This is a genomic window from Nocardia implantans (assembly GCF_035544775.1).
Lineage (GTDB): Bacteria > Actinomycetota > Actinomycetes > Mycobacteriales > Mycobacteriaceae > Nocardia > Nocardia implantans.
The window spans coordinates 56,484-114,154 of record NZ_JAYKYQ010000013.1 but is presented as its reverse complement, the minus strand read 5'-3'; the positions used below and the strand labels follow the sequence as shown (position 1 = coordinate 114,154).

Annotated in this window: 49 protein-coding genes and 1 pseudogene (2 of these 50 cut by a window edge); 26 read left to right on the top strand and 24 right to left on the bottom strand. The window is 70.4% G+C overall.

Annotated elements, in window-relative coordinates; translation table 11 throughout:
• A protein-coding gene (locus tag U3653_RS27410) for a hypothetical protein (RefSeq protein ID WP_195082069.1) crosses the window boundary here: on the bottom strand, positions 1–69 show its start. It extends 642 nt beyond the left edge of the window; the window shows 69 of its 711 coding nt (coding positions 1–69); its start codon is at positions 67–69; its stop codon lies off the left edge, out of view.
• A gap of 204 nt (positions 70–273) precedes the next feature.
• Here U3653_RS27410 and U3653_RS27405 point away from each other — a divergent pair, with 204 nt between their 5' ends.
• Positions 274–1,446, top strand: coding sequence for an acyl-CoA dehydrogenase family protein (locus tag U3653_RS27405; RefSeq protein ID WP_195082068.1), 1,173 nt, complete (start codon positions 274–276; stop codon positions 1,444–1,446).
• Between the two features lie 9 nt (positions 1,447–1,455).
• A complete protein-coding gene (locus U3653_RS27400) occupies positions 1,456–2,580 on the top strand; it encodes an acyl-CoA dehydrogenase family protein (protein ID WP_195082067.1) in 1,125 nt (374 codons plus the stop codon).
• Positions 2,581–2,619: 39 nt separating this feature from the next.
• Here U3653_RS27400 and U3653_RS27395 read toward each other — a convergent pair whose 3' ends face one another.
• Positions 2,620–3,048, bottom strand: coding sequence for a hypothetical protein (locus tag U3653_RS27395; RefSeq protein WP_195082066.1), 429 nt, complete (start codon positions 3,046–3,048; stop codon positions 2,620–2,622).
• A 349-nt stretch (positions 3,049–3,397) separates the two neighbouring features.
• On the opposite strand from U3653_RS27395, the gene U3653_RS27390 reads away from it, so the two are divergent.
• On the top strand, positions 3,398–3,622 hold the full coding sequence (locus tag U3653_RS27390) for a hypothetical protein (protein WP_195082158.1): 225 nt from the start codon (positions 3,398–3,400) through the stop codon (positions 3,620–3,622).
• A 90-nt stretch (positions 3,623–3,712) separates the two neighbouring features.
• Positions 3,713–4,543: a GNAT family N-acetyltransferase gene (locus tag U3653_RS27385; protein WP_195082065.1), complete on the top strand. Its 831-nt coding sequence runs from the start codon at positions 3,713–3,715 to the stop codon at positions 4,541–4,543.
• A gap of 24 nt (positions 4,544–4,567) precedes the next feature.
• Here the strand turns inward: U3653_RS27385 and U3653_RS27380 are convergent, their stop codons facing one another.
• The 3 genes from U3653_RS27380 to U3653_RS27370 form a co-directional block, all read right to left on the bottom strand.
• Entirely contained in the window at positions 4,568–6,154 is a 1,587-nt protein-coding gene (locus U3653_RS27380) for a serine/threonine-protein kinase (RefSeq protein WP_195082064.1), read from the bottom strand.
• A 3-nt stretch (positions 6,155–6,157) separates the two neighbouring features.
• Positions 6,158–7,966: a serine/threonine-protein kinase gene (locus U3653_RS27375; protein ID WP_195082063.1), complete on the bottom strand. Its 1,809-nt coding sequence runs from the start codon at positions 7,964–7,966 to the stop codon at positions 6,158–6,160.
• Positions 7,967–8,091: 125 nt separating this feature from the next.
• On the bottom strand, positions 8,092–9,234 hold the full coding sequence (locus tag U3653_RS27370; protein ID WP_323124381.1) for a serine/threonine-protein kinase: 1,143 nt from the start codon (positions 9,232–9,234) through the stop codon (positions 8,092–8,094).
• Positions 9,235–9,357: 123 nt separating this feature from the next.
• Here U3653_RS27370 and U3653_RS27365 point away from each other — a divergent pair, with 123 nt between their 5' ends.
• The 8 genes and pseudogenes from U3653_RS27365 (at position 9,358) to U3653_RS27330 (ending at position 19,221) form a co-directional block, all read left to right on the top strand.
• Positions 9,358–10,128 carry a deoxyribonuclease IV gene (locus tag U3653_RS27365; protein ID WP_067804414.1) on the top strand — a complete coding sequence of 257 codons (771 nt, stop codon included), beginning with the start codon at positions 9,358–9,360 and terminating at the stop codon, positions 10,126–10,128.
• A 276-nt stretch (positions 10,129–10,404) separates the two neighbouring features.
• On the top strand, positions 10,405–11,334 hold the full coding sequence (locus U3653_RS27360; protein WP_323124382.1) for a TauD/TfdA dioxygenase family protein: 930 nt from the start codon (positions 10,405–10,407) through the stop codon (positions 11,332–11,334).
• A 319-nt stretch (positions 11,335–11,653) separates the two neighbouring features.
• The gene (locus U3653_RS27355) at positions 11,654–12,874 is read left to right on the top strand and encodes a CaiB/BaiF CoA transferase family protein (protein ID WP_195082062.1); all 1,221 of its coding nucleotides are present in this window, start codon (positions 11,654–11,656) and stop codon (positions 12,872–12,874) included.
• A 160-nt stretch (positions 12,875–13,034) separates the two neighbouring features.
• Positions 13,035–13,955, top strand: coding sequence for a hydroxymethylglutaryl-CoA lyase-like TIM-barrel protein (locus tag U3653_RS27350; RefSeq protein WP_195082061.1), 921 nt, complete (start codon positions 13,035–13,037; stop codon positions 13,953–13,955).
• A 55-nt stretch (positions 13,956–14,010) separates the two neighbouring features.
• A complete protein-coding gene (locus U3653_RS27345) occupies positions 14,011–14,787 on the top strand; it encodes an ABC transporter ATP-binding protein (protein WP_195082060.1) in 777 nt (258 codons plus the stop codon).
• Positions 14,788–14,821: 34 nt separating this feature from the next.
• Positions 14,822–17,350 (top strand): ABC transporter permease, encoded by a 2,529-nt coding sequence (locus U3653_RS27340; RefSeq protein WP_195082059.1) that lies wholly within the window; start codon positions 14,822–14,824, stop codon positions 17,348–17,350.
• A gap of 305 nt (positions 17,351–17,655) precedes the next feature.
• A pseudogene (locus U3653_RS27335) lies at positions 17,656–17,973 on the top strand (haloalkane dehalogenase); the annotation flags it as partial.
• Between the two features lie 417 nt (positions 17,974–18,390).
• Positions 18,391–19,221, top strand: a complete 831-nt coding sequence (locus U3653_RS27330) for a phosphatase PAP2 family protein (protein ID WP_195082058.1) — start codon at positions 18,391–18,393, stop codon at positions 19,219–19,221.
• Between the two features lie 528 nt (positions 19,222–19,749).
• Here U3653_RS27330 and U3653_RS27325 read toward each other — a convergent pair.
• From U3653_RS27325 to U3653_RS27305, 5 genes are all read right to left on the bottom strand, one after another.
• On the bottom strand, positions 19,750–20,511 hold the full coding sequence (locus U3653_RS27325; RefSeq protein WP_195082057.1) for a dienelactone hydrolase family protein: 762 nt from the start codon (positions 20,509–20,511) through the stop codon (positions 19,750–19,752).
• A 271-nt stretch (positions 20,512–20,782) separates the two neighbouring features.
• Positions 20,783–21,940: a VWA domain-containing protein gene (locus U3653_RS27320; protein ID WP_195082056.1), complete on the bottom strand. Its 1,158-nt coding sequence runs from the start codon at positions 21,938–21,940 to the stop codon at positions 20,783–20,785.
• 427 nt (positions 21,941–22,367) lie between these two features.
• Entirely contained in the window at positions 22,368–24,854 is a 2,487-nt protein-coding gene (locus U3653_RS27315) for a DUF5682 family protein (protein WP_323124398.1), read from the bottom strand.
• On the bottom strand, positions 24,833–25,933 hold the full coding sequence (locus tag U3653_RS27310) for an ATP-binding protein (RefSeq protein WP_195082054.1): 1,101 nt from the start codon (positions 25,931–25,933) through the stop codon (positions 24,833–24,835). The genes U3653_RS27315 and U3653_RS27310 overlap by 22 nt, the downstream gene beginning before the upstream one ends.
• Positions 25,930–28,800 carry an SWIM zinc finger family protein gene (locus tag U3653_RS27305; protein ID WP_195082053.1) on the bottom strand — a complete coding sequence of 957 codons (2,871 nt, stop codon included), beginning with the start codon at positions 28,798–28,800 and terminating at the stop codon, positions 25,930–25,932. The genes U3653_RS27310 and U3653_RS27305 overlap by 4 nt, the downstream gene beginning before the upstream one ends.
• A 437-nt stretch (positions 28,801–29,237) precedes the next feature.
• Here U3653_RS27305 and U3653_RS27300 point away from each other — a divergent pair, with 437 nt between their 5' ends.
• The 4 genes from U3653_RS27300 to U3653_RS27285 all read left to right on the top strand — a co-directional run bounded on the left by U3653_RS27300 (position 29,238) and on the right by U3653_RS27285 (position 33,078).
• Complete coding sequence (locus U3653_RS27300) at positions 29,238–31,682, top strand: AAA family ATPase (protein WP_323124383.1); 2,445 nt, start codon at positions 29,238–29,240, stop codon at positions 31,680–31,682.
• 7 nt (positions 31,683–31,689) lie between these two features.
• The gene (locus tag U3653_RS27295; RefSeq protein ID WP_195082051.1) at positions 31,690–32,178 is read left to right on the top strand and encodes a hypothetical protein; all 489 of its coding nucleotides are present in this window, start codon (positions 31,690–31,692) and stop codon (positions 32,176–32,178) included.
• Positions 32,179–32,394: 216 nt separating this feature from the next.
• Positions 32,395–32,784, top strand: coding sequence for a YchJ family protein (locus tag U3653_RS27290; protein ID WP_195082050.1), 390 nt, complete (start codon positions 32,395–32,397; stop codon positions 32,782–32,784).
• An 18-nt stretch (positions 32,785–32,802) separates the two neighbouring features.
• The gene (locus U3653_RS27285) at positions 32,803–33,078 is read left to right on the top strand and encodes an Rdx family protein (RefSeq protein ID WP_067804457.1); all 276 of its coding nucleotides are present in this window, start codon (positions 32,803–32,805) and stop codon (positions 33,076–33,078) included.
• A gap of 15 nt (positions 33,079–33,093) precedes the next feature.
• On the opposite strand, the gene U3653_RS27280 is transcribed toward U3653_RS27285, so the two are convergent.
• Positions 33,094–33,315: an FmdB family zinc ribbon protein gene (locus tag U3653_RS27280; RefSeq protein WP_195082049.1), complete on the bottom strand. Its 222-nt coding sequence runs from the start codon at positions 33,313–33,315 to the stop codon at positions 33,094–33,096.
• A 126-nt stretch (positions 33,316–33,441) separates the two neighbouring features.
• Between U3653_RS27280 and U3653_RS27275 the strand changes: the two genes are divergently transcribed.
• Both U3653_RS27275 and U3653_RS27270 read left to right on the top strand, forming a co-directional pair.
• Entirely contained in the window at positions 33,442–33,576 is a 135-nt protein-coding gene (locus tag U3653_RS27275) for a hypothetical protein (RefSeq protein WP_323124384.1), read from the top strand.
• Between the two features lie 211 nt (positions 33,577–33,787).
• Positions 33,788–35,383, top strand: coding sequence for a carboxylesterase/lipase family protein (locus U3653_RS27270; RefSeq protein ID WP_195082048.1), 1,596 nt, complete (start codon positions 33,788–33,790; stop codon positions 35,381–35,383).
• Between the two features lie 20 nt (positions 35,384–35,403).
• Here the strand turns inward: U3653_RS27270 and manB are convergent, their stop codons facing one another.
• The 3 genes from manB to rfbD form a co-directional block, all read right to left on the bottom strand.
• Positions 35,404–36,483 (bottom strand): mannose-1-phosphate guanylyltransferase, encoded by a 1,080-nt coding sequence (gene manB, locus U3653_RS27265; RefSeq protein WP_195082047.1) that lies wholly within the window; start codon positions 36,481–36,483, stop codon positions 35,404–35,406.
• Positions 36,484–36,527: 44 nt separating this feature from the next.
• Positions 36,528–37,424, bottom strand: coding sequence for a glycosyltransferase family 2 protein (locus U3653_RS27260; RefSeq protein WP_195082046.1), 897 nt, complete (start codon positions 37,422–37,424; stop codon positions 36,528–36,530).
• Between the two features lie 227 nt (positions 37,425–37,651).
• On the bottom strand, positions 37,652–38,521 hold the full coding sequence (gene rfbD, locus U3653_RS27255) for a dTDP-4-dehydrorhamnose reductase (RefSeq protein WP_323124385.1): 870 nt from the start codon (positions 38,519–38,521) through the stop codon (positions 37,652–37,654).
• A gap of 174 nt (positions 38,522–38,695) precedes the next feature.
• Between rfbD and U3653_RS27250 the strand changes: the two genes are divergently transcribed.
• The 3 genes from U3653_RS27250 (at position 38,696) to U3653_RS27240 (ending at position 42,321) form a co-directional block, all read left to right on the top strand.
• Complete coding sequence (locus U3653_RS27250; RefSeq protein WP_435406589.1) at positions 38,696–40,189, top strand: LCP family protein; 1,494 nt, start codon at positions 38,696–38,698, stop codon at positions 40,187–40,189.
• A gap of 3 nt (positions 40,190–40,192) precedes the next feature.
• Entirely contained in the window at positions 40,193–40,915 is a 723-nt protein-coding gene (locus U3653_RS27245; RefSeq protein ID WP_195082045.1) for a TIGR03089 family protein, read from the top strand.
• A 104-nt stretch (positions 40,916–41,019) separates the two neighbouring features.
• Positions 41,020–42,321 (top strand): cytochrome P450, encoded by a 1,302-nt coding sequence (locus tag U3653_RS27240; RefSeq protein WP_195082044.1) that lies wholly within the window; start codon positions 41,020–41,022, stop codon positions 42,319–42,321.
• On the opposite strand, the gene U3653_RS27235 is transcribed toward U3653_RS27240, so the two are convergent.
• On the bottom strand, positions 42,322–43,023 hold the full coding sequence (locus U3653_RS27235) for a response regulator (protein ID WP_195082043.1): 702 nt from the start codon (positions 43,021–43,023) through the stop codon (positions 42,322–42,324).
• Entirely contained in the window at positions 43,020–44,591 is a 1,572-nt protein-coding gene (locus U3653_RS27230; protein ID WP_397071454.1) for a sensor histidine kinase, read from the bottom strand. Before U3653_RS27230 ends, U3653_RS27235 begins: the two co-directional genes overlap by 4 nt.
• 122 nt (positions 44,592–44,713) lie before the next feature.
• On the opposite strand from U3653_RS27230, the gene U3653_RS27225 reads away from it, so the two are divergent.
• Positions 44,714–46,072 (top strand): cation:dicarboxylate symporter family transporter, encoded by a 1,359-nt coding sequence (locus U3653_RS27225; RefSeq protein WP_195082042.1) that lies wholly within the window; start codon positions 44,714–44,716, stop codon positions 46,070–46,072.
• A gap of 54 nt (positions 46,073–46,126) precedes the next feature.
• Here U3653_RS27225 and U3653_RS27220 read toward each other — a convergent pair whose 3' ends face one another.
• On the bottom strand, positions 46,127–46,342 hold the full coding sequence (locus U3653_RS27220) for a DUF4287 domain-containing protein (RefSeq protein ID WP_195082041.1): 216 nt from the start codon (positions 46,340–46,342) through the stop codon (positions 46,127–46,129).
• 263 nt (positions 46,343–46,605) lie between these two features.
• Here U3653_RS27220 and U3653_RS27215 point away from each other — a divergent pair, with 263 nt between their 5' ends.
• Complete coding sequence (locus tag U3653_RS27215; protein WP_195082040.1) at positions 46,606–48,075, top strand: phytoene desaturase family protein; 1,470 nt, start codon at positions 46,606–46,608, stop codon at positions 48,073–48,075.
• Positions 48,076–48,099: 24 nt separating this feature from the next.
• Here U3653_RS27215 and U3653_RS27210 read toward each other — a convergent pair whose 3' ends face one another.
• The 7 genes from U3653_RS27210 to U3653_RS27180 all read right to left on the bottom strand — a co-directional run bounded on the left by U3653_RS27210 (position 48,100) and on the right by U3653_RS27180 (position 54,580).
• A complete protein-coding gene (locus tag U3653_RS27210) occupies positions 48,100–49,026 on the bottom strand; it encodes a cation diffusion facilitator family transporter (RefSeq protein ID WP_195082039.1) in 927 nt (308 codons plus the stop codon).
• Positions 49,027–49,100: 74 nt separating this feature from the next.
• Positions 49,101–50,321: a mannose-6-phosphate isomerase, class I gene (manA, locus tag U3653_RS27205; protein WP_195082038.1), complete on the bottom strand. Its 1,221-nt coding sequence runs from the start codon at positions 50,319–50,321 to the stop codon at positions 49,101–49,103.
• Positions 50,321–51,523, bottom strand: coding sequence for a serine/threonine-protein kinase (locus tag U3653_RS27200; protein WP_195082037.1), 1,203 nt, complete (start codon positions 51,521–51,523; stop codon positions 50,321–50,323). Before U3653_RS27200 ends, manA begins: the two co-directional genes overlap by 1 nt.
• Before the next feature lie 118 nt (positions 51,524–51,641).
• The gene (locus U3653_RS27195; protein ID WP_195082036.1) at positions 51,642–53,018 is read right to left on the bottom strand and encodes a phosphomannomutase/phosphoglucomutase; all 1,377 of its coding nucleotides are present in this window, start codon (positions 53,016–53,018) and stop codon (positions 51,642–51,644) included.
• A gap of 52 nt (positions 53,019–53,070) precedes the next feature.
• A complete protein-coding gene (locus U3653_RS27190) occupies positions 53,071–53,451 on the bottom strand; it encodes a DUF3499 domain-containing protein (protein WP_039800382.1) in 381 nt (126 codons plus the stop codon).
• A gap of 291 nt (positions 53,452–53,742) precedes the next feature.
• The gene (locus U3653_RS27185) at positions 53,743–54,222 is read right to left on the bottom strand and encodes a metallopeptidase family protein (RefSeq protein WP_168434228.1); all 480 of its coding nucleotides are present in this window, start codon (positions 54,220–54,222) and stop codon (positions 53,743–53,745) included.
• A gap of 124 nt (positions 54,223–54,346) precedes the next feature.
• Positions 54,347–54,580 (bottom strand): WhiB family transcriptional regulator, encoded by a 234-nt coding sequence (locus U3653_RS27180; protein WP_029901515.1) that lies wholly within the window; start codon positions 54,578–54,580, stop codon positions 54,347–54,349.
• A 492-nt stretch (positions 54,581–55,072) separates the two neighbouring features.
• On the opposite strand from U3653_RS27180, the gene cofD reads away from it, so the two are divergent.
• The 3 genes in view from cofD to U3653_RS27165 are tightly spaced (at most 37 nt apart) and all read left to right on the top strand, a layout consistent with a single transcriptional unit that may run on beyond the window.
• Entirely contained in the window at positions 55,073–56,071 is a 999-nt protein-coding gene (gene cofD / locus U3653_RS27175; protein ID WP_397071459.1) for a 2-phospho-L-lactate transferase, read from the top strand.
• Positions 56,068–57,414, top strand: a complete 1,347-nt coding sequence (locus tag U3653_RS27170) for a coenzyme F420-0:L-glutamate ligase (RefSeq protein WP_195082035.1) — start codon at positions 56,068–56,070, stop codon at positions 57,412–57,414. Before cofD ends, U3653_RS27170 begins: the two co-directional genes overlap by 4 nt.
• A 37-nt stretch (positions 57,415–57,451) precedes the next feature.
• Positions 57,452–57,671, top strand: the 5' portion of a protein-coding gene (locus tag U3653_RS27165) for an NUDIX hydrolase (protein WP_195082034.1). It continues 299 nt past the right edge of the window; 220 of the gene's 519 nt are visible here — the first part of the coding sequence; its start codon is at positions 57,452–57,454; the stop codon falls past the right edge of the window.

The following is a 57,671-nucleotide window of genomic DNA, read 5'->3' as shown; positions in this document are numbered from 1 at the left end:
GGTGAGGACCGCGCCGATGCCGAGGGATGCCGCGGCGGCCGCGGCGCGTGCGATGGTCCTGCCGTTCACTCGTTCTCCTCGATACCGAACCCTGTGGGCACCCGGCCCACCTGCAGCAACGTACCAGCTCGCCGCGGTCGCCGTCCCGGGGAGCGGCGCGGAAGACGCCGCAGCAGGCGACGCTGATGTCCCTTCCTTGTGATCCACTCGACAATGGAGGACTACCGGGGGGTAGGTTTGACTCGGACGTACGAGACACGCAGGGAGATGCGTATGAAACTATCCTTGTCCCCCGACGACGTCGCCTTCCGCGACGAACTGCGCAAGTTCTATCGGACCGAGATCCCGGCCGACATCCGTGAGCGCGTCCGGGACGGCCGTGAGCTGTCCCGCGACGACATCGTCACCGCGCACAAGATCCTCAACGACCACGGCCTCGCGGTGCCCAACTGGCCCGTGGAGTGGGGCGGCAAGGATTGGACGCCGATGCAGCGCCACATCTGGCAGGACGAGATGCAGCTGGCCTCGGTGCCGGAGCCGCTGACGTTCAACGCGCAGATGGTCGGCCCGGTGATCGCCCACTTCGGCTCGCAGGAGCTGAAGGAGCGTTTCCTGCCGCCCACCGCGGCGCTGGACATCTGGTGGTGCCAGGGCTTCTCCGAGCCGGACGCGGGTTCGGATCTGGCGTCGCTGCGCACCACGGCGGTCCGCGACGGTGATTCCTACATCGTCAACGGCCAGAAGATCTGGACCACGCTGGCCCAGTACGCCGACTGGATCTTCTGCCTGGTGCGCACCGACCCGAGCGCGGCGAAGAAGCAGGCGGGTATCTCCTTCCTGCTGTTCGACGTGAAGTCGCCCGGCGTCACCATCCGCCCGATCAAGCTGATCGACGGCGGGTACGAGGTGAACGAGGTCTTCTTCGAGAACGTGCGGGTCCCCGCCGACCAGCTCGTCGGCCAGGAGAACATGGGCTGGACCTACGCGAAGTTCCTGCTCGGCAACGAGCGCACCGGCATCACCGGTGTCGGTCGCACCAAGGTCAAGCTCGGCGTCGCGAAGCAGTACGCGGCGAAGACCAAGTCGGGCAACGGCACCCTGCTGGAGGACCCGATCTTCGCGGCGCGGATCGCCGAACTGGAGAACGAGCTGCTCGCGCTGGAGCTCACCCAGCTGCGGGTGGTCTCCAATTCCACCGACGGCAAGCCGAATCCGGCCTCTTCGGTGCTGAAGCTGCGCGGTTCGGAACTCCAGCAGGCCGCCACCGAGCTGCTGCTGGACATCGCCGGGCCGGACGCCATCCCGGTGGGCGCCGACGACATCGCCTCGCCCGGCTGGGCGCAGCGCAGCGGCCCGTCCTACCTGAATTACCGCAAGACAACCATCTACGGAGGCTCCAGCGAGGTGCAGCGCACCATCATCGCCTCCACGATCCTCGGATTGTGAGGCGCCACCATGGATTTCGATCTCACCGATGAACAGGTCATGCTCCGCGACACGGTCCGTGACCTGCTCGCCCGCAACTACGACGCCGAATCACGGCTGAAGGTGGTCGACTCCGAACTGGGCTGGAGCCGCGACGTGTGGCGCCAGCTCGCCGAACTGGGCGTGCTCGGCCTGAGCTTCGCCGAGGAGGACGGTGGCGTCGGCGCAGGTCCCGTGGAGACCATGGTCGTACTCGAGGAAGTGGGCCGCAGGCTCGCGCCGGAGCCGATCCTGGACGCGGTGCTGGTCCCCGGTGGCCTGGTCGCCGCGGCGGGCAGCGCCGAACAGCGGCAGCGGATCCTGCCCGAGGTGGCCTCGGGCGCGAAGCTGCTCGCCTTCGCCCATGCCGAGCCCGGGGTGCGCTGGCCAGCGGCCGAGTTGGCGACCACCGCGACGGCGCAGGGCGGTTCGTACACGCTGACCGGTGTGAAGAACCCAGTCGCGCACGGCGACAGCGCCGACGAGCTGGTGGTCAGCGCCGCGCTGCCCGAGGGCGGGGTCGGCCTGTTCCTGGTCGCGCCGGACGCCGCGGGTGTGGTCCGCAAGTCCTACCGCACGGTGGACGGCCAGCGCGGCGCGCAGCTGGAGCTGACCGACGCGCCCGCCGAGCGGCTCGGCGAAGCGGACGCGACCGGGGCGATCGAGTCGGTGCTCACCCACGCGCAGGCGAGCCTGTGCGCGGAGTCGGTCGGCGCGATGGAGGAAGCGTTGCGGCTGACCACCGACTACCTCAAGCAGCGCAAGCAGTTCGGCGTCACGCTGTCGAAGTTCCAGACGCTCACCCAGCGCGCGGCCAACATGTACGTCTCGCTGGAGCTGGCGCGCAGCATGAGCCTGTACGCCACGGCGTCGCTGGCCGACGGGGCCGGCGATCCGGTGATCGCGTCGCGCGCACGGCTGCAGGTCGGCCGCGCGGCCAGGCACATCGGGCAGGAGGCGATCCAGATGCACGGCGGCATCGGCGTCACCGCGGAGTACCCGGTGAGCCATTACGTGGCCCGGCTGACCGCGATCGAACGCACCCTCGGCAGCGGGCTCGAGCACCTGCGGGTGCTCAGCTCGCGGGTCGGCGAATACGAGCTGCCCGAACTGTGAGAAGTGGCGCGGTGGTGCGTGCCTGCGCACCACCGCGTCTCACTGGTCGTCCCCCGGCCCGCTCCGCAGTTGCGTGGGCGCCTCGTCCGTCGAGTCGCTGCTCGGCGCTCGCGCCGCGGTCGGCCTCGGCTCATCCGGCGGCGACGGCTGTGTGGTGTCCTCGTGCGGATTCCCCGGGGACGGCTCGGCGGTGGTGCTGCTCATGAACCCCGCGAACGGGGTCGGGCGCCGCTGGTCGGCCGGTGCGATCCGCCAGGTGGGCGACGGCGGGATGACGACCTTGGGGGTGGTCGAGCCGGTGGTGTCCTCGTGGACAACGGGTTCGGCGTACTCGCCCGCCTTGAGCGGTGGGGGCGGCACGTAGGTGTCCTGTCGACCGACGCCGCAGGCGCCGATCAGGACGAGTCCGATGGAAACCGCTCCCGCGGCGATCGCCGGACCGGCGATCTTGGCCCTGCTGCTCTCCAACGGTGACGCTCCTCGTGTGTATCGAGTGGACTCACCTTACTCGAGGCCGGTCGGTCGGGCGAGGCGAGTGGGTCGCTGGGGATACGCCGGACGGCGTATTTAAAACAGTTCTGATTCAGATATCGAATTGGTCTCTTCGGCGTGTCGTGGGCACGTGTCGCTATCTTCCGGCGTCCCGGAGTCGTAGCGTGTGTGAGCAAAGTTACGCGTGAGACGCCGGTTCAAGGATGAGAGACACGTTGTGTGAGAACGTGATAGTGGTTCTCTGACCGGCGTCATCGAGGAGTAGATGATGGGAGCTTACTCGACAGCGTCGCGGCGTGGTTCGTCCCGCGCCGCAGAAGATGGCGTGTCGGCAACGGCACAGCATCTCGCGTCGAACCAGCAGGGCCGTTCGCTGTCCACGATCGTGTCGCGGACGCTCGCCTGGCTGATCTTCATCGGCGGACTCGTCGGGGCGGTGCTCGGCATCGCGGGCCTGCACGTCGAAATCACAGTCGCCGGACTCATTCTCGCCTGCACCGCGGGACTGGTTCTGCTCAAACTCCGCGAGGGTGGCGGCGAAGCGGACTGACCGGAAACCGGCCGGTCGCCTGCCGACCGGCTCGGCGTCGAGCGTGAGAAATCAAGGCGCGCAACAGTTCAGGCGCCTACCGTGATCTGTATGAGGATCGAGATCACCACCGACGCCGCCGAGTTCCGCTCGGTCGCGGGGGCGTTCCTGCTCCGCGATCCGCTGCGGCACACCGTGCTCACCACGAGCGTCGCCAACCATGTCACGGGCCTGGATGCCCCGGCCGAGGCATCGCGTTTTCTCTCCGTCCACGGCGAGGACGCCGCGGTGATCGGCGCGGCCATGCGCGTGGCGGGCCGCGACGTGTATCTCGGCGCGCTACCGCCGGACGGGATTCCCGCGGTGGCGCGCGCGCTGGCCGAGGTGGTGCCCGAGAACTCGGGCGTCGAGGGCGTGGTCGCGGACGCCGCCGCTTTCGCCGAGCAGTGGCAGGGTCTGCTCGGGAAGGGCTTTCGCGAGTCCTACCGCGCTCGGCTGCACCGGCTCGGCGCGCTGCGCCTCCCGGACGTGGCCGGAGCGCCGCGCCGCGCCCAAGCCTCCGACGTCGCGCTGTGCGTGGACTGGATGGCGGCCATGGAGCAGGAGTCGGGCGCGGGGCCCCGGCTGGACGAGGCCGCGATCCGGCGCCGGGTGGAGGCCGGCCGCTGGTGGTTGTGGGAACGCGAGGGAGAGCCGGTCAGCCTTGCCGCGCATCAGATTCCGATCCAGGGTTGGTCGCGGATCGGGCCGGTGTACACCCCGCCGGACGCGCGCGGGCACGGTTACGCCTCCGCGGTGACCGCGCACGTCGCGCAGCTGCTGCGAACCGAGAACCTGGACGTGTGCCTGTTCGCCGACCCCGCCAACGCCACGGCCAACCGGATCTACCGAGCGATCGGTTTCCACCCGACCCACGAGTTCGCCCACTACGTGTTCGAATAACCGGCGCCGCTCCCCAGGGGGAACTCAATTCAGCGGCGCGGATTTCCACCAATCCATGAACTCGGCTTCGGTGGCGATGAATCCGGCGCTGTACATCAGCATCGCCGCCCGGCTCGGGTCTGCGGGGAAGGCGGTGACCATTCGCGGGCGCAGGTTCCGGCTGTCGTGCAGGGTGTAGTTGGTGTAACTGCGTCCGCTGTCGTTGGCGGCGGTCGCGCGATCGTTGGCCGGTAAGGCGGCGAGTACAGCCTGCGTGTCGTCGGGGGAGCCGTACAGGTAGAAGTCGAAGGACGCCTTGTTCGGCCCGCCGAAGCAGCTCCACATCATTACCCAAGGGCCGAAATCGGGATCGTCGTGGTCGCGCGTCGTCGCGTCGTCCGGCCCGTGGGCGAAACAACCGGCCTTGTTGTATCCGGTGCCGGAATGCACCAGGCGCTCGGGGGAGGTCTCCGGCAGCATGCCGGGGAACGCGGCGCTCAGCTCCGCCGCGCGTGCGCCGATCGTGGCCCGGTCCGTGGTGGCCGCGCCGCTCGTCGTCGGGCGCTTGGTGGTCGGCGGCGTGGTGGCGTCGGTGCGCTGCGCTGGCACCGTGGTTGCCGGTGCGGCGGAACCGGACGGGGTGTCGCGGAACGAGGCCGCGACGAGCACACCCACCACGCCGAGCGCCATCAGCAGACCGATCCCGGCGCCGATCGAGGCTCTCCGCCGGGGACGCCGTGCCTTACCCGGCGCGAGGACCAGGGGATCCGCGTGGATCGCGGGCGTGGGCCACGGGGCGGCGGGTGCGGCCAGCGCCTGCCATGCGGCGGCCGCGAACTCGGCGCACGAGTCGAACCGATCGGCCGGACGCTTGGCCATCGCCTTGGCCAGCACGCCGTCCAGCGCGTGCGGCAAGCCGGGCCGCAGCCTGCTGACCTCGGGCGGCGGCGCGTTCAGATGCCCCTGGATCACCGCGACCGGATTGGTGGCGTCGAACGGCACCGTGCCGGTCAGCAGCCGGAACAGCGTGCAGGCCAGCGAATACTGGTCGGCGCGGTGATCCAGTGGTGCGCCGGACAGCTGCTCCGGCGCGGCGTAGGCCAGGGTGGCGGTGAAGGCGCCGGTCTGGGTGAGCCGTCCGGTGTCGTCCCGGAACCGAGCTATGCCGAAGTCGGACAGGAACACCCGCTCCTGATCCCCTTCGACGCGCTCGAGCAGGATGTTCGCCGGTTTCACGTCGCGGTGCAGCACCCCTCGGCCGTGCGCGAAGTCCAGCGCCTCGGCTGTCTCGGCGATGATCCGCACCGCTCGCTGCGGCGGCAGCGCCCATGCCTCCAGCGCGGCGGCGTCGATGCCGTCGATGTAGCGCATGCAGATCCACGGCTGGTCACCCTCGACGCCGCGGTCGAACACCGTGACGATGTTCGGGTGATCCAGTCGCGCGACGAGGTCGGCCTCCCGCTCGAAACGGACGCGGGACTCGGTGTCGTCGAACAGGTCCGGGTTCAACAGCTTCATCGCGGTCAACCGGGGCAGCCGCGGATGCCGGGCCAGGTACACCGATCCCATTCCGCCGCGGCCGAGCAGGCGCTCGATGGTGTATCCCGCGAAGACCTCGCCGGTATTCGGCATCGGTCAGTTCAGCGGAGCCGAGCGCCACCAGCGCAGCAGCTCGTCGACGGTGGTGTGGGAGAAGCCGTCGGTGTACATCAGGTACTGGGTCCGATCGGGGTCGCCGGTGAACGCGGTGACCATCTTGGCGCCGTCGTCGACGTACTTGTAGTTGGTGTAGGACTTTCCGCCGTTGGTGTCGGTGGATTTGGCGGCCGACGAGGGCAGGCCCTTCAACACCGCCTGGACGTCGGCCGGGGTCTTGTAGACGTAGATGCGGTAGTACGGATCCTCGTTGTTGCCGCCCTTGAAGCAGCGCCACTGCGCGGCCCAGTCGCCGAAGTCCGGTTCGCCCTTCGACGGTGACGGCGGCGAACTCGGCGAGGCCAGCCAGCACTCGGCGCCGTTGTATCCGACCTCCTCGGTCTTGGAGGCGGGCACCATGCGCGGGAACTCCGCGCTGACCGACTCGGGGGTCGCGTCCACCAGATTCGGCTTCACCGCCGAAGTGGTCGTCGTGCCCGCGTTGTTCGAGCCCGAATCGGAGACGGCGCCGATGATGCCGAGCACCACCACGATCAGCACGACCACACCCACCACCAAACCGATGATCAGGCCGGTGTTCTTCTTGGGCGGCGGCGCGGCCGAGGGATGGACGTGCGCGCCGTGCGGCGGGGCGAAGGTGGAGAAGCCGGTCTGCTGCTGGGGAAACGGGTTGGCGGCCGTCGGCTGCGGCGCGGGACCGGTGTGCGGGCGCGAGTTCACCACCGGCGCGGGCGGCGGAGTCGCCGGCGACGCCGAGGCGAGCGCGTTCGGTCCGCTGGTCTGCGGCGTGTGCACCTGGTGGCCGGGGCCGCTGACGTAATGGCCTTGCGCAGCCGGATATGGGGAACCCGTGGTCGGAATATGCGGCCCGGTCGCCGGGCGCGGCCCCGCCGTCGGGTGCTGCGGGCCGGTCGCCGGGCGGGGACCGCCCACCACCGGCATCGACGGCACGCTGGAACCGGTCAGCGCCTGTGCGGCGGCCGCGGCGAATTCCGCGCAACTGCCGTACCTGTCGTCGGGGCGCTTGGCCATCGCCTTGGCCAGCACGCCGTCCAGCGCGAAGGGCAGGCCCGGCCGGACGCTGCTCAGCGCGGGCGGCGTGCCCTGCAGATGGCCCTGGATGACCGCGGCGGGGTTCGTCGCGGAGAACGGGCCGGTGCCGGTGAACAGCCAGAACAGCGAGCAGGCCAGCGAATACTGGTCGGAACGGTGATCGAGCGACGCGCCGGTGAGCTGTTCGGGCGAGGCGTAGGCCAGCGTCGCGGTGAAAGTGCCGGTCTGGGTGAGATGACCGGTGTCGTCGCGCAGCCGCGCGATGCCGAAGTCGGTGAGATACACCCGTTCACCGCGACCGGCGGTGGAGCGGGCCAGCAAGATGTTCGCGGGTTTCACGTCGCGGTGCAGCACCCCGTTGCCGTGCGCGTAGTCCAGCGCGTCGGCGGTCTCCTTGATGATCTGTACCGCGCGCTGCGGCGGCAGCGACTTCGGTTCCACCGAGGCGGCGTCGATACCGTCGACGTACTGCATCGAGATCCACAGCTGCTCGTCCTCGAGCCCGCGGTCGTAGACCGTGACGATGTTCGGGTGATCGAGCTGGGCGACCAGATCCGCCTCCCGTTCGAACCGCGCCCGCACCTCCTTGTCGAAGAACATCTCCCGATTCAGCAGCTTCAGCGCGGTCATCCGCGGCAGCCGCGGATGTTTCGCCAGATAGACCGAGCCCATGCCACCGCGGCCGAGTTGCCGCTCGATGACATAGCCGGCGAAAACGTCACCGCTGGCCAGCATGACTGCTCCACTTCCCGCCGCCCGCCGGGACCCACCGGCGAACAGGCGTACAGCAAAAGAACGCGTGGCCGGAGATGGGCCCGACCACGGAAAACATCGAAACCATAGCAGTAGTCGCGCCTTGCCTATCGCTCGTCGAGCGTGGTGGCGCGCGGGCGATCGACGCGGGCCGCGCCGTCCGGCGGAGGCCGTGGGTCCGGAGGTTGCTGGTGCGGTCGCACCGCCGAGCCCGGGCGCATGGGAAGGTTGGGCAATTCGATCAGGCCGGGATGCGCCGGGCGGCGCGGCGGCAGAAAACTCGGGCGCGGTGTGGACGGCCGAGGGGTTCCCTGCGGGATCGGCCGGTGCTGCGGCGCGGCCGGGGCCGTGCGGTACGCAGGCGCGGTCGGGTATCCGTCGGAGTGGATGCCGTGCGGCGCGGTCCGAGGCGCAGCATGTTCGGCGAGGGCGTGTTTCGCCGCGGTGGCGAATTCGGCGCAACTGGCGAATCGGTCCTCGGGCCGCTTGGCCATGGCTCGAGCCAGCACCGGATCCAGCGCGGGCGGCAGGCCGGGACGTGCACGGCTGAGCATCGGGATCGGCGCGTACAGATGGCTGTTCACCACCGCCGCCGGGTTGGCTCCCGGATACGGCGGCGCCCCGGTGAGCATCCAGAACAGCGTGCACGCCAGCGAGTACTGGTCGGCGCGGTCGTCCAGCGGCCTGCCGATCAATTGCTCCGGGGCGCCGAAGGCGAGTGTCGCGGTGATCGTGCCGGACGAGCCGATCGTGCTCTCCGCGCCCCGGATGCCCGCGATCCCGAAATCGGTGAGCAGCACCCGTTCCGGTTGCCCGATCGGCGCCTTGGCCAGCAGGATGTTGGCCGGTTTCACGTCGCGGTGCAGCACCTGGTTCGCGTGCGCGAAGTCCAGCGCCGCCGCGGTGTCGGCCACGATCTGCACCGCGCGCCACGGAGCGAGCACATCGACGTCGGCGCAGGAGGCGTCCGCGCCCGGCACGTACTGCATCGAGATCCACAACTGCTGGTCCTCGGCGCCGCGATCGAACACCGTGACGATGTTCGGGTGATCGAGGCGCGCCACCAGATCGGCCTCGCGTTCGAAGCGGCGGCGGATGTCGGTGTCGGCGTAGAGTTCGCGTTTGAGCAGCTTCAGTGCCGTCAGGCGGGGCAGCCGAGGATGCCGGGCCAGGTACACCGTGCCCATACCGCCATGGCCGAGGACGCGTTTGACGACGTAGCCCGCGAAGATCTCGCCGGTCTGCAACACCGTTACACCCCCTTGTCGAGTCGAGCGCGCGGACACTATCCATGTATCTCGATGAGCCATCGCGATGCAACAGTCGCGGCGCGACGTCGATTGTCGTCGGTAGCAGCCAGTACTGTGACCCGCATGCGCATTGGAGCACACGTCCGGCTCGACAGCGACCCGATTGGCTTCGGGGAGAAACTCGGCGCCGACGTCATCCAGATGTTCGTGGTCGATCCGCAGAGCTGGGACAAACCCACCCCGCACCCGCGGACCGAGGAGATCCTCGCCAGCCCGATCGAGGTCGTGGTGCACTCCTCCTATCAGATCAACGTCGCGAGCCTGAACAACCGGCTGCGCATGCCATCGCGCAACGCGGTCGCCCAGCAGGCGAAGGCGGCCGCCGACCTCGGCGCGTTCGGTCTGGTGGTGCACGGCGGGCATGTGCGTTCCGACGCCGAACTCGAGACCGGGATCGACAATTGGCGCAAGCTGTTCGAGCGTCAGCAGGACAAGGGCGGTTTCGCGGTGCCGATCCTGATCGAGAACACCGCGGGCGGCAACCACGCCATGGCCAGGCATTTCGATTCCATCGCCCGGCTGTGGGACGCGGTCGGCGATTACGGCGCCGGATTCTGCCTCGACACCTGCCACGCCTGGGCGGGTGGCGAGGAGCTGATCGGCGTCGTCGACCGGATCAGGGCGATCACCGGCCGGATCGATCTGGTCCACTTGAACTCCTCCCGCGACGAATTCGACTCCGGCGCCGACCGGCACGCCAACTTCGCCGACGGCACCATCGATCCGCAACTACTCGCCGAGGTGTGCCGCACGGCGGACGCGCCGGTGGTCCTGGAGACCCCGGCCGACGGCCTCGCCGAGGACCTGGCTTACCTCCGCGAGCACTGTGGTTGATTTGCTGTGCTGGTTTGGCCAGCGCCTACGGCGCTGGGTGTTCGCGGCCCCGGGAAGTCTCGCGTCCGAGCGACCGAGACTCGCGACTACGTCGCATGCGCTCGGTGCGTGAGCCCGACCGCAAGTCGGTGCCCGGATCGGCTCGCGCTCGGTGGGCCGAAGTGGCGGTTCCTGCGCGCCGTTTGCGATCAGCGCGACGAAAACCCTGGTCAGCGGGGTTGTTCGAGTGGTCTGCTCTCCGGAGCAGTAACCGATCTCGACAGCGAAGGTGATCTCATGACGGTCGCACCCGCCATCTCATCCACGGCCTCGGTGACCAGGCTCGGCGCTCGTATCGGCGCGCGGATCGACAACGTCCGGCTCGGCGGCGATCTGGATCCGGCCACCGTCGACGTGATCCACCGCGCGCTGCTGGAGCACAAGGTCATCTTCTTCCGCGGGCAGGACCACCTCACCGAGGACGGGCAGTACGAGTTCGCGCAGTTGCTCGGCGCGCCGACCACCCCGCACCCGACGGTCACCTCGCACGGCGTGAAGAGCTTGGCGATCGATTCCGAGCACGGCCGCGCCAACAGCTGGCACACCGACGTCTCCTTCGTCGACCGTATCCCGAAGGCGTCCATCCTGCGGGCGGTGCACCTGCCCTCCTACGGCGGCGCCACCACCTGGGCATCCACCGTCGCGGCCTACGAATCGCTGCCGGAGCCGCTCCAGCGGCTCGCCGACTCCTTGCGCGCGGTGCACACCAACGTCTACGACTACGCCCGCGTCGAGGAGACCCCGCGCCCCAACACAGCCGCGTACCGCGCCGAGTTCGAGTCCACCTACTACGAGACCGAGCACCCGGTGGTGCGCGTGCACCCCGAGACCGGGGAGCGGGCGCTGCTGCTCGGCCACTTCGTCAAGCACTTCGTCGGGCTGTCCAGCACGGAGTCGCACGCGCTGTTCCGGCTGTTCCAGGACCGGGTGACCCGCCTGGAGAACACCGCCCGCTGGAACTGGGAGCCGGGCGACGTCGCCATCTGGGACAACCGCGCCACCCAGCACTACGCCATCGACGACTACGACGACCAGCCGCGCAAGCTGACCCGCATCACCCTGGCCGGCGACGTGCCCGTCGGCGTCGACGGCTCGTCCAGCACCATCATCGCGGGCAACGCCGAGCACTACTCGATCATCGAGGACACCCAGCTGCTCGCGTCCTGAAACGAGGACCCCGCATGGTTGTGAGGGGCCATGCGGTATCCCCGTGTCACCGTGCGCGCGCTCTCCCACGGGACGCGAGGGTGGGACATACGCAGCTCTGCCGGGTGCTGCCCCAACATCCTCGGGACGACCCAGCCCAACCCGGCCCCGCCGGGTGCGAGTCTTACGAGCGCCGTTCGCGGCCCGTCTCGCGGCCGGGTGACCGAAGCGCATGCGACGTAGTCGCGAGTCTCGGTCGCTCGGGCGCGAGACTTCTCGGGGCCGCGAACACCCAGCGCCGCAGGCGCTGGCAAAACCAGCACAGCCCATACTGGTTGCCATGAGTATTCGGCCGCTGGACGGGGTGCGCGTCCTGGAACTCGGCAATTACATCGCCGCGCCGACCGCCGGGCGCATTCTCGGCGACTTCGGCGCCGAGGTGATCAAGGTGGAACGCCCGAAGGCGGGCGACGAGCTGCGCAACTGGCGGCTCTACGGCGGTGACACCTCGATGCTCTACCGGACGATCAACCGGAACAAGAAGTCGATCACCCTGGATCTGCGCACCGAGGCGGGGCGCGGGATCGTGCTCGACCTGATCCGGCGCTGCGATGTGCTGCTGGAGAATTTCCGGCCCGGCATGCTGGAGAAATGGGGCCTGGGCCCGGAGGTGCTGAACGAAGCGAATCCGGATCTGGTGATCACCAGGATCTCCGCCTACGGCCAGACCGGGCCCATGTCGGAGCGTCCGGGGTTCGCCGCGGTGGCCGAGGCGGTCGGCGGCCTGCGGGAACTGGTGGGCGATCCGGATCGTCCGCCTGTGCGCACCGGCGTCTCGATCGGTGACTCCATCGCGGGCATCTACGCCGCGTTCGGCACCGTGATGGCGCTGTTCCAGCGCGAGCGCCGCACCGAGGAGGATGGGCCGGTGCCGCTGCGCGAGCGCGTCATCGACGTGGCGCTGAACGAGGCGATCCTGTCGGTGATGGAGTCGCTGGTGCCGGACTATCTGGCCTACGGCATCCAGCGCGAACGCGTCGGGGGCCGGATGGAGGGCATCGCGCCGAGCAACGCCTACCCGTGCGCCGACGGGACCAGCATCATCATCGGCGGCAACGGTGACGCCATCTTCCAGCGCTACATGGCGGTCATCGAACGGCCCGACCTGGCCGCGGATCCGGATCTGCAGGACAACGCGGGCCGCTGGCGCAATCGCGAGCGGCTGGACGCGGCGATCGGGGAGTGGACGGTCAGGCACACCCGCGCCGAGGCGCTGAAACTGCTGGACGCCGCCGCGATTCCGTGCGGTCCGATCTACACCGCGGCCGACATCGTGGCCGACGAGCAGTACCGGGCACGCAATATGATCCAGTCGTTCACCGTGGACGTCGGCGCGCAGGAGCCGAAGGAGGTCGGTTTTCCCGGCATCGTCCCGGTGATCGGCGAGCGATCCCTGCCCATCCGCAGCATCGGGCCCGACCTGGGTGAGCACACCCGGGAGGTGCTGTCCGGTCTGCTCGGCATGAGCGAGGCCGAGATCGACGCGTTGGAGGCGCGATGAGCACGCGGCCGCACGACCGGAGGCGTCCGAAGGGCCGCGATGCGGGAGAGCCGCGCTCGCCGGGCGCCAGCAGGCCCGTGGTCCAGCCGAATCCGACCGGGGCGGGCGAGAAGCCGTGGGGCGGCGTGATGTGCGGCCACCACCGGGCGCGGGAGCAGCGATGACCGCGCCGGTGTTGCGCGATGTCACGTTGCGCGACGGCCTGCAGCTGACCGGAAAATTGCTCCCCGTGCAGCGCAAGGTGGATATCGTGCGGCGCTTGCTCGCGCTGGGGGTGCCCGCGCTGGAGATCGGCTCGATGGCCCGCCCGGACCTGGTCGCGCCGATGGCGAACACGATGGAGCTGGTCGCCGCGTTGACGCCGGAGGAATTGCGCCGTTGCTGGGTGTGGGTGGCGACGCCGCGCCACGTGGAGAAGGCCGCCGCGGCGGGAGTGCGGAATTTCCAGTACTGCTTCTCGGTCTCCGACGCGCACAACCGGGCGAACATCGGACGCGACACCGAGGCCAGCGTCGCCGCCATGCCGGATGCGGTGCGCTTGGCGCAGGAGGTGGGCGGCTCGATCCAGCTCTGCTTGGCGACGGCGTTCACCTGCCCGTTCGACGGCCCGGTCGATCCGGAGCGGGTTTTGGCCATCGCCCAGGACCCACGCACCGAGGGCGCGGACGACATCGTCCTGGCCGACACGCTCGGACAGGCTCACCCCGGCGAGGTGTCCGCGCTGGTGGCGGCGGTGCGGGACCGGACGCCGCCGCGGCGGATCGTCTTCCACGGCCACGACACCTGGGGCATGGGCGTGGCCAACACCCTCGCCGCCGTCGCGGCGGGCGCGGACATGGTCGACGGCGCGCTGGGCGGCCTCGGCGGCTGCCCCTTCGCGCCCGGCGCCAGCGGCAACACCGCCTCCGAGGACATCCTCTTCGCCACCAGACCGGACTGGTTCACCCCCGCCACCTTGGCCGCGCTGGTCGGCCTCTCGGAAGAACTGCTGGCCGAACTCGGCGAACCCAACCGCTCCCGCGCCTCGGAAGGCGCCCGCTCCGAAGCGTCCGCCTTCGAGTGGGTCGTAGGTAGGGCTTGAAACACAGGGTGTTCCCTGATGGCGTGTGACGGCTCGGCCGGTAAGACTGGACGGCATGACTTCGCAAGCTTTGGGTGCCGACACCGCCGAACTGGCGGCCTCGACCGATGTCGCGGCCCACGCTATCGAACTGACCAAGGTCTACGGATCGGGTGATACCCAGGTCAGGGCATTGGACGGGGTGTCGGCCGAGTTCGCGAAGGGCGAGTTCACCGCGATCATGGGTCCGTCCGGATCGGGCAAGTCGACGCTCATGCACTGTCTGGCCGGGCTCGACAGCGCCAGCTCGGGCACCGTCCGCATCGGTGACACCGACCTCACCACGCTGTCGGACAAGCAGATGACGCGCCTGCGCCGGGACCGGATCGGGTTCGTCTTCCAAGCGTTCAACCTGGTGCCGACGCTGACGGCGCTGGAGAACATCACGTTGCCGCTGGACATCGCGGGCCGCGCACCCGATCGCGAATGGCTGGAGACGGTGGTGCGGCGGCTGGGGTTGGTCGGCAGGCTCACCCACCGTCCCAGCGAGCTGTCCGGCGGACAGCAGCAGCGGGTGGCCTGCGCCCGCGCGCTCGTGGGTAAGCCGGACATCATCTTCGGCGACGAACCGACCGGCAATCTGGACTCGCGCTCCTCGTCGGAGGTGCTGTCGATCCTGCGCGCCGCGGTGGACGAGTTCGGGCAGACGGTCGTCATCGTCACCCACGAACCGCACGCGGCCGGGTTCGCCGACCGGGTGGTCTTCCTCGCCGATGGTCGCATCGTCGACGAGATGCGCGATCCGACCGCCGACACCGTGCTCGACCGGATGAAAGCGTTGGAGCAGGCGTGACCGGCGGTTCGCGGAAGATTCGGGGGCGGGCGTGATGGCCGGAAGTCCGATGCGCAAAGTCGCGCTGCGCAATCTCGCCGCCCACAAGGTGCGGCTGGCGCTGACCCTCTTGTCGGTGGTGCTCGGCACCGCGTTCATCGCGGGTTCGTTCGTGTTCACCGACACCTTGCAGAGCACTTTCGACGGGATCTTCGCCAACGAGGCGAAGGGCGTCGACGTCCGGGTGAGCCCGAAAGAACGCCAGGCGCAAGGCGTTCCGAACAACGTGGTGGACGAGCTGGTGAAGTATCCCGGCGTCCGCACGGTCGCGCCCAGCGTGAACGGGCCGGTGGTGCTGCTCGATCCCACCGGCAAGAAATCCGTGCAGACCGGCGGCGCGCCGACGTTCGGCAGGTCGTACCTGCCGCCGGAACAGGCCGTCGCGGAGCCGGAGAAGTTCCTACAGGGCGTGCCGCCCGCCCGGCCCGGTGAGATCGCGATCAACACCGGCGGGGCCGAGCGGGCCGGGCTGAAGATCGGCGACCGCACCAAGATCCTCATCCCGTCCCAGCCAGAGCCGATCGACGTGACGCTCACCGGCGTCTACGAAATACCGTCCGACACGGGCGGTCTCATCGGGGTGCTGTTCGACGACACGCAGGCGCGCAAGCTGTTCACCGACGGCCTGCACGTCGCCTACGTGGATTTGGCGGCCACCGGCATCCCCGGCGACGAGTTGCGCGACAACCTGGCCGAGGCGCTGCCCGGCTACAAGGTGCAGAACGGCGATCAGGTGCGGGCCGACTTGAAGAAGGAAGTCTCCAACGCGCTCAACTTCATCAACTACTTCCTGCTCGCCTTCGGCGCGATCGCGCTGATCGTCGGCACGTTCATCATCTACAACACCTTCTCGATGATCGTCGCGCAGCGCTTGCGGGAGCTGGCGCTGCTGCGCGCGGTCGGCGCGAGCAGGCGGCAGGTCGGCACGTCGGTGGTGGCGGAGGCGTTCGTCATCGGCTTGATCGGCAGTGTGATCGGTCTGGCGGGCGGGGTCGCGCTGGCATTCGGATTGTCGGCGGTGCTCAACGCCTTCGACCTCGGGTTGCCGACCGGATCGATGGCGGTGCGGCCGCGCACCATCGTGGTCGGTCTGCTGGTCGGCCTCGCGGTGACGATGGTGAGCGCCTACGCGCCCGCGCGGCGTGCCTCGCGCATTCCGCCCGTGCAGGCGATGCGCGAGGAGTTCGCCTCCACCGGTGACTCGCTGCGCCTGCGCACGATCCTCGGTGCGGTGCTCGCGGTGATCGGTGCGGCGCTCGTCGTGCTGGGCGCGCAGCGCACCGGCGGCACGGCGGCCGCCACGGTCGGAGTGGGTGCGCTCGGGCTGATCTTCGCCGTGCTGCTCGCCGCGCCCGCGTTGTCGCGGCCGCTGGTCGGCGGGCTCGGGGTGCTGGTGCGCCCGTTCGGGCCGATCGGCCGGATGGCGCGCAACAACGCGGCCCGCAATCCGCGCCGCACCGCCGCGACGGCGTTCGCCCTCACGCTGGGCCTCATGCTGGTCTCGGCGATCGGCATGCTGGGCGCTTCGGCGAAGGAGAGCGTCGGCGTGCTGGTCGACAAGGGCGTGCGGGCCGATTACGTGCTGGCCGGACCGCAACTGCTCGGTGTGCCGTTCGGCGCTGCCGACGCCGCGCGCACCAAGGTGCCGGGTGTGGCGCAGGTGGTGGGAATGCGGGGCGCGCCGTTCAAGCTCGGCGACGATCAGGTGTTCGTCACGTCGCCGGACGGTCCGCTGGGGGGCGTGCTGAACTACGAGATCGTGCGCGGTAGCGACACTCTCGGCGCCAGGGACGTGCTCGTGTCCGAGGACGAAGCGAACGACCGTGGCTGGAAAGTCGGTGAGCAGGTGACCCCCACCAGCGTCGACGGCAAGAAGGTTCCGCTCACCGTCACCGGGGTGTACAAGAAGAACCCGTTGCTGGGCCCGATGGTCGTGTCGCAGACGGTCTATGACGAGGTGGTCCCGCTCAATTTCCGGACCAACTTCCTGGTGCTGATCAAGGCGCAACCGGGCGCGAACATGAGCGCGATGCGCGCCGACCTGGAGAAGGCCACCGAGCAATTCGTCGTGGTGCAGGTGCAGGACCGCGAGGAGTTCAAGGGCGCCCAGGGCAAGCAGATCAACACCCTGCTGGCCATCCTGTACGGCTTGCTCGCCTTGGCGGTGGTGATCGCGATCCTCGGCATCGTCAACACCTTGGCGCTGTCGGTGGTGGAGCGGCGTCGCGAAATCGGCATGCTGCGCGCGGTCGGTATGCAACGCGCCCAGGTACGCCGCACGATCTATTTGGAGTCGATGCTGATCGCGGTGTTCGGCGCGATCGTCGGCATGGTGCTCGGGCTCGGCCTCGGCGTCGGATTCCTGCGCACGCTGCGCGATCTGGGGCTCGACCAGATCGCCATCCCGTGGAGCCAGCTGGTCCTGGTGCTGATCAGCTCGGCCGTCGTCGGAGTGCTGGCCGCGCTGTGGCCCGCGGTGCGGGCGGCGCGCACGCCACCGTTGGCCGCCATCGCCGATCTGTGACGGTCCGTGCGGCGCGCGATGCTCGTGCGCCGCACGGAAGCGAGCCCTCGCGTGATCCGTGGGGCCGTGACCCGCCGAGTCGAACAAGCGCTGACCCGGAGGAAACGCCAAGGCGTGACAGGCGGGTCTCGTGGCACGAGGCCGGACACCGGGGAGTGCGCCGATCACGGCGGCCCGTCACGAGTCCAGCCCAGAAGCGGCCAGTTCACTGGCGGCGGCGGCGAGTCGCGGTGCCTCACAGGTAGTCTGGCGGCGGAGGGAGGGGCCGCGTCCTGCTCGCGGAACTGGGAAGCAAGCTCAGCACGGCCGAGGCCGACCACTACCGCGCCGTACAGCCCACCGCGGAAGCCCGTCGCGGACTCGCCGTGCTGCCCAGAGAGATTCGCGCCGCGCGCCCGCTGCTGGACCAGCTGGCCAGGGACGTGCCCGCCCTGCTCGGCGACAAGCCGGCCCTGCTGGTGTGGGGGATGCGGGACATGGCGTTCCGTCCGAACGCCTATATCCCGCGAATGCGTGCCACCTTCGCCGATCTCGACATGGTCGAGCTGCCACGCGCGCGGCACTTCATTCAAGAACACGCACCGGACGCGATCACGGCGGCGATCGCCAAGCGTTTTCCGTAAGCACCGTCGACGGAGTTCAAACCGAGCAGGCCGATCACCCGATGCCGAGCCCGGTCGGTTAGCCCGATAGGGGCGAACAGTGGCGCGGCATCGCCACCGGCTACGACCGGCTCGCGATCTTCCGTGGGGATCTCGTCATGGCACCGCATTGTCGAATGGCTCCGGCCGGCAGGAGACGTGGGCGCACCGTGACGGGCGGCCGGGTGCTGCGTTCCGCATGTGCGGCAGTGTCGTCGGTAGGCCGCGAAGATCACGAGAACGCGTGTGCTGCAAGCGAACTCGGATCCGTGCGCGGTGCTGTATGCCCCATCACATCTTGCTGAAGTTGTCCGTTCGGTGGTGCTAGTTTAAACGGAGGTTACCACTCCACTTAACTCTCGGTAAACGGCCTGATTCAACGGGGAAGGAGGCCGAGTGATGGTCGCTGTGGACTTCGGGGGTGCGGGCGCCGGGCTCGGGGTCGCGCCGGGCGGAGTCGCCGAACGGGTGCGAGCGGCCGTGCGCGGGCGCGGCGGCGAGGCCGCCGGGCAGCTCCTCCTCATCACGGTGCTCTACCTCGGCTATCGCGCGGGGCGGCTGATCACCGCCGACGACACCGGGCGCGCCCTGGTCAACGCGCACCGCCTGCTCGGACTCGAGGACCGGCTCGGCCTGACGGACGAGCAGTCGGTGCAGGCGTTGTTCGTCAACCGCGAATTCCTCGCCGTTCCGGCCAATTTCTATTACGCCGGCGCGCATTTCACCGTGGCCGTCGGAGTCCTGCTGTGGTTGTGGACGTTCCGGCCGGAGCACTATCGCTGGACCAGAAATCTCATGGTGGCGCTGACCGGGACGGCGCTCGTGGTGCACATCCTGGTTCCGCTCGCACCGCCCCGCATGCTGCCCGACCAGGGGTTCGTCGATCTCGCCGCGCGATACGGTCAATCCGTCTACGGCGACGCCGATTCCGGCGGTCTGTCCAATCAGTTCGCGGCCATGCCTTCGCTGCACGTCGGCTGGGCGCTGCTGCTCGGCGTGGCGGTGGTCGCCGCCACCCGCACGCCGTGGCGCTGGCTCGCGCTGGCCCATCCGGCGCTGACCACGCTGGTGGTGGTGGGCACCGCCAACCACTACTGGCTGGACACCGTCGTCGCCGTCATGTTGCTGGCGGTGTCGGCCGTACTACATCCCCTCGTGGTGCCCGCGGCGGCGACGGCATGGGGCGTGATGGGTCCCCTTCCACCGAACCCCGTGCCGACCAGCCCCTGACGGCCCGCCACACGCCCGGCGGCGCTGACCGGAAAAGCGCTGCGCCGCGCGTACCATCGCAGAGCCGTCCTAGTTCGCCCGTCCGGACAAGGAGTTGCCATGGAACTGATGACCATCGCGGATTTGCTGTCTTCGCTGGCGATTCAAGTGTTCGCCCTGTTGGGCGGGTTCCCCGGGGGTTATCCCGGCTGACCCGCTCCGGCCGTGGGCTTTCGCGCCGCGCTTCAGCGCGGCGAGTGTTCCCGCATGAGCGTGGACATGTCCCGGCCGGTGAGTGCCGATTCCGATGAACGCAGCGGGCCGCGGTGGGCTGGAACGAGTATGTCCAGATCACCGCGGCCCCGGCGTTCTGACAGGGGAACACGGAAGGCGCGGCCGCAGCACTGCGGCCCGGTGATCCGCAGATCACGTAGCGGACAGGGGGCGCACCCACTGGTCGACCCCACCCACGCCGAGACGTACTTGTCCCCGCGGCGGTGCGGGCGCAGCGCCGGGCGCGACGGACGCTGGAGACCAGGCCGGAGCGAACTACCGGCGCAGATTGCGGTCGAACAGGGCCAGCAGTTCGCGGTAGTGCCGTTCAGCTGCCTCGGGATCGTAAGCGGAAGTATCGGCTTGGGTGTAGCCGTGTTGCGCCCCCTCGTAGACCTCGGTCCGGTGCCGGACGCCTGCGGCCTCGAGCGCCTTGTCGAACTGAGCGATGTGCTCCGCGGTCATGTGGTGGTCCTCGCCCGCGTGGGCGAAGTACAACTCGCCGGTGATGTTTCCGACGGTCAGGTGCGGACTGTCCGGCGTGTCGGTGACGAGCGGTCCGCCGTGGAATCCGGCCACCGCGGCGACCCGCTCGGGGAACATCGCGGCGGCCAGCACCGCCAGCCGCGCACCCATGCAGTAGCCGGTGAGGCCGATCTTCTTTCCGGCGACCAGCGGCGAGTCCGCCAGCCACGCGAGGCAGGCGGCGACATCGGAACGCAAGAGTTCCGGTGTCAGCTCCCGAATCATCGGGAAGACCTGTTGAAAGATCTCCGGCCGCTCCGCTGGATCGATGAAATCCGGCAGCTCGACCACGGGCGCACGCCCGTGCCGGTAGTAAGCGTTCGGCAACAGCACGGTGTAGCCGTGGTCGGCGATACGATCGGCCAACGACCGCAGGCTGGGCCGCAGCCCGAAACCGTCCTGGATCACCAGCACACCCGGATGAGCGGCGCCGTCGTCGGGGTAGGCGACATACGCGTCTGCGACACCATCGGCCGTCTGAATGTCGATCGTCCTACCCTGCACCGCAGTCATCGTTTGAATTCTCCTGTCGCCTGGATCGTTTCGAACGTACCTCGAGCAGCATCGGCCGATTCGACTCGCTACCGGTTGCCGGAGCACCGACCGTGGAGCCCTTTCTGCCCGCCACGCACCGGTAGCGGAGCGGTTCGGCGCGTCACTGTGGAGGCGACGAAGTCCACGTCGTCGGCGTAGCAGGCGATGATGGCATCGAGGTCGCGTGCGTTCCATGCTGCCAGCCAGGCGTCGGCGTGGGCTCGGGCTTCTATCGGCCGCGCTGCCTGCGCTAGTGCTGAGTGGCGTTGGCGTGGGCCCAAGTTTGGACGTCGCCGCGGTCGAGAGCCAGTGCGAGCAGTTCCGGGAACTTGTCGGGGGTGCAGGCGAAGGCCGGGATGCCGAGTGCGGCGAGGGCCGCGGCGTTGTCGTGATCGAAGGCGGGCGCGCCGTCGTCGGAGAGGGCCAGCAGCACGACGACCTGGACGCCGGACTCCTGCAGCGAGCGGACGCGGCGCAGCATCTCGTCGCGGATGCCGCCCTCGTAGAGATCGGAGATCAGGACGAACAGCGTGTCGGCCGGGCGGGTGACCAGGGACTGGCAGTAGGCGATGGCCCGGTTGATGTCGGTGCCGCCGCCGAGTTGCGTGCCGAACAGCACCTCCACCGGGTCGTCGAGTTTGTCGGTGAGGTCGACGATCTCGGTGTCGAAGACCACCAGCGAGGTGCGCAGCGACCGCATCGACGCGAGCACCGCGCCGAACACCGACGCGTACACGACGCTGGCGGCCATCGAACCGGACTGGTCGATGGCAAGCACCACGTCCCGCCGCACCGCCTGGGTCTTGCGGCCGTAGCCGACCAGGCGTTCGGGCACCACGGTGCGATGCTCGGGCAGATAGGTGGCGAGGTTCTTGCGAATCGTGCGGTCCCAGTCGATGTCGCGCAGTTTCGGCCGGGTGACGCGGGCGGCGCGGTTCAGCGCGCCCGAGACCGCGGCGACGGTCTGCGCCGCGATGCGCTGCTCGATCTCCCGCACCACCTTCTCCACCACCATGCGCGCGGTGGCCTTGGTGGTCTCCGGCATCACCCGGTTCAAGCTCAACAGGGTGCCGACCAAGTGCACGTCCGGCTCCACCGCCTCGAGCAGTTCCGGCTCGAGCAGCAATTGGGTGAGATCGAGCCGCTCCACGGCATCGCGCTGCATGACCTCGACGACGGAGGCGGGGAAGTAGCTGCGAATATCACCGAGCCAGCGGGCCACGCGCGGCGCCGAACCCTGCAAACCGCCGGTGCGCTTGCCGGGCGAGGTCTCCTCATCGGTGTTGTACAGCGCCGACAGCGCCCGGTCCATGGCCGCGTCCGTGCCGGAGCCCAGCCCGCCCAGTCCTTCCTCCGCCGCCGCGCCGAGCACCAATCGCCAACGCCGGGACTGCGCTTCGTCGGTCATGCCGCGCCCTTCCGGGTATGAGCGGCGACCTCGCTGCGGTCTCGCCGGACTGCCTGTTCCCTCAATGTGTATCCGATCTTTGCACGGGCGGGGCCCTGCGTGGTCACGCTCCGCTGCCGCCTGGCCTGACTGCTCATGCCGCGTCCTTTCCGGCATGCGCGGAGGTCCCATATAGACGCTGAGCTGCCGCCTCCGGTCCTGATCCGCTCACACTGTCCCCGCCTTGCGGTGTGGGCGAAGGCGGCGTAGTAGTGCTGCGCGGTCGTCCGCGGGTCCGCTCGCTCGTTCTGGGTGCGCTTCCGGGGATGGGCGGGCCTTGCGCGGTGGTGCTGCGCTGTCGCCTGCGGGCCTGGGCGGCTCGTGCTCTGTGTGCTTTCGGTATGGACGGCGTGGTGCTGCCGTGAGACCGACCTCCATGCTTGGCCGCTCATACCGTGACCCCCAGAATCTCCGCTGCCGTCCGCACCGCGATTGTGGCGCGATCGGCGTCGATGCCCGCGACGGCCGCCGTGGGGGAGACCGATCCGCCGTCGCGGACCGCCTGCCCGATGGCGCGGCGCTCACCCGATTCGAACGCGCCGAAGGTGCGGCGTAGCAGCGGCAGCGTCTCGACGAACGTGTCGTCGCCGAGGCCGCGCAGCCAGTCGTCGATGAGCCGCAACAGCTCCCGATCGTGCACCAGCAGCAGGCCGCGACCGCCGAGGAAACCGTCGATCCACGCCGCCTTGGCCGCGGCGGTGGCGCCCACCGACAGCGCGGCGGACAGCCTGCGCGCGGATTCGGCGTCATCGATACGGCCCGCGTCGGCGAGCAAGCGGACCGCGCGCCCCACCAGAGCGCCGTGCACGTCGTCGCGGTCGGCGATCCGGCGCAGCGCGGCGAGCCAGGCGCCGGTGGCCCAGCCGTCGTCCCTGGTGTGGATGGCGGTGTGCGCCGCGTCCAGCAGACCGCGCAGCTCGGTGGCGGCGTCGGTGTCCAATCCGGTGACCGCCGCGGGCAGGCCCGCGCAGATGCGCACCAGCAACCCATCGGCCACGTGGGCGAGCGCTTTGGTGTCGGTGCCGCGTACGTCGCCGTAGCGCAGCGTGCGGATCAGGCCGGGCAGCGCGGCCAGCAGGTGGGTGACGTCGTGGTCGAGCGCCGCGGTGGATTCCAGCCGGGCGATCAATCCGTCGGTGGCGCCGCCCAGATCGGCCAGCAGCGCGACTTCCAACGCGGTGGTCAATTCGCCGACCGAGCGGTCGGCGCGGCTCGCGGTGTCGAGGATCTTCGCCTCCGCCGCGGTGCGGATGGTGGTGCCCCAGCGCGAGGCCTCGATGATCGAGATCGCGTACTCGGGATGCCACTGCAGCGTCCAGGTTTCCCGGAAGGTGCCGGTGCTGCGCACGTCGCTGATGGTGAGCGTGCCCCACTCGATGTCGAGCACCCGCAGCCGGTGCAGCAGGCGCGACCGCGCGACCTCGCGTTCCTTGCGCAGATCCAGGTCGACGGTGCGGATCGAGGGCTCCTGCTTCATCCGCAGCGACCGGATGGTGGCGCGCAGGTCCGCGTCCAGCGGCACGGTCGGCGTCTGCTCCGGAACGGCGCCCAGCGCCTCGCCGACGACGAGTTCGCCGATCACCAACCGCAGCATCGTCTCGTCGCCGCCGCACAGCACCGACCGGGTGGCCTCGGTCACCTCCGACAGACCGGCCAGCGGGCGACCGCGCAGCGCGGCGAGCGTGTCGGCGAGCCGGACGGCCTCGATGACATGCGCGCTGGAGACGGGCAGATCGTGGGCGCGCAGCACACCGGCGACCTTGGTCAGCCAGCGGGCGATCGGCTGGGCGGTGGCGGTGAACAGGTGGTGGTACCAGCCCGGCGAGGTGACGCCGGCGCCGTAGCCGGAGGTCGTGGACAGCCGCGAGTGCGTCCACGGCACCCAGGTGAGCTTGGCTTTGGTCTTCGGCAGGCCTTTGAGCAACCGGGCGTCGGGCGCGGCGGGACCGAGCGCGCCGGTGAGCGCGGGCGCGTGCCACGCCCCGCACACCACCGCCAGCCGCAGCGCCCCATCTTTGAGCGCCTTGCGCATGGTCTGGCGCATGTAGGCCTCGCGCCGCAGGGTGTGGGCGTCGACGACGAGGGGCTCCGGTGGTTCTGGCCCGAGGGCCGGTTCGGCGACCGCCTCCGCGACCGAATCCAACTCCGGTGCAGTGGCATTCGTGGCTGGATCGTCTTGCGACCGGCGGTCTCCCGCAGTGTCGGGGTTCGCGGAATCGCCTTGCGCTGGCCGGTCTCCGGTGGGTTCGGCCGCTGGTGAATCACCGATGGTTTCGGCGTCGGTGGACTCGCTCTTCGACGGGTTGCCGTGCGCACAGGCGGTGCGCGGTGTCGCATCGCCGTGCCGCGCGTCGCGGTCGGCGGATTCCCGCAGCGCGCCCATCGCCTCGGTGATCGCGTCGAACGCGGCCGCGTCCGGCACCGATTCCACGACGGCGTCCCACCAGCGTTCGGCGTCGTCGTAGCCGCCGGCCGCGGCCAGCGTGGCGAGCGGATCGAACCGGTCACCGGGCTCGTCCTCCGTCGCCAGCGTGACGCTCGCGGGCAGATCGCAGAACCGCACGGGCACCTCGTTGTCGGCGGCGTAGCGCAGCGCCTGCCATTCGGGGGAGAACACCGCGTACGGCCAGAACGCGGCCTTGGCGGGGGCGTCGGGAACATACGCCAGCAGCGCGACCGGCGGGGCCATCCCTTCCGCGGCGACGAGGCCGACCAGCGGATCGGCGTCGGCGGGCCCCTCGATCAGGATCATGTCGGGCCGGAACTGCGCCAGGGCCAGCCGCAGCGAGCGCGCCGAGCCGGGACCATGGTGGCGGATGCCGAAAACCCTGGTCACGGGGTCTGCTTCGGAGGTCACCCGGTGACCTCGCGGCAGGCGCGGTAGAAGTCCGCCCAGTCCGGTCGCTCGCGGACGACGGCCTCCAGATACTCCGTCCACACCACGGCGTCGGCTACCGGATCCTTGATCACCGAACCGAGCACCGCGCCCGCGATGTCGGAGGCGCGCAGCACACCGTCGCCGAAGTGCGCCGAGAGCGCGATGCCGTTGGTGATCACCGAGATCGCCTCGGCCGTGGACAGCGTCCCGGACGGCGACTTCAGCTTGGTCCGTCCGTCGGCCGTGCTGCCGGAGCGCAGCTCACGGAAGACCCGCACCACTCGCCGCACCTCTTCGGCCGCCGCGGGCACGGCGGGCAATTCCAGCGCCGAACCGAGTTGCTCGACCCGCCTGCTGACGATGGCGACCTCCTCGTCCTCGCTCGCGGGCAGCGGCAGCACCACCGTGTTGAACCGGCGGCGCAACGCGGAGGACAACTCGTTCACCCCGCGGTCGCGATCGTTGGCGGTGGCGATGACGTTGAAGCCCTTGGCCGCCTGCACCTCCGTGCCGAGTTCCGGCAGGGGCAGGGTCTTCTCGGACAGGATGGTGATCAGCGCGTCCTGCACGTCCGAGGGGATGCGGGTGAGCTCTTCGATCCTGGCGATGGAGCCCGTCCGCATGGCCGTGAGCACCGGCGACGGCACCAGCGCCGCGTCGCTTGGCCCTTCCGCGAGCAACCGCGCGTAGTTCCAGCCGTAGCGGATCGCCTCCTCGGCCGTGCCGGAGGTGCCCTGCACCAGCAATGTCGACGCGCCGCTGATGGCGGCGGAGAGATGTTCCGACACCCACGTTTTGGCGGTGCCGGGCACCCCGAGCAGCAACAGCGCCCGGTCGGTGGCCAGCGTCGCGACCGCCACCTCCATGAGCCTGCGCGGGCCGACGTACTTCGGGGTGATCACGGTGCCGTCGGCCAGGGTGCCGCCGAGCAGGTAGGTGACCACCGCCCAGGGCGACAGCCGCCACGACGGCGGGCGGGGCCGGTCGTCGGCGGCGGCGAGGGCGCGCAGCTCGTCGGCATACGCCTGTTCGGCGTGGGGGCGCAGCAGGCCGGGCGTCGGGTCGGTGGTGGTCACTGCAACTCCTCGAGCATCATCGAGCGGTGGTTGAGGTCATGGGCGAGCTGGTCGAAGGTCCGCTCCCAGGCGGGATCGTCGCATTTGCGGGCCACCGCGGACAGCGTGCTCGCTGCGGCGACCGGGAGGTGCACCGAGGCCGCGGCGAGCAGCGACCGGTGCGCGCTCGGTGCCGCGCCGTGCGTCTCGGGACGCCGCGCCGCCGCCCGCGCCCGCTCGAACAGCAGCAGCACCACGTGCTGGGCCAGCGCTTCCGGCCACGGATGGCCCATCGCGGGCAGCAGCGCCTCGATCTCCGACAGCCACGACCCGTCCAGCCGCACCAGGTGCGCGGTCCGGTCCGGCAGCGGAAGCAGCGCGAACAGCTCCCGCCTGCGCAGCATCGCCAGGTCGGTGGGCACGCCCGCTTCGAACAGCGCGCGCGCCCACGCCGAGTCGCGTTGCGCCAGTGCGGCGTCCACCCAGCCGTCGAAGATCGGCTGCCGGAACCGGTCCTCGATCGTGGCGCGCACCGCCTGCCGCGGCGTGCCGAGCACGTCGGCCCAGTGCGCGAGCGGGGTGGCGGCGACCACCTGCCGGAGCCGGGCCGCGGCCACGTCGGGCGCGCCGTTCCAGCGGTAGGCGAATTCGATGGTGCGGTCGGTGATCCCGTCACGCTGCGCGGCGGCGTCGGGCCGGTCCGGCAGCGTGAGCACCACGTTCGTGTGCAGCATCCGGTGCTCGGCGCGGATCCAGGCGCTCGCCCGCGCCCGCATCCGCTGCGAGAACGCCGAGTCCGGCAGCAGCGCGAGCAGTCCGGCTGCGGTGCGGCGCACATCCGCGCGCCGGTCGTCCAGCGCCGTTTCCAGCAGGGGCTCGTCGTCCGGGCCGAGTGCGTCGGCGAGCACGGCCAGCAGTTCGGCCTTCAGCGGCCCGGATTCCTTCGGCCACGCCGCGGTGAGTTGTTCTCGTGCCGCGCCAGGGTCGGCGCGCCGAAGGCCGGCGAGCCAGTCGCGCCGCTCGGGTGGCCGACCGAAAAGCCAAGTGTCCGAGGACGTTTCGTCATCGGTGGACGGCAGCCGCACCAGGTCGCGCCAGGCCGGATGCCGGGCCGCCAGCCAGCTGCCGCGAGAGCCGGCGAGGCGCAGCAGCGGCTCGCGCAAGGTGGCATTGATCTTCGCGTGCTCGAGCAGTTGCTCGCACAGCGCGTCCGGCGCTCGATAGTCGTGCGGCCGCGCCGCCTCGAACCATTCGGGCAGGAACGCCGAGCGTTCCCGCAGCATGCGCGCCAGGCGTACGGCGGCGGGGCGCGGCAGCGCCGGACGGGGATCGTCCGCCGCGGGCTCCGGCGCCGCCGCGATGGCGGGCGCTACGCCGCCGCGAGTGTAGAGGTCTTGCAGCGCGGCGGTTTCGAGCAATCGCGACGCGGGATCATGCGGCAACCGCTCGGCCGCTCGCGCGATCGGGGGCGCCAGCGCCGCGAGGTCCGGTGCACGGCGGGCGGTGCCGAGCAACGCGACGGAGGTGAGACCCGCGCTCCCGGTCGGCGCAGGCTGCGGGTGGGTCGCGTCGGGGACGAATGTCTCGGTGGGTGCCAGATCGATCACCTCACCCGCGGTGAACACCGAGATCGGCTCCAAACCGTCGGCGCTCCACTCGCCGGCCACCGTCACCGGATGACCGCCGGAGACGGCCAGCAGCGTCCACGGTTGCTCACCCGGCCGGATCGGCAGCGCGGTCCCGTCGGATTCGGTGACGTACCAGCCCTGTTCGGTGCGGGTGGGCACCACGTCGGCCAAGAGCATCGGCCACGAGCGCAGCCACGGATCGGCCCCGAGCGCGGACGCGTGCGCGGCCAGCGCGGCGGCGATGGTGGCCGGGCGGTCGCGGTCGGCGGGCAGCGTGGTGAATGGTTCGGCGGCGCTGTGCCGTTCGCCCCACAGCGCGCGCAGCGGCGCGGCGCCGGGATAGAAATGGAGCTGGGCGTCGGCCAGTTGCCCCAGGGCGGGAACGTCGGCGGGGAAGCCGGGGGAGCCGAAGGAATGGTCGACCACCACCGCCCAGCGCCTGCTTTCGCGCCCGTACAACCAGGTGCGCCGGGTGTAGAGGCGCTCGTCCTCGGTGATCCGCGCGCCGAACACCATCCATCGGTCGCGGACCGGTACTTCGGCACGCACCGCCTCTGCCGGATTGGGATAACCGACGTGGGTGCGGATACTGGCGCGCAGCGCGGGCGGCGCCGCGTCGAGCTGCCGGTGCGCGGCGATCAGCAGGTGCATGCGCGCGTACTCGCGCAGCATCACCTCCGGCCAGTCGTTTCTGGTGGCCACGACGGCCGGGAGCCTGCGCAGCGCGGCGGCGAGGCCGGGGGCCTGCGCGTCGACCATCCTGGCGGCCACGGCCTCGAAGGCGCGATAGGAGCGATCGGCCTGCGCGAGGCCGGTGCGCACCTGATCACCGAGCCAGACGTCGAGTTCCTCCAACCCCGCCGTCACCCGCACCCGGCGCTGTTCGGCTGTGGCCGGATTCGGGGTGCGTGGCCGGTCGGCGGACGCGGCGGCCCGTGCGGTACGGCCGCCGATCCACGCGGCCGCGTAGTCGGCGGTCTCCGGCGCGACGGCGACCTCGCCCGCGGACCAGCGCAGCAACAACGACAGCGCGTGCTTACAGGGAAACTTCCGGCTCGGGCAGGAGCAGCGGTACGCCGGGCCGGACAGGTCGACGATCGTCTGATAGGGCGTGGCGCCGCTGCCCTGGCACCGGCCCCACAGCGCGGTGCCGTGCTGCCCGCTCTCGCGCCAGCGGCCCACCAGCTTGCGCGCCGCCGACAGCGAATTTGCGTCCGGCGCCAGCGCCGTGACCTGGGCTTCGGTCCACGGCGTCGTCATCGGCCCGCTCCGGCTCGCTGCTGCCTCATCGCCTTCCTTCATTGCTCGGTTGACCGGATTTCTACCCCAGCGCACCGACAAGTGCCGCCACCGGTGCGGCCTCGCGCGCGGAACCGCTTGTCCCGGTTCCGCATTCGCCGTTCGCGTAAATCTTGCGCCGATCGGGCCGCTCTGGCATTCTGTCCTGTTCGGCTCGACCGAGCCACCCGGACCGGGTGTAGACACCATCGAGGCTGCCCGCCGGGGTTGGCGCGAGGGGTGGACATCGAGACGCGGCGCAGGCGTTTCGATGACCATATCCATCCCCGCGGGCAGATTCGCTCGGGCACGATGCGCGATCCGGACGCTATCGGGTAGCGTTTCGCACAGCTTCGACAAGGCGCCGCGCACGGGGTCGGAGGACGTGCTGCGGCTCGATGGTGGAGGGGATTTTTCGCATGCGCCTGGATCCCGACGCTGTCCAGGCCGCCGGTTCCGCGGACGCGCCGCCGCGGCTCTCGGAGGTGGTGGCCAGGCGCCTGGCCGAGGATCCAGCGGTCACGCCGTCGGTCATGCGGACTGTGTTGCGCGCCCTCGGCGCCGCCGAATCAGCCGACGCCGCAACGGCATTCGATCACTCCGGGATCTTCCTCAGCGCCATCCGGGTGTGCGGCTTCCGCGGCATCGGCCCCGAGACCACGTTGCAGCTGCCGCCCGGGCCCGGCCTCACCCTCGTGGTCGGCCGCAACGGCAGCGGCAAATCCAGTTTCGCCGAGGCGGCGGAATTGGCCATGACCGGAGGCAACCGCCGGTGGGACGGTCGATCGGCGGCGTGGCGGGAAGGCTGGCGCAACCTGCACGACGGCACGGCCGCCCGCATCGAGCTGGAGTTGCTCACCGCGGGCGCCACGCCGCGCCTCACCATCGCCAAGGAGTGGGCGGCCGACGCGGACCTGCCGGACGCGCAGTGGACCCAGCGGTATCCGCCCGAGCCGCCGACGGAATTCGACACCGATCGCTGGGCCGCCCAGCTCGAGCTCTACCGCCCCTTCCTGTCCTACAGCGAACTCGGCGCGCTGGTGGACGGGAAGCCGAGCGATCTGTTCGACGCGCTGCACCAGCTGCTCGGCCTCGACGAACTCACCCTGGCGCAGGAACGGATCCGGATGCGCCGCCTCGAGCTGGAACGCGCCGTGCGGGATTCGCGTCAGGAACGCCTGGAACTGCTCGAACTGCTTGCGTCCGTGGCCGACGACCGGGCGGTGCGGGTCGCCGGGCTGCTGCGGCCCGCGCAGCCGGATCTGGCCGCGGTCGGCCGGGAAGTGCTCGGCGCGGTGGACGACCCGGCCGGACCGGACGGTCTGCGCGCGATCGTGCGGCTCGCGCTGCCCGAGGACGCCGAAGTGGAGGCCGTGGCCACCCGCCTGGAGGAATGGGGCGCTGCGCTCGCCGCGGGAACCACCGCCGACGCCGAAGCCGATCTGCGCCTGCTCGACCTGCTGCGCAAGGCGCGGGAACATCAGGCGGCGAGCGGGCCGTGCCCATGCCCCGTGTGCGGCCGCGGCGCACTCGACGCGGCGTGGGCCCGCGAGACCGATGCGGCGATCGAGCGGCTGAGCGCCAGGGTGGACGCGCTCACCACCGCCAGGGTCGAACTCGGCAACGCCGTGCGGGCCGCGCGGGCGCTTCCCGACCTCGTTCCCGCCGAGCTGGATTTCGACCCGCGCAACCCGCCGTCGGTCGACACCACGGCGGTGCGCGAGGCATGGGCCGAGTGGGCCGCGCTGACCACCGCCGAGTACACCGAGGACCTGCCCGCCCGGCTGCGCGCGGCGCACGCGCGCCTGGTGGACGAACTCGACCTGCTGCAACAGGGCACGCGCAAGGAACTCGACCGCCTCGACGAGGTGTGGACGCCGCTGGTGCCGCGGATCGTGGCCTGGCTGGAGGGCGCGCGCGAGGTGGCCGCGCACGCGCCGGAGCTGCGCACCGTGAAGAAGGCCGAGGACTGGCTGAAGTCGGCCACCGCGGGCCTGCGCGGCGAGCGCATGACGCCGCTGGAGACGACGGCCAGGTGGGTGTGGCGCACGCTGCGGCAGCAGAGCAACGTCGAACTGGGCGCGATCCGTCTGCAGGGCAACGCGGGCACCGCGCGCCGCGTGCTGCTCGACGTGACCGTCGACGAGGTGGACGGCGCCGCGCTCGGCGTGATGAGCCAGGGTGAGCTGCACGCGCTGGGCCTCTCGCTGTTCCTGCCGCGCGCCACGGTGGAGCAGAGCCCGTTCCGCTTCGTCATGATCGACGACCCGGTGCAGGCGATGGACCCGGCCAAGGTGGACGGCCTGGCCCAAGTGCTCGCCACGGTCGCCTGGACCAGGCAGGTGGTGGTGTTCACCCACGACGAGCGCCTCGCCGAGGCGGTGCGCCGGATGCAGCTCGACGCGACCGTGCTGGAAGTGCAGCGCCGCGACCGCTCGGTGGTCGAGGTGCGGGTGTCCAGCGACCCGATCCGCCGCTACCTCGACGACGCCCGCGCTCTGGTGCGCACCCCGCAGTTGCCCGCGGCGATCGCCGACGAACTGGTGGCCACGTGCTGCCGTTCCGCGGTGGAAGCGGCCAGTCTGGCCAGGGCGCGGCGCAGCTTGCTCGCCGCGGGCATGGACCACCAAGAGGTGGAACGCCACATCGATGCCGCGCATTCGACCCGGGCGAAGGTGGCGCTCGCGGTCTTAGGGGTCGGCAGTAGGGTCGACGACTTGAACAAGAACCTCATCGCGCGCGAGGGCCGGTGGGTGGTGGACGCGCTGCGCGACGCCACGGCGGGCGCGCACGTGCCGATCGGGCGCGATATGCGCGAGCTGATCGGTGAGACCGAGAAGTTCGTCGCGTGGCTGGCCCGGTGAGGCGCCGGTGACCGGGCGGCGCAGGCCGGTCGGCGCGCGCCGTGGCCCAGGGGGCGGCGGGCGCGCGACCCGGCACGGGCAGCGGGGGCGGAACAACGGCCCGCCCCGTTCGCGCGGGAATCGGCCGTCGGTCGCCGAGCGGCTGGAAACGGTCGATCTGCTGCTGGCGGGATCGGTGACCGCCGCGGGCGGGCTGTGGTCGAGGGCGACGGCCTGGATCCTGCGGATCGCGCTGGAGCAGGCCGTGGACGAACTGTGGTCGCGCCTGGCGCCCGCGCTGGTCCGCTGTCCGATGCGGGCGCAGTTGATCGCGCTGCGCGCCTTCGCGGGACCGGACGTGGCGGCGCGCGTGGCCGTGCTCTGGGCAGCGCTGTCGCGCGCGGCCCACCACCACGATTACGAACTCGCTCCCAGCGTCACCGACCTGCGCCGTTGGCGGGAGCAGACCGTCGCCTTGGCCGCGGACCTCGCGGCGGTGCAGGCGCGCCGGGATTGATTCCGGGTGGACGCCGGGTCGGCAAGACCGGCGGCAAGCGGATCGGCTCGGAAGCGGTGGCGACGTGCCTGCGGCGGGCGCCGTTCAGGCCGGAAGGATGATCATTAGCCGGAGATGGCGGGAAGCGTGTGCCCACGGAGACGCGTGTAGGCCGGACGGGCAAGGCGGGTGCGGATCAGGAGCAGAGATGGCAGTGGGGTTCGGAAAGGACGCGGCATGAATGCGACGCAGCGATGCCCGTGTGGGCGTGGTGAGGCTTTCGACGACTGTTGCGGTCCGGTGCTGAGCGGCGAGCGTCCCGCTCCCACCGCCGAAGCGCTGATGCGCTCGCGCTACACCGCGTTCGCGGTGGGCGACGCCTGCTATCTGCTGCGTTCCTGGCATCCGCGCACCCGCCCGCGCGAGCTGACCCTCGATCCGGCCCAGCGCTGGTTGTTCCTCGAGATCACCGGGACCGATCGCGGTGGACTGTTCGACGACAGCGGCACGGTGGAGTTCGTCGCGCACTACCGGGACGCCGACGGCCGCGGCTCCCTGCACGAGACCAGCAGGTTCGCCCGGTCCGAGGGCGCGTGGGTCTACCTGGACGGCACGCACGAGGACTGAGCGGTAGCGTCAGCGGGCATGGCACGCGTCGCGATCGAGTACTGCACCCAATGCCGCTGGTTGCTGCGGGCGAGCTGGATGGCACAGGAATTGCTCAGCACGTTCGCCACCGACTTGGACGAAGTCGCGCTCCGGCCCGGTTCGGGCGGGGTCTTCCGGATCACCGTGGACGGCGAACAGATCTGGGAGCGCAAGGCCGACGGCGGATTTCCCGACATCGCGGTGCTGAAGCAGCGGGTGCGCGACCGGGTCGCACCCGAGCGCGACCTCGGTCACGCCGACCGGCGCGACTGACCCCGCGCCGGAATCTCAGCCGCAGCAGCCGCCACCGCAGCAGCCGCCGCCCGCCGGTGGCGCCGCCGGAGCCGGCGCGGGAGCACCGCCTCGGGAGACGGTGGCGAAGGTGGTCAGCAGCTTGACCGTGTCGTCGTGGCCGATCGGGCAGGTCGCCGGCGCCGACGACTCCGCCATCGGGCGGGAGACCTCGAACGTGTCGCCGCAGCTGCGGCACCGATAGCTGTAACTCGGCATCCGCTCAGTTTAGGCCTTGCGCCGCGGGCAGCTCGTCGTTCGGGGGGCGAGTCCTGGAGATGTCCGCGGGCTCGGTGGTGTTGCACGAGGCTCGCCACCGCGGCGGACCCCGATCTCATCGCGGTGGTGGGACCGTTGTCGCAGACCGGCACGCACGCACAGCTGCTGGGCGAGGACGGGCCGTATCGCCGATTGGGGGTCGCGTACGTGGGCGACGAGACGGCGTCGGTCGGCGACCGGGAATCGGAGGCCGCGACCTGACCCCGCTCCACCCGCGCGACGGGAGCACCCTCCTGGCTATCGCAAGTTGCCGTGGGTCCCGGCGGTCGCCGTGACCGATTCGACACCGAGGCCCCGTCCGACGGCCTGAACAGCGGATGAATGGGAGTCGACGCGGCAATGTCATGGCATCGCGACGTTGTCGTCCTGATCTTCGACGTACTCTCGAAAAAGAAGTATGAGGAGGTCTGCGATGCGCGCTCAGTTCTCCGAGGCGGTGCCCGGTCCCGACGGTTGCGCCGAGCCCATCGCGCGAACGGCTTACGGCGACGTGCGCGGCGTGCGCGAAGGGTCGGTGTCCGTCTGGCGCAGCATCCCCTACGCGGCGGCCCCCACCGGTCCGGCCAGGTTCGCTCCGCCGCGGCCCCCGCAGCCCTGGGAGGGAGTGCGCGACTGCACCGCGTTCGGGGATATCGCGCCGCAGACGATGGGCACCATGGTTCCCATCGACTCGGGCCTGACCATGGGCGAGGACTGTTTGTGGCTCAACGTCTGGTCACCTCGGCCGGAAACCGGCGAGCCGACCCGTGGCGGGGAAACCGAACCGCGCCCGGTGCTGGTCTGGCTGCACGGCGGCGCGTACTGCCTCGGCACCGCCGCCCAACAGATCTACGACGGGCGCAAGCTGGCCGCGACCGGTGACGTGGTGGTCGTCGGGGTCAACTATCGGCTCGGTGCGCTCGGCTTCTTGGACCTGTCCTCCCTCGGCGCCGACTTCGCGCCGAATCTCGGCCTGCACGACCAGATTTCCGCACTGGAGTGGGTGCGCGACAACATCGCCGCGTTCGGCGGCGATCCAGACAACGTCACGCTGTTCGGCGAGTCGTCCGGAGCGGGTTGCGTCACCGCGCTGCTCACCGCGCCGCGCGCCGCCGGGCTGTTCCACCGGGCGATCGCGCAGAGCCCGCCCGCGACCACCGTGTTCGGGCAGGAACGGGCCGCGAGGGTGGCGCGGCGGTTCCTCGAACTGATCGAGCTGCCCGCGACCAGGGCCGAGGAATTGCTGGACTGCCCGATCGAGCGGATCGTGGCCGCGGCGGGCGTCCTGCTCGACGAGATACCGCTGCGGGAACCGGGCCGGCTGGCCGCCGCGCCCGTGGTCGACGGCGATCTGCTGCCGACCTACCCGATCGACCGGTTCCAGCGCGGACTATCGCACCGGGTGCCGTTGATCATCGGCACCAACAAGGACGAGGCGTCGCTGTTCCGGCTGCTGCGCTCGCCGATCATGCCGGTGACGCCGGACGCGGTGAACGCGATGCTGCGTGACGTCGCGGCCGGTCACCCTGAGCTGTCCGCCGAGCGCATCGCCGAGATCACCTCGGCCTACCCGGACCTGAACAAGGCGCGCGGCGCGCTGGCGATGTCCACCGACGCGGCGTTCCGGATGCCGGCGCACTGGGTGGCCGACGGCCACGCCGAGCACTCGCCCACCTGGATGTACCGCTTCGACTACGCCACCCCCATGCTCAGGGCGGCCCGCGTCGGTGCTGGTCACGCCACCGAATTGCCTTACGTCTTCGGCAATTTCGGCACGCTGAACCTCGACCCCACCTTCTGGCTCGGCGGGCGCAAGGCGGCCATGGAGGTCTCCGGGCGCATGATGCGCCGCTGGCTGGCCTTCGCCGCGCACGGCGTGCCCGCCGCCCTCGACGGCTCCAAGCACTGGCGGCCCTACCGGCTCGGAGCCCGCGCCACGCTGCTCATCGACAGCGTCGATCGGGTGGTCGACGACCCCGACCGCGACCTGCACACCGCCTGGGGGCAGCAAGCCGTGGGATTCTCCTAGCCGCGTGCGGGGTCGGGGCCTCAGACGTCGGTGGAGAAGCGGATGCCGCCGTCGGGAATCTCCACGCCGGGCCAGACGCGGGCGCCGCGCAGCAGTTCGCAGCGTGCGCCGATGTTCGCGCCGTCGCCGATGACGCCGTCGCGGACCAGTGCGCGGGGACCGATGCGCGCCCCGAAGCCGATGATGGTGCGTTCGACGGTGGCGCCGGCCTCGATCACCGCGCCGTCGAAGACGACCGCGCCGTCCAGGCGCGCGCCCGCCCCGATCTCCGCGCCGCGGCCGACGACCGTGCCGCCGATGAGCAGCGCGCCGGGAGCGACGCCTGCGCTGGGATGCACCAGCGATTCACCGCGCTGCCCCGGCAGGGCGGGGGAGGGCGCGATGCCGCGAACCAGGTCGGCGGAGCCGCGGACGAAGTCCTCGGGGGTGCCCATGTCGCGCCAGTAGGAGGCGTCGACGTAGCCCTGGACGCGGGCGCCCTCGGTCAGCAGCGCGGGGAACACCTCGCGCTCCACCGACACCGGGCGCCCGGCCGGGATCTTCTCGATGTACTCGCGGCGGAAGACGTAGCATCCGGCGTTGATCTGATCGGTCGGCGGGTCCTGGGTCTTCTCCAGGAACGCGGTGACCCGGCCGTCCGCGTCGGTGGGCACGCAGCCGAACGCGCGCGGGTCGCTGACCCGGACCAGGTGCAACGTCACATCCGCGCGGGTGGACTCGTGCGTGTCGAGCACCGCGCCGAGGTCGGTGCCGCCGAGCACGTCGCCGTTGAACACCATCACGTTGTCCGCGCGCAGCTTGGGCAGCACGTTGCGGATCGCGCCTCCGGTGCCCAGCGGCTCGGTCTCGGTGACGTACTCGATCTCCAGGCCCAGCTCGGAGCCGTCGCCGAAGTGCTCTTCGAACACCTCGGCCTTGAACGACGTGCCCAGCACCACGTGGGTGATCCCGGCCTCGGCGATCCGGGCGAGCAGGTGGGTCAGGAACGGGAGCCCGGCCGTCGGCAGCATCGGCTTGGGCGCCGAGAGGGTCAGCGGCCGCAGCCGCGTTCCCTGCCCGCCGACCAGGATCACCGCGTCGGTGCCTGCATTTCCTGCCATCGAGCTCCCCTGTTCACAAGGTCGTTTCCTGCCGGCGTCGCCGGTCACCCGGCGTCGCGCGCCTGCTGGCGCAGGGCAGATCGAACCGCAATCCGTGAGCGGATCGCAAGTCCGGCCCGCAGCGCCAGCCGCAGCGGAGCCTGCCACCAGTGCGGATGCCGGTCGGCCTGGAACCGGTAGGCGCTGGCGTGGTGGGCGGGCAGCATCTTCTCGGGATGACGTCCCGCCGCGTGACCCTTGGCGTGGGTGACCTCGGCGTCCGGCACGAAAACGTTGTGCCAGCCCGCCTTGCCCATCCGGTCACCGAAGTCGACGTCCTCCATGTACATGAAGTAGCGGGAGTCGAAGCCGTCGATCGAGTCGAACGCCGCGCGCCGCACCAGCAGGCACGAACCCGACAGCCAGCCGACGGCCCGCTCGGAGATCTCCTCGTTCTCCTGCCGGTAGCGGCGGGTCCACGGGTTGGACTTCCACACCGTGCCCAGGATCGCGTGTCCGGCGCCGTCCAGCAGGCCGGGCACCCGGCGGGCCGACGGATACACGCTGCCGTCCGGCTCGAGCACCAGCGGCCCGAGCGCGCCCGCGCGCGGCCAGCGCTTGGCGGCGGCGAGCAGTTTGTCGATGGAATCGGTGCCCCAGCGGATGTCCGGGTTGGCGATCACGATGAACTCGATCGCCGGATCGATCTCCGCGACCGCCCGGTTGATCGCGCCGCCGTAACCGATGTTGCCGCCGGTGCGCAGCAGCCGCACGTGGGAATTGGCCTCGGCGACCAGCTCCGGCACACCGTCCACCGAGCCGTTGTCGGCGAGGATCACCTGAGGTTTCTCGGCGGTGGCCCCGGCTAGCGTGCTGATGAAGTGCTCGAGGTGTTCACCCGGCGAGTAGGTCACCGTGACGACGGCCAGGCCCGCGGGCGCGGCGGATGCGGAATCACTCACGACAGCCAACCTTAACGGGCGCGGGCGCGAGCCGTCCCCCGATAGTCCGCGCATGGTCGCGGGGATGGCGGACCGCGCCGCGGGCAGGCAGTCGGAAGGCGTGTGCCGATGATTCGCGAGGGGTCTCAGTGGTGTCGGGAGACCTGATGACAGCAGTCGCCGGGCGTGTGCTGATGATTCGCGGTTGGCCGCAGCAGCGGCGGAGGGCTTGATTGAGGAAGGTCGCCTCAATCGGACCGCCGCGCCAGGGCGTCGCTCAGCGCGGCCTGCCAATCCCGCAGCGGCGTGAGCCCCGCGTCGTTCCAGGCGCGCGGCGACAGCACCGAGAACGCCGGGCGCCGTGCGGGTCTGGGGAACGCGGAGGAGTCGCACGGCCGGACGCGTTCGGGATCGGCGCCGACCCCGGCGAACACCGCGCGGGCGAGTTCGAACCGGCTGGCCCGTCCGGCGTTGGTGGCGTGCAGCACCCGTGGCGCGTCCGGTCTGCCCGCCAATTCCAGCAGCGCGGCGGCCAGGTCGGCGGCGTAGGTGGGAGAGCCGACCTCGTCGTCGACCACGTCGACGGTGTCGCGTTCGCGCTCCAGCCGCAGCATCGTGGCGACGAAATCGCCGCCGCGCCCGGTGTATACCCACGCCGTGCGCACCACGTGCGCGTCCGGGCAGCGGCTCAGCACCGCCTGTTCGCCCGCGAGCTTGGACGCCCCGTACACGGAGGTCGGTCCGGTCACATCGGCAGTGTCGTACGGCCGATCGTGGGTACCTGGAAAGACGTAATCGGTGGACAGATGGATCAGCCGGGCGCCGACGTCAGCGCAGACGCCTGCGAGCACGGCCGGTCCGGTGGCGTTGCCCGCGTACGCCGCCTCGGCTTCGGTCTCGGCCAGGTCGACGGCGGTATAGGCGGCGCAGTTCAGCACCACGTCGCCGGGCGCGAGTACCGCGCGCACGGCGGCGGGGTCGGTGATGTCGAGTTCGGCGCGCCCGTAGCCGCTGGCGGCCGGAGCGAGACGCCGCAATTCCCGGCCCACCTGTCCGTTCGCCCCGGTGACGACGAGGCGAGCGGGCACGGTGGACGCGGGCGCGGTGGGGTCGGTCACGGGCGCAAGTCTGGCACGCCGCCACGTTCTCGGTTACGGCCGTTCGCGACCACCTTTCGATAGCCTTGTGCTATCGGGGGATCCCGAAATCGGGCGGGGCGAGCGGTAACCAGGGTGGCGGATCGGTTGCGCACGCGTCGCCGGTACACCGAGTTTCGGCGAGAGGATGCGGACTTGTCGCAGCGGAGGGGCACATCGGCGGCGTCGCGGGCGACCGGGCCCGGCGACCGGGCATTCGGGCCGTTGCGCTCGCTCGCCGTGGCCGCCGCCGTCACCGTGCTGGTGCTCACCGGTTTCGCCTGGCACAGCGTCGACGGGCTGGTCGCGAACATCGAGCGACTCGGCGATCTCGGCCTGGGCGGCAGTCGCGACGGCGCGGTGGACATCCTGCTGGTCGGTGTGGACAGCCGCACCGACGCGCACGGCAATCCGCTCTCGGACGCCGAGCGCGCGATGCTGCACGCCGGCGACGAGGTGGGCACCAACACCGACACCATCGTCCTGCTGCGCGTGCCCAACGACGGACGCTCGGCCACCGCGATCTCGATTCCGCGCGATTCCTACGTCAACATTCCCGGCCTGGGGATGGGCAAGATCAACTCCGCCTACGGCGCGACGAAGGCGACCCAGTTCCAGAAGCTCCTCGACCAGGGGGCCGCCAACGACGAGGCGGAGCGGCAGTCCACTCAGGCGGGCAGACAGGCGCTGATCAAGACGGTGGCCGGGCTCACCGGCATCACCGTCGACCACTACGCCGAGGTGAGTCTGCTCGGCTTCGCGCTGCTCACCGACGCCGTCGGCGGAGTCGAGGTGTGTCTGAAGAACCCGGTCGACGAGTGGATGTCCGGCGCCAGGTTCCCCGCGGGACGGCAGCGGCTGGACGGCCCGCGGGCACTGAGTTTCGTGCGCCAGCGCCACGACCTGCCGCGCGGCGACATCGATCGCATCGTGCGCCAGCAGGTGTTCATGGCGCAGCTGGTGCAGCAGGTGCTCAGCGCGAAGACGCTGGGCAACCCGGCCAAGCTCCAGCAACTCAGCGAAGCGGTGGGGCGGACGATCGTGCTGGACGAGGACTGGGACGTGCTGGCCTTCCTGCAACGGTTGAAGGACCTGTCCGGCGGTCAGGTGAAATTCGAGACCATTCCGGTCGCCGACCTCAACGGCGAGACCGGCAACGGCGAATCGGTGGTCAAGGTCGAGCCCAAAGCGGTCAAGTCCTACGTCGCCTCGCTGGTCGGCGACAACCCCGCCCCGCGCAATGCCGAGACGGGCTTCGATCCCGCGACGGTGACGGTCAGCGTCTACAACGCGGGCGGCATCGGCGGGCTCGCGGCCGAGGTCGCGCAAGCGTTGAGCGCCAAGGGTTTTCGCCAAGGCACGGTGTCCAACTACACCGGCACTCGCGTCACCGGCAGCCGGGTGCTCGCGGCGGACACCGCGAGCCCGAAGGCGCAGGCGGTGGCCAAGGCGCTCGGCGGGCTGACGGTGCTCGCCGATCCGGCGCTGTCCCCGGATTCGGTGAGTGTCGTGCTGGCGAGCGACTATTCTGGTCCGGGCTCGTCGGCGAGCCGGATGTTCGATCTGTCCGGAACGTCGACCGCGGCCACACCAGTCCCGCCCGCTCCACCGATCGACGCAGGCCAGAACGGACCGAAATGCGTGAACTGAACCATGCGTGACATCGACCAGGCACATACGCTCACCGAAGCGGTACTCGATCCCATCCTCGCCCGCGAACCCGCAGGCCCGCGCGTCACCTACTACGACGACGCCACCGGCGCGCGCATCGAGCTGTCCGGCGCGACGCTGGCGAACTGGGCGGCCAAGACCGCCAATCTGATTCGCGACGAGTTCGGCCTGAGTCCCGGCGCGCGGGTCGCGGTCCTGCTGCCTGCGCACTGGCAGACCGCCGCGGTGTTGCTTGGCTGCTGGTGGGCGGGCACCGAGGTGGTGCTGCAGCCGGACCGGGACGCCGATCTGGCCCTGGTCACCCCCGACCGCCTGGACGAGGCCGACGGAGCGGGCGAGGTCGCCGCGCTGTCGCTGGACGCCATGGGTTCGCCGGTGCGCGACCTGCCGGTCGGCGTCACCGACTTCGCCACCTCGGTGCGCGTGCACGGCGACCAGTTCCTCCCGCGCGGCGCCGGCGTCGCGCTCGACGGCATGCCGGTCAAGGAGGTGCTCGCCGAGGCGCGGAAATCGGCCATGCGCCAGGGCTTCGCCGAAGGGGACCGGGTGCTGTCGAGCACGCCGTGGGACACCCCGGCCGAACTGATCGACGGATATCTCGCGGTGCTGGCCGCGGGCGCGTCGCTGGTGCAGGTGGTCAACCCCGATCCGGCGCTGCGTGAGCGGCGCATCGCTTCGGAGCGGGTGACCGCGCAGCGCGGCTGAGCCGCTCCTACCACGGTATAAGCGCCGGATCCGACCTGAGGACGTTCCACAACCGCGCACGGTTCCGTACGGTGGACTCATCGCCACGACGACGAGGTTGGACTATGAAGCCGCATTATTGGTTCCGCTGGTTGTCCGTGCAGGGCGCGCCTCGTCTCGTCCTGCGCACGCAGGCGCGCCGCGGTGATCCGTTCGCCGAACTGATGGCAGGCCAGGCCGGCTTCGACGACCCCTATCCGCTGATCGAGCGCTTGCGCGGCGAGACAAGGCTGCTGCGCACCCCGATCGCGTTCGCGACCTTCGACCACGAGCTGTGCCGCTCCATCCTGCGCGACAGCCGCTTCGGCGTGCGCACCACGGAGAGCTTCAACATCCCCAAGCCGTTGCGCAAGCTCGCCGAGCGTTTCCCGCTGCCGCCGAATCCGGTGGAGCCGCCGTCGATGCTGGTGATCGACCCGCCGGAACACACCGCGATGCGCAAACCGGTGGCATCGGCGTTCACCCCGCGCGCGATCCGCAGGCTGCGCGACCGCGTCGAGACGGTCACCGAGGAATTGCTGGACGGTCTGCCCTCCCACGGTTCCGCGGACCTGATCCACTCGTTCGCCTCCCAGGTGCCGATCGCCATCATCTCGGAGATGCTCGGCTTCCCGGACGAGGACAAGGCGCTGTTCCTGAACTGGGGCGACCAGATGACGCCCCTGCTCGACGTCGGTATCCCGTGGCGCGCGCACCGGAAGGCGATGCGGGCCATGGAGGTGATGAACGACTATCTCGACCGGCACATCGAGCGGTTGCGCCGCGAGCCGGGCGAGGACATCCTCAGCAGCCTGGTCACCGCGGGTGAGCTGGACTCCTACGCGCTCAAGGCCACCGCGAGCCTGCTCATGGGCGCAGGCTTCGAGACCACGGTCAACCTGATCGGCAACGGTGTCGCGCAGTTGCTGGCCCATCCGGATCAGCTGGAGCTGCTGCGCGAAGAGCCGGAGCTGTGGCCCAACGCCGTCGAGGAGATCCTGCGCTTCGACTCCCCGGTGCAGACCACGGCGCGCACCGCGCTGACCGACGTGGAGATCGACGGCGTCCCGGTGCGCGCGGGCAACACGGTGGTGCTGTCGCTGGCGGGCGCCAATCGCGATCCCGCGGTCTTCGCCGATCCAGGACGGTTCGACGTCGGGCGCGAGAACGCGAAGGATCACCTGTCGTTCAGCAGCGGCGTGCACGTCTGCCTGGGAGCGAGCCTGGCTCGGATGGAAGGCGTGTACGCGCTGCAAGCCCTGTTCGACCGGTTCCCCGACCTGCGCCTGGACGGACCGCTGCGGCGGCGCGCGTTGTTCACCCTGCACGGGTACGAGCGGATGCCGGTGCACCTCGGCCAGCGCGCGCAGGCCCCGGAGCCGGTCTGATCAGCCCGTGGTCTTCCACACGTAGCGGGTCTTCGGACGTCCGGCCCGGCCGTAGTCGGAGCGGCGGACGACCAATCCGTCATCGGCGAGCTTCTCCAGATAGCGCCATGCGGTGATGCGCGAGACACCGATCGAGGTCGCGGTGTCCGCGGCGGTCACGCCCTCGGCCTCGGCCGCGCGCACGGCGCGGGAGATCTCGTCGAGAGTCTGCGGCGCGACGCCCTTGGGGGTCGTCGCGCGCTGGTCGGTGGTGCGCAGGGCGCTCAACGCCCGGTCGATGTCGTGCTGGGAGATGGCGCTCTCACCGGCCGGCAGCGCGGTGCGGAACTCGCGATAGCGGTCCAGCTTGTCGCGGAAGGCGGCGAAGGTGAACGGCTTCAGCAGATACAGCACGACGCCGTGCGACACCGCCGTGCGCACCATGGCCAGATCCCGCGCGGACGTGATCGCGATGACGTCCGGGCGCGGCGCGAGACCGGTCAGCGCGGCGGCGACGTCCAGGCCGCTGGCGTCAGGGAGACCGATGTCCATCAGCACCAGGTCGATCGGTGTGCCCTCGGCCGCCGCGTCGGCCGCCGCGCGCATCGCCTCGCGCCCGGTGTGGGCGATGCCGACGGGTGTGAATCCGGCGATGCGCTCCACATAGGCGCGGTGAGCCTCGGCGATCAGCGGCTCGTCCTCGACGATCAGCACACGGATCATCGTGCCTCCTTTCGTGGGATCGTCACGGTCACCGCGCTTTCGGGATCCCGTTCGGTGCGAATGCTTCCCCCGTGCCGGGCCACCAGCCGGTGGACCAGCGCGAGACCGAGCCCGTGGTGGTCGGCCTTGGTCGAATAGCCACGCTGGGACGCACGCGCGAACATCTCCGCCGACATCCCCGGACCGCTGTCGGCGACCCGGATGTAGAGCGTGGAACCGTCTCCCGCGTCCGCTCGCTGGTGGCGCAGCGTGACCTCCACCCAGCCGGACGTGCTGTCCGCCGCGGCATCGATCGCGTTGTCGACGAGATTGCCCACCAGCGTGACGGTTTCGTGCGGCGACAGCGGGTCCACCGAGTCGAGCGCGGTGTCGTCGGTGATGGTCAGCTCGATGCCGCGTTCGGCGGCCTGGTTCACCTTGCCGAGCAGCAGCGCGGCCAAGGCGGGCGCGCCCACCGCGGCGAACAGCCGATCGATCAGCGACTGGGACAACTCGAGTTCCGCGGTGGCGAACTCGACGGCCTCGCGGTGGCGGCCCAGCTCGACCATGGTGACCACGGTGTGCAACCGGTTGGCCGACTCGTGCGCCTGCGCCTGCAACGACGCGGCGAAGCTGCGCACCGAGTCGAGTTCGCCCATCACCGCTTGTAACTCGGTGTGATCGCGGATGGTCATCACGGTGCCGATCGCCCGGCCTTCCCATTCCACGGTGTCCTGGTTGACCAGCAGGATCCGGTCGGTGGTCACGTGCATCTCGTCGCGGACGGTGCCCCAGCTCATCCGTTGCAACGACAGCGGCAGGTCGCTGCGGCGCACCTCGCCCGGGGGCAGGTCGAGCAGGCGGCGCGCCTCGTCGTTGACCACTTCGGCGTCCTCGCCCGACGCGCCGAACACCACCAGGCCCTCGTGCACCGAGTGCAGCACGGCGTCGTGGTGCTCGTACATCGCGCGCAACTCGTCGGGCGCCAGGCCGTGCGTTTGCCGACGCAGCCTGCGGCTCAACAGGAACGAACCACCCGCGGCCAGCACCAGCCCGGCCCCAGCGACGCCGAGGATCACCGGGAACTGGGTGGCGACCTGGTCGCCGATCTTCGCGCGGGTCACCCCGGCGGAGACCAGGGCGACGATCCGCCCGTGGTCGTGCACCGGCGTCACCGCCCGGATGGACGGACCGAGCGTGCCGGTGAACGTCTCGGTGAAGGTCTCGCCCGCCAGCGCGCGATCGATGGTGCCGCTGAACGGCAGTCCGATCATCGCGGGGTTGGTGTGCGTGTAGCGGGTCCGGTCGGGCGCCATGACCACGATGAAATCCATGCCGGTCTCGTGCCGGATCTCCTCGGTCACCGGCTGCAGCAGCGCCGTCGGATCCGGACTGCGCAGCGCGTCGATGGTCGAGGGCGCGTCGGCCACGCTCACCGCGACGTCGGTGACCTCCCTGGTGGTGGTGACGTCGCTGTCGTGCCTGGCGTCCAGCACCGCGAGCACAACGCCGATCCCGATCATCAGCGCGAGCACGACCAACTGGAAGACGAACGCCTGCCCGGCGAGGGAGAGCCGACCGCGTCTCACAAGCTCTTCCTCCGCTGAACGTAATGCACCAAACAGTGACCGGGATCACCCGGCCGACCATCATTCTGCCTGGAAGGCGCGAGCCGCCTCGCGCCGGTACCTTTCGAAGGGAAATCCTCGCTATGAGCGACTCGACTCGAACGCGGCACGACCGCACCCATTGGCTGTATCTGGCCGTCATCGTGGCTGTGGTCGCCGGCGTCCTCGTCGGCTGGCTGGCGCCGGGCGTCGCGCAGTCGTTCGCTCCGCTGGGGACCATCTTCGTCAACCTCATCAAGATGATGATCGCTCCGGTCATCTTCTGCACCATCGTGCTCGGGATCGGCTCGGTGCGCGCCGCGGCCACCGTCGGCAAGGTCGGCGGGCTGGCCATCGGCTACTTCCTGGTCATGTCGACCATCGCGCTGGGAATCGGTCTCGTCGTCGGCAACCTGGTGCAACCGGGTACCGGACTGAATATCGCCACGTCGGCCAAAGCGGGTCACACGCTGGCCGATACCGCCCACAGCGCGGGCGGGACCTGGGAATTCATCCAGAACATCGTGCCGTCGACGCTACTGTCCTCGCTCACCACCGGCAACGTGCTGCAGGCGCTGTTCGTCGCGCTGCTGGTCGGATTCGCGGTGCAGGCCATGGGCGCGACGGGCGAGCCGATCCTGCGCGGCGTGGCGCTGCTGCAGAAACTCGTGTTCCGGATCCTGGTGATGATCCTGTGGCTGGCGCCGGTCGGCGCGTTCGGCGCGATCGCCAACGTGGTCGGCAAGACGGGTCTGGATGCCGTGGCGAAGCTGGGGACGCTGATGCTCGCGTTCTACCTCACCTGCGTGGTCTTCGTCTTCGGCGTGCTCGGCACGCTGCTGTGGGCCGTGTCCCGGGTGTCGATCTTCAAGCTGGTGCGCTACCTCGCGCGGGAGTACCTGCTGATCGTCGCGACCTCGTCGTCGGAATCGGCGCTGCCACGGCTGATCGCGAAGATGGACCACATGGGCGTCGAGCGCACCACCGTCGGCGTCGTGGTCCCGACGGGCTATTCATTCAATCTCGACGGCACCGCCATCTACCTGACCATGGCATCGCTGTTCATCGCGGAGGCGATGGGCAAGCCGCTGTCCATCGGGGAGCAACTCGGGCTGCTGGTGTTCATGATCGTCGCGTCCAAGGGCGCCGCCGGCGTCACCGGCGCCGGGCTGGCCACGCTGGCGGGCGGGTTGCAGAGTCATCGGCCCGAGTTGCTCGACGGCGTCGGCTTGATCGTCGGCATCGACCGCTTCATGTCCGAGGCGCGGGCGCTGACCAACTTCTCCGGCAACGCGGTCGCCACGGTGCTGATCGGCACCTGGACCAAGACCGTCGACGTGGACCGGGTGCGCGAGGTGCTCGATCGCGAACTTCCCTTCGACGAGCGGACCATGGTCGACGACGGCCACGGGACGCCGGCGCAGGCGCAGGAATCCGAGACCAAGGATCTGGTCGAGGCGTAGCGCGCGCACGACGAAGGGCTCGCGGGATCCGCGGGCCCTTCGTGATGTCCGGGGTCAGGCCGTCCATTTCTCCGGGTGCAGGTAATGCTGGGTGAGGGCGCTGGCATGGCCGTGCCCGAACCCGTGCTCGGTCTTCAGCCACTCGACCAGCTCCTTGTGCGAGCTCGAGCCGGTCTCGCGCATGGCGGCCTTCCATTCCTCGATGGAGCGGCCGTACTTGGCCTCGATGGAGGGGAAGTAGGACGCGGGGCCGTGCGGCTTGGTCGCCATTGGTCGATCTCCTTGCTCGTCGTGCGTTCGATGGTGCAGACGGGACGGATGCCGCGAAGTCATCGGATTGCCGGGAGAGTGACCGGGATCATGGTCGCCTGGAGTTGCCCGCACGGCCTGGCCACACTGCACCGGAACGGACGGCTGACCACGGAACCGCGAATTCGGCGCCTGACCCGGTGGTGGCGGAATGGCTCGCCGCCGTGGGCGCGGCGCGAGCCTGACGGCCGCGTCGGCGAGCCCGCCGCCGGTAGCGTGGGGGTATGGCTGATGTGGTGGTGGTCGGCTCCGGACCGAACGGCCTCGCCGCCGCGGTGATCCTGGCCCGCGCGGGGCTCGCCGTGGAGGTGTACGAGGCCGAGGCGACGGCAGGCGGTGGATCCCGTACGGCGGAACTGACTTTGCCCGGTTACCGGCACGACGTGTGCGCGGGCGCGCATCCGATGGCGGCGGCCGCGCCGCTGTTCCGCGCGTTCGACCTGACCGCGCACGGCGTGGAGTTGCTGGCCCCCGAGGTCTCCTACGCCCATCCGCTCGACGGCGGGGTGGCCGGGCTGGCCTGGCGAGACCTGGAACGGACGGTCGACGACCTCGGTCCCGACGGTCCGGCATGGCGCGAACTGTTCGCTCCGCTGGTGCGGCACTGGCCGGACGTGGTCGACCTCGCGATGTCGGATCTGCGCCGCATTCCGTCCGGGCTGGCGACCTCGATCCGTTTCGGCCTGCGCACCCTGGAGCAGGGCTCGCCGCTGTGGAACATCAGATTTCGTGACCAGGTCGCACCCGCCTTGCTGACCGGCATCGCCACGCACGCGATCATTCCCCCGCGCGCGATCACGGCCGCGGGCGCGGCGCTGCTGCTCGGCACGCTGGCCCACGTCGGAGGCTGGGTGATTCCGCGCGGCGGCAGTCAGGCGATCCCCGACGCGCTCATCGCCGAACTCGAACGTCTCGGCGGCCGGGTGCACACCGGTCATCGCGTCGACTCCATCGACGAGTTCGCCTGCGCCCGCGCCGTGCTGCTCGACCTCGCCCCGGCCGAACTACTGCGCATCGCCGGGCACCGGTTACCCGCGCGGTACGCGAAGCGGCTGCGGCGTTTCCGGTACGGCGGCGCCGCGTGCAAGATCGACTTCGCGCTCTCCGGGCCGGTGCCGTGGCGGGCCGACGGCTGCGAGCTCGCCGGAACGGTGCACGTGATCGGCACCCGCGCCGAGGCCATGGCCGCCGAGCACGCCGTGGCCATGGGAAAACACGCCGAACGGCCCTACGTGCTGTCCATCCAGCCCGGTGTGGTCGATCCAACGCGCGCGCCGGCGGGCGGCCACACCTTCTACACCTATGCCCACGTGCCCAACGGTTCCACCCGCGACGTGAGTGAGGAGGTGATCGGCCAAGTCGAGCGGTTCGCCCCGGGGTTCCGCGACCTGATCGTCGCGAAGAACGTGATCACAGCGGCGGAAATGCCCGCGCACAACGCCAACTACATCGGCGGCGACATCTCCGCGGGCGCGATGACGCTGCGCCAGTTCGCGTTCCGGCCCGCGCCACGCTGGAACCCCTATGCCACACCGATTCCCGGCGTCTATCTGTGCTCGTCCGCGACGCCGCCGGGTCCGGGAGTCCACGGCATGTGCGGGCTGCACGCCGCCCGGCACGCCCTGCACGACCGCTTCGACGTCCGCACCGACCCGCTCGATCTCCTGCGCGCCCCGGCGGTCCAGCACCGCTGAGCGCTGCCCGCGGTCGCCGGATCGTCAACTCTGGGCGGGCTGGGTGCGGTAGAGATCGGGTTCGAGGTAGATGACGCGCGCTGCGGGCACGGCGGTGCGAACGCGGGATTCGGCGTCGTCGATGGCGCCTGCGATCGCCGCGATGTCGAGGCCGGGAACGACGCCGACCTTCGCGGCCACGAGCAGTTCCTCGGGCCCGAGGTATTGCGTCTTGAGGTGGATCACCCGATCGATGCGGGTCTCGTCGATCAGGTTCGCGCGGATCAACCGGTTCTCCTGCGGCGTGGCGCCCTCGCCGATCAGCAGGCTCTGCATCTCCACGATCAGCACGATCGCGATGACGCCCAGCAGCCCGCCGATGGCCAGCGTGCCGATGCCGTCCCAGACCGGGTCGTCGGTGAGCATGGTCAGGCCGACGCCCGCGAACGCGAAGATCAGGCCGATCAGCGCGCCGGTGTCCTCCAGCAACACCACCGGCAGCTCGGGGCTGCGCGAATTGCGGATGAACCGCCACCAGCTCGCGTCCCCCTTCAGCGGCGCGGACTCGCGTATCGCCGTGGTGAAGCTGTAGGTCTCCAGCGCGATCGCGATCACGAGGATGACGACAGCCACGATCGGCGAACTCAGCTCCTCCGGGTGCTGGATCTTGTGGATGCCCTCGTAGATGGCGTAACCCGACCCGAGGGTGAACAGCACCAGCGCCACGATGAACGAATAGAAGTAGCGGTTGCGCGCGTAGCCGAAGGGGTGCAGCTCGTCGGCTTCCTTCGCGGCGCGCCGCTGGCCCAGCAGCAACAGCCCCTGGTTGCCCGTGTCGGCCACGGAGTGCACGGCCTCGGCGAGCATCGACCCCGAGCCCGTGATCGCCGCACCGACGAACTTCGCCGCGGCGATCCCCGCGTTCGCGGTCAACGCCGCGACGATCGCCTTCTTGCCACCGCCAGCCGACATGGAAGCGTGTCCTCTCTGTTTTCGAGATACCAGCGAACAGACTAGGACACCCGGAAACCGGCGTTCCGGATCGGTCAGCCGATCGCGCCGACGGACGCGCAGAACAGCTGGACGGCACCGTCCACCGCCTGCGCGCGAATATCGGTGTCGGCGGCGGAGATCCACGCCGCCGCACCCCGGGTGAGCTCCAGCGACGAGTCGTTCCGCAACAGCCGCACCGTGCCCGCCGTGCACAGTACGATCGCCGGGCCCGCCGGGGTCAGCGGCACCCGCGCGGAACCGGCGACCAGATCGAAGCGGCGCAGCGCGAACTCCGACGTGGGCGTGCGATAGCGCACCGACCCGTCACCGGCGGGCTCGGGCAGCACCGCGGGCAAGTCGATCGGCTCGAAATCCAGCACGCGCAACAATTCCGGCACGTCGACGTGCTTGGGGGTGAGGCCGCCGCGCAGCACATTGTCGGAGTTGGCCATGATCTCCACGCCGACCCCGCGCAGGTAGGCGTGCAGATTCCCGGCCGCGAGGAACAATCCCTGGCCCGGCTCCAGGGTCACCCGGTTCAGCAGCAGCGCCGCAAGCACGCCCGCGTCGCCCGGGTAGGCCTCGGCCAATTCGAGCGTCGTGCGCGCCTCGGCCGTGAACTCGCGGGCGCCCTTGCCCGACAGATACCGCACGCAGCCGTCGAGCACCTCGGGCAGCAGCGTGGCCAGCACCTGCTGCGGCAGCGTGATCCACGTGGTGAACAGGGTGCGCAGGCCGGCCTTGTCCGGTTGCGCGGCAAGCAGTTCGCAGTAGGAGCGCAATCCGTCCACCGCCAGCGCGCGCAGCAACGCGACGGTGCGGTGCGGATCGCGGAAGCCGGCCAGCGCCTCCAGCCGGTCCAGCGCGACGATCAGCTCGGGTTTGTGGTTGTCGTCGCGGTAGTTGCGCAGTGGCGAGTTCAGCGGCACCTTCGCGCGGTTCTCCCGCTCGAAACCGGCCCGCGCCTGCTCCGTGCTCGGGTGGGCCTGCAGCGACAGCGGCTCCTCGGCGGCCAGGATCTTGAGCAGGAACGGCAGCTTCTCGCCGAATCGGGTTGCGACCCAGCCCAGTTCCCGGCTCGGGTCGGCGGCGATCAGTTCCTGCAGCGAGACGGCGTCGGTGCCGGCCTTCACGTACGCCGGATCGGCCGGGTGGGCGCCGAACCACAGTTCGGCCTCCGGATGCGCCGACGGCACCGGCCTGCCGCACAGCTGAGCGAGCGCGGTGCGCGAGCCCCAGGCATACGAGCGCAGCGCACCAACGAGTTCGTGCACTAGTAGCTTCCCCCGTACTGCTCCTGGCTGTCGGCCGGTGCGGTGCGCGAGCCGATCAGCCGCAGATAGGCGGCCGCCATCTCCAGTCGCAACGCGAGCACCGCGAGCTGTTCGAGTTCGGTGCCGTTGGCGGGCACGGCCTCTTCGGCATGGGTCTGCGCGGGCGCGGCCGGGTCGGTCATCTCCGTGTGCAGCAGGTCGACGTCGGCGTTCACCAGATCGGCGTCGACCATGCTCGCCGCCTCGCCGCCGAACACCGCGATGCGCCTGCGCGCGGCCGCCCGATCGCGATCGGCGCTGAGCACGAACACCCGGATGCGTTCCACGGGCGCGGGACCGTCCAGTTCCTCGTCGTGGAACAGCGGGTCGTAGCCGGGCGCGGATTCGCCCGCCGCCTCGGCCATCCTGGTCCGCGCGGCCACGGCTTCGGCCAGATCCACCGCGGTGGCGACCTTGCCCGCGGACTGCAGCAGTACCTCGGCGCCGTGCTCGGCCAGTTCGGCGGCGGCGGGCGAATCGCCCGCGAGCACCACGCCCCGCTGCTGCATCCGGGCGGCCAGCGTCTTGGCGGGGTTGTGGAAGACCTCGTTGTGCGGGCCGTCGCGCAGCGCCTCCGCGTCCAGCACGTCGGCCAGGTCGGCGAGTTCCGGGACCACGGCTCCGGTGCGCTGGGGGTCGACCGCGCGCAGGACCGCGATTCCGGCGGCCAGGAAGCGCAGCAGGCGGTTGTACCCGAGCACCTGCACCCGGGGTTCCAGCACGGCGGCGCGCCCTGCCGCGGCGGCGCGCAGCGGCCCCTCGTGCGGCGCGGCGACGACCACCTCGGCGCCGCGGCGCAGCGCCCGGTCGACGGCGTCGATCAGGCGCGGATCGCCCGCGTCATCGCCGGAGACCAGCACGACGTCCAGCGGCCCCACCCAAGGGGGCAAGGCGGCGGCGGGCACGACGGGCAGACCCGCCCGGTCGCCGAGCGCGGCCACGAGCAGTCCGGCGGCGCGTGCGGCACGCCCGGAACCGGAGACCAGCACCACGCTGCGCGGTCGCAGATCGGCCAATCGGGCCAGCGCGTCCTCACCGACGGCCGCCGCGGTGGCGCGGACCTGGGCGCCGCCGGAAGCGGCCGAGCGAAGGGCGCCGCCTGCGTCGGCGGCCTCGAGTGAAGCGGCATCGTCGAGGTCGAGCACCGGTGTTCCAGCGATCATCGGGCGTCCCACCTCCCCTCATCGCGCTGTGTCTTTTCCGCCCCCGCGCCCACCCGGTCCAGCTGCCACACCGAGACCGAGACGGACGAATCCAAGGCCTGTGATTCCACTATTCCAGTCAGGAGCGAACGATGCCCAGGATCTCGGTCACGAGTGCGTCTACTTCCTCCGCCGATCTGGCTTCGACGTTCAGCCGGAGCAACGGCTCGGTATTCGACGCGCGCAGGTTGAACCAGGCGTTGTCGGCCAATTGCACGGTCACCCCGTCCAGCCGGTCCACCGAATGCGCCCGGTCGGCGAAGGCGTCGACGACGGCCAGCGTCCGCTCCGCGGCGTCGGCCACGGTGGAGTTGATCTCCCCGGAAGCCGCGTAGGTGGCGTAGGACGCCATCAGCTCCGACACCGGCCGGTCCTTCTCACCCAGCGCGGCCAACACGTGCAACGCCGCCAGCATCCCGGAGTCGGCGCCCCAGAAGTCGCGGAAGTAGTAGTGCGCGGAGTGCTCGCCGCCGAACACCGCTCCGGTGGCGGCCATCTCCTGCTTGATGAACGAGTGCCCGACCCGCGTGCGCACCGGCGTTCCACCCAGCTCGTGCACCAGCTCCGGCACGGCGCGGGAGGTGATCAGATTGTGGATGATCACCGCGCCGGGCTCCTTGGCCAGTTCGCGCTCGGCCACCAGGGCGGTGATCGCCGAGGGGGACACCGGGTCGCCGTTCTCGTCCACGACGAAGCAGCGGTCGGCGTCGCCGTCGAACGCGAGGCCGATGTCCGCGCCGGACTCGCGCACCAGCTTCTGCAGGTCCACCAGGTTCGCCGGGTCCAGCGGGTTGGCCTCGTGGTTGGGGAAGGTGCCGTCCAGCTCGAAGTACAGCGGCACGATCGTCACCTGGGGCAGCGCGCCGAGCACCGCGGGCACGGTGTACCCGCCCATGCCGTTGCCCGCGTCCACCGCGATGGTGAGCGGGCGGATGCCGCCGAGATCGACCAGGCCGCGCAGGAAGTCGGCGTACTCGGTCAGCAGGTCGAGTTCGGTCGCGGTGCCGCGCTCGCCCGCGTACGCGGGCACGCCGTCGATCAGTTCGTTCTTGATGGTGGCCAGCCCGGTGTCCTGACCGACCGGAAGGGCCTTGGCGCGGCACAGTTTGATGCCGTTGTAGCGGGCCGGGTTGTGGCTGGCGGTGAACATGGCGCCGGGACAGTCCAGGCGGCCGGAGGCGAAGTACAGCTGGTCGGTCGAGGCCAGGCCGATGTGCACCACGTCGAGGCCCTGGCCGAGCGCGCCGTCGGCGAAGGCGGCCGACAGCTCGGGGGAGGAATCGCGCATGTCGTGCCCGATGACGATCCGGCGGGCGCCTTCGGCGCGCATCAGCCGCGCGAAGGACGCGCCGACGTCCCTGACGAATTCCGCGTCGATTTGGTCACCGACAACACCGCGAACGTCGTAGGCCTTGATCACCGCGTTCACGAATTCGGCAGAGCGGGCGACTGTCATGCCCAACACCCTAGTGGTTGCGCCGGACCGGTCCGACACCGTCCTGGTCCGATCAGGACGGCGGGTCGGGCAGCACGCGCAGATGGCCGCGGCGACCCGTGCGCGTGGTGCGCGGCGGCGGGGGAGCGTAGTCGCGATAGCCGCGCTGCTCGCGCTCGGGAGGGCGGCGGCGCAACCCCGCTTCCCGCACCGCCTCGGCGAGCGCGGTCAGATCATCGTCATCCGGTGTGCTGGAGGAGAACCCGCCTTCGTGGCGAACCAGTTCCCAGCCCTTCGGGGCGGTGATGCGTGAGCCGTGCGTTTCGCAGAGATCCCAGGAGTGCGGTTCGGCGACCGTCGCGAGTGGTCCGACGACTGCCGTCGAGTCGGAGTACACATAGGTGAGCGTCGCGACGGCCGGATTCTTGCAGCCTGGTCGGCAGCAACGACGCATGGGAATCACGCCGATGAGAGTAACCCCCCTGGCGCGTCGATGGGGACAGACACGCTTGAAGAATCTCGGTCCGTGCGTCGCGGAACGAGGGCAGCACGAGGTTCCGCGGGGCCACGACGTGCCCCGCGGTGAATCCGGACGTCACCCGGCGCCACGCGCGGGCGCCGATGTCCGCACGCGCGACGCCAGTGGTCGGTCATGGCATGCGCACCGGAGTACCCAGCCGGTGACCGCCTACACACGCTTGCCCCCAGCGCATTCGGGTGCCGCCGCCGCGCGGATGGGTGCGATTCACTCCGCTTCCGGATCGATCACGTCCGGATCGACGCCGAGGTAGGTCGCGACCTGCTGGACCAGCACTTCGCGCAGCAGATCGACGAGGTCGTCGGGGTCGCTGGCGCGCAACTCGAGCGGCTTGCGGAACAGCACCACCCTGGCCCTGGTCGCCGCGCCGTGCCGGTCGACGCCCGCCGGGATGAGCCGGGAGAGCGGAACCGGGCCGTCGGCGACGACCTCGTCCGGCCAGGTGACCGAATCGGGATGCAGCGGACGGATTTTCGGAACGTCGTCGACCGCGATGTCGAGCTTGGTGAGCCGGTCGTGCCAGCGGGAGTCCAAGGGGGCGAACGCCTCGAGCACCAGCCGGTCGAACTTCTGGCCTCTGGTCCGCCAGGCCGGCACGGTGGGTGGCAGCATCGGTCCGCGCACTCCGCGGCCGCGGCGGATCACCGACCGCGCGGTCGGCGGTCGACGCTTACGGGAACGTGCCATGAGAGAAAATCTAGGCCAGTCGGCTCCGGCCGTCCGCATCGAGGCGGTGGGAGATCTGTCGGCCGTGTCGCGCGTGCCCGGAGCGCCCCGGTGGACGGGCGGCTCCGGGCATCGCGGATGTCTGTCAGCCGATGCCGCGCTTGAGGCGGCGGCGCTCCCGCTCGGAGAGGCCGCCCCAGATGCCGAAGCGCTCATCGTGCGCGAGCGCGTATTCCAGGCACTCGTCGCGGACCTCGCAGCCCATGCAGATCCGCTTGGCCTCGCGGGTGGAGCCGCCCTTCTCGGGGAAGAACGCCTCCGGATCGGTCTGCGCGCACAGGGCGCGCTCCTGCCACTGCTCTTCGATGGATTCGAACATCTCGTCGAAGCCGGTCACGACCAGGCTGAGCCGAGGCGCCGTGACTCCGTCACCCCCCTCTTGGTCCTTCCAGCCGCCGTTATCTGCGCAGACGCCACGTGCTGCGCCTGCTGTGGAATCGGTCGGCGAGACCATCTCGTTGGCCATCGCTCCGCCTCCTCACTGTGTGTTAGCGCAGAATGATTCTTTCCGTCGGACCAACACGCGCACCGACGGCCATACCCCGCGACGTTGTCCCGCGGACGTCCCCGAGCTTGTCACACCGATGCGAACGTCTGTTCGAAAAGTCGTTCGCGCGTTGATCTCTCGCGCGAACCCGGAATGACATGACTGTGATTAGACACGCCGGACGCGTCGATGGTCAAGCCGCCGTCGCTATTCCGTTACTATCCGCAGCCGCATTCCGAGTCCCTCTTGTGATGTGCGATAGCAAATGTATAGCAAATTTGCCGCGAACGGGAGACTTCGCGTCAGCGCATAGGCTGTGCGGATGTGACTGGACAACAAGCGGACGCCACGCCCGCGAACGGACCCCGGATCGCCGTGCTGGTCGGCGGTGTCGGTGGCGCGCGTTTCCTTCAGGGCGTCCGGGAACTGCTGCCCGAGGCGGACGTCTCCGCGATCGTGAACGTGGGCGACGACGTCTGGATGCACGGGCTCAGGATCTGCCCCGACCTCGACACCTGCATGTATACGCTGGGCGGCGGCATAGACACCGAGCGCGGCTGGGGCCGGGTCGGCGAGACCTGGCACGCCAAGGAAGAGCTCGCGAAATATCACGCCCAGCCGGACTGGTTCGGCTTGGGGGACCGTGATATCGCCACGCATCTGATCCGCACCGAAATGTTGCGCGCCGGATACCGGCTCTCCACCGTCACCGAGGCGCTGTGCAACCGGTGGCAGCCCGGCGTGAAACTGATCCCGGCAACCGACGATCGCTGCGAAACGCATGTCGTGGTGTCCGATCCGGACAACCCTGGCGAACGGCGCGCGATCCATTTTCAAGAGTGGTGGGTTCGCTACCGCGCGAACATCGACACCCATGGATTCGCCACAATTGGCGCCGATGAAGCCAAACCTGCCCCAAATGTGATCGATATCATAGAATCCGCCGACGTGGTCCTGCTCGCGCCGTCCAACCCCGTCGTCAGCATCGGCGCCATCCTCGCCGTGCCCGGTATCAGGGGCGCGCTGCGCACCACCCCGGCGAAGGTGATCGGCGTGTCGGGAGTGATCGATGGCAAGCCGCTGCGCGGTATGGCCGACGAGTGCCTGTCGGTGATCGGGGTGGAGACGACGGCCGAGGCGATCGGCCGGTACTACGGCGCCCGCTCGGCCACGGGGATCCTGGACGGCTGGCTGATCCACAGCACCGACGCCGCCGATGTGCCGGGAGTCGAGGTGCGTAGCGTCCCGTTGTTGATGACCGACCCGCCGACCACCGCCGAGATGGTGCGTCAGGCGCTGGATCTCGCTGGAGTCGCCTTGTGAGCACACCGATCGACCACGCGGCAGGAGAACTGCGCATCCTGCCCGTCACCGGGCTGCCCGAATTCCGGCCCGGCGACGACATCGCCGAGCACATCGCCCGCTGCGCGCCCTGGCTGGCCGACGGCGACGTGCTCGTGGTCACCAGCAAGATCGTCGCCAAGGTCGAGGGACGCATCGTGGAAGCGCCGCTGGATCCGCAGGAGCGCGACGCGGTCCGGCGCAGTCTCGTCGACCAGGAGGCGGTGCGGGTGCTCGCGCGCAAGGGCCGCACCCTGATCACCGAGAACAAGCTCGGCATCGTGCAGGCCGCCTCCGGCGTGGACGGCTCGAACGTGGAGCGGGGCGAGCTGGTGCTGCTGCCCACCGACCCGGACGCCAGCGCCAAGGCGCTGCGCGCCGCGCTCGCCGACCGGCTGGGCGTGACGGTCGCGGTGGTCGTCACCGACACGATGGGCCGGGCCTGGCGCAACGGGCAGACCGACGCGGCCATCGGCGCCGCGGGCCTGCGGGTGCTGCACGATTACGCGGGCGCGGTCGACGGTCAGGGCAACGAGCTGTTCGTCACCCAGGTGGCCGTGGCCGACGAGCTGGCCGCCGCCGCGGACCTGGTCAAGGGCAAGCTCGGCGGCGTCCCGGTCGCCGTGGTGCGCGGGCTTCCGATCGTCGACGACGGATCCGGCGCCGCCGATCTGCTGCGCGGCGGCACCGACGACCTGTTCTGGCTCGGCACCGCGGAGGCCATCGAACGCGGGCGCAAGGAGGCCGTCCTCCTGCGTCGCTCGGTCCGCCAGTTCTCCGACGCTCCGGTCGATCCCGAGCGGATCCGCTCGGCGGTGTCGGTCGCGCTGACCGCGCCCGCTCCGCACCACACCCGCCCGGTGCGGTTCGTGTGGCTGCGCACGCCGCAGCTGCGCACCCGGCTGCTCGAGGCGATGGCGGACAAGTGGCGCGCCGATCTGGCCGCCGACGGCCTGTCCCCGGAACGGATCGAGCGCCGGGTCGCGCGCGGCCGCATCCTGTTCGACGCGCCCGAGGTGATCATCCCGTTCTGCGTGCCCGACGGTGCGCACGACTATCCGGACGAGCGCAGGCGGGCCGATGAGCGCACCATGTTCACCGTCGCGGTGGGCGCGGCGGTGCAGGGCCTGCTGGTCGCCCTCGCCACCGAGGGCATCGGCAGCTGCTGGATCGGGTCGACGATCTTCGCGCCCGAGGTCACCCGGGACGTGCTCGGCGTGGCCGAGGACTGGAGTCCGCTTGGCGCCGTCGCCATCGGTCATCCGCTCGAGGAGCTGACCCCGCGGCAGCCGGCGAGTGCGGGCTCGGGGCTGGTCGAGCTGTGAAGCGCCGCGATTCGGCGGCGGTGGGGAAGCGGCTCCGGTGAGCGCGGAATCACTGCGCGCTTCGGCCACCGACCTGCTCGAGACGTGGCGCCCGGGCACGGATCCGGAGCGATCGCTGCGTGAGGCGATGCTGGCATTCCTCGGTTCGGCGCCGCGTGGTTGCCTGCGCGAGCACGCGCCGGGCCACATCACCGCCTCCGCGGTCGTGTTCTCCCACGACGGTCGCGAGGTGCTGCTCACTCTGCACCCGCGGGTCG

Coding starts and splice junctions, on each gene's coding strand:
- U3653_RS27190 (WP_039800382.1), bottom strand. CDS start 53,451: ATGCGTCGTTGCTGCCGACCAGGCTGCAAGAATCCGGCCGTCGCGACG.
- U3653_RS27380 (WP_195082064.1), bottom strand. CDS start 6,154: ATGCCGAATACCGGCGAGGTCTTCGCGGGATACACCATCGAGCGCCTG.
- U3653_RS27360 (WP_323124382.1), top strand. CDS start 10,405: ATGACGGTCGCACCCGCCATCTCATCCACGGCCTCGGTGACCAGGCTC.
- U3653_RS27345 (WP_195082060.1), top strand. CDS start 14,011: ATGACTTCGCAAGCTTTGGGTGCCGACACCGCCGAACTGGCGGCCTCG.
- U3653_RS27180 (WP_029901515.1), bottom strand. CDS start 54,580: ATGTTCGAATCCATCGAAGAGCAGTGGCAGGAGCGCGCCCTGTGCGCG.
- U3653_RS27405 (WP_195082068.1), top strand. CDS start 274: ATGAAACTATCCTTGTCCCCCGACGACGTCGCCTTCCGCGACGAACTG.
- U3653_RS27220 (WP_195082041.1), bottom strand. CDS start 46,342: ATGGCGACCAAGCCGCACGGCCCCGCGTCCTACTTCCCCTCCATCGAG.
- U3653_RS27385 (WP_195082065.1), top strand. CDS start 3,713: ATGAGGATCGAGATCACCACCGACGCCGCCGAGTTCCGCTCGGTCGCG.
- U3653_RS27400 (WP_195082067.1), top strand. CDS start 1,456: ATGGATTTCGATCTCACCGATGAACAGGTCATGCTCCGCGACACGGTC.
- U3653_RS27225 (WP_195082042.1), top strand. CDS start 44,714: ATGAGCGACTCGACTCGAACGCGGCACGACCGCACCCATTGGCTGTAT.
- U3653_RS27340 (WP_195082059.1), top strand. CDS start 14,822: ATGGCCGGAAGTCCGATGCGCAAAGTCGCGCTGCGCAATCTCGCCGCC.
- U3653_RS27280 (WP_195082049.1), bottom strand. CDS start 33,315: ATGCCGAGTTACAGCTATCGGTGCCGCAGCTGCGGCGACACGTTCGAG.
- U3653_RS27300 (WP_323124383.1), top strand. CDS start 29,238: ATGCGCCTGGATCCCGACGCTGTCCAGGCCGCCGGTTCCGCGGACGCG.
- U3653_RS27285 (WP_067804457.1), top strand. CDS start 32,803: ATGGCACGCGTCGCGATCGAGTACTGCACCCAATGCCGCTGGTTGCTG.
- U3653_RS27330 (WP_195082058.1), top strand. CDS start 18,391: ATGGTCGCTGTGGACTTCGGGGGTGCGGGCGCCGGGCTCGGGGTCGCG.
- U3653_RS27350 (WP_195082061.1), top strand. CDS start 13,035: ATGACCGCGCCGGTGTTGCGCGATGTCACGTTGCGCGACGGCCTGCAG.
- U3653_RS27200 (WP_195082037.1), bottom strand. CDS start 51,523: ATGATCGCTGGAACACCGGTGCTCGACCTCGACGATGCCGCTTCACTC.
- U3653_RS27375 (WP_195082063.1), bottom strand. CDS start 7,966: ATGCTGGCCAGCGGTGACGTTTTCGCCGGCTATGTCATCGAGCGGCAA.
- U3653_RS27195 (WP_195082036.1), bottom strand. CDS start 53,018: ATGACAGTCGCCCGCTCTGCCGAATTCGTGAACGCGGTGATCAAGGCC.
- U3653_RS27235 (WP_195082043.1), bottom strand. CDS start 43,023: ATGATCCGTGTGCTGATCGTCGAGGACGAGCCGCTGATCGCCGAGGCT.
- U3653_RS27210 (WP_195082039.1), bottom strand. CDS start 49,026: ATGTCGGCTGGCGGTGGCAAGAAGGCGATCGTCGCGGCGTTGACCGCG.
- U3653_RS27240 (WP_195082044.1), top strand. CDS start 41,020: ATGAAGCCGCATTATTGGTTCCGCTGGTTGTCCGTGCAGGGCGCGCCT.
- U3653_RS27185 (WP_168434228.1), bottom strand. CDS start 54,222: ATGGCACGTTCCCGTAAGCGTCGACCGCCGACCGCGCGGTCGGTGATC.
- U3653_RS27215 (WP_195082040.1), top strand. CDS start 46,606: ATGGCTGATGTGGTGGTGGTCGGCTCCGGACCGAACGGCCTCGCCGCC.
- U3653_RS27365 (WP_067804414.1), top strand. CDS start 9,358: ATGCGCATTGGAGCACACGTCCGGCTCGACAGCGACCCGATTGGCTTC.
- manB (WP_195082047.1), bottom strand. CDS start 36,483: ATGGCAGGAAATGCAGGCACCGACGCGGTGATCCTGGTCGGCGGGCAG.
- U3653_RS27270 (WP_195082048.1), top strand. CDS start 33,788: ATGCGCGCTCAGTTCTCCGAGGCGGTGCCCGGTCCCGACGGTTGCGCC.
- U3653_RS27320 (WP_195082056.1), bottom strand. CDS start 21,940: ATGACCGACGAAGCGCAGTCCCGGCGTTGGCGATTGGTGCTCGGCGCG.
- U3653_RS27290 (WP_195082050.1), top strand. CDS start 32,395: ATGAATGCGACGCAGCGATGCCCGTGTGGGCGTGGTGAGGCTTTCGAC.
- U3653_RS27355 (WP_195082062.1), top strand. CDS start 11,654: ATGAGTATTCGGCCGCTGGACGGGGTGCGCGTCCTGGAACTCGGCAAT.
- U3653_RS27245 (WP_195082045.1), top strand. CDS start 40,193: ATGCGTGACATCGACCAGGCACATACGCTCACCGAAGCGGTACTCGAT.
- U3653_RS27305 (WP_195082053.1), bottom strand. CDS start 28,800: ATGACGACGCCGTGGACCGAAGCCCAGGTCACGGCGCTGGCGCCGGAC.
- U3653_RS27325 (WP_195082057.1), bottom strand. CDS start 20,511: ATGACTGCGGTGCAGGGTAGGACGATCGACATTCAGACGGCCGATGGT.